Annotated in this window: 49 protein-coding genes and 1 tRNA gene; 21 read left to right on the forward strand and 29 right to left on the reverse strand. The window is 54.0% G+C overall.

Translation table 11 applies throughout. From position 1 onward, the window contains the following. Nucleotides 1-98 precede the first annotated feature (98 nt). The 4 genes from yiaK (at nt 99) to MKJ04_RS11075 (ending at nt 3,671) form a co-directional block, all read left to right on the forward strand. The gene (gene yiaK / locus MKJ04_RS11060; RefSeq protein WP_241641701.1) at nt 99-1,082 is read left to right on the forward strand and encodes a 3-dehydro-L-gulonate 2-dehydrogenase; all 984 of its coding nucleotides are present in this window, start codon (nt 99-101) and stop codon (nt 1,080-1,082) included. 217 nt (nt 1,083-1,299) lie between these two features. After that, complete coding sequence (locus MKJ04_RS11065) at nt 1,300-1,920, forward strand: hypothetical protein (protein WP_241641702.1); 621 nt, start codon at nt 1,300-1,302, stop codon at nt 1,918-1,920. Between the two features lie 75 nt (nt 1,921-1,995). Next, entirely contained in the window at nt 1,996-2,778 is a 783-nt protein-coding gene (locus MKJ04_RS11070; protein ID WP_241641703.1) for an enoyl-CoA hydratase-related protein, read from the forward strand. A 179-nt stretch (nt 2,779-2,957) separates the two neighbouring features. Continuing rightward, on the forward strand, nt 2,958-3,671 hold the full coding sequence (locus MKJ04_RS11075; protein WP_241641704.1) for a hypothetical protein: 714 nt from the start codon (nt 2,958-2,960) through the stop codon (nt 3,669-3,671). 85 nt (nt 3,672-3,756) lie between these two features. On the opposite strand, the gene MKJ04_RS11080 is transcribed toward MKJ04_RS11075, so the two are convergent. Next, nucleotides 3,757-4,470: an ABC transporter ATP-binding protein gene (locus MKJ04_RS11080; RefSeq protein ID WP_241641705.1), complete on the reverse strand. Its 714-nt coding sequence runs from the start codon at nt 4,468-4,470 to the stop codon at nt 3,757-3,759. 221 nt (nt 4,471-4,691) lie between these two features. Between MKJ04_RS11080 and MKJ04_RS11085 the strand changes: the two genes are divergently transcribed. Together MKJ04_RS11085 and MKJ04_RS11090 are read left to right on the forward strand one after the other, a co-directional pair. Further along, nucleotides 4,692-5,267: a DUF4142 domain-containing protein gene (locus MKJ04_RS11085; protein WP_241641706.1), complete on the forward strand. Its 576-nt coding sequence runs from the start codon at nt 4,692-4,694 to the stop codon at nt 5,265-5,267. Between the two features lie 95 nt (nt 5,268-5,362). After that, nucleotides 5,363-5,932, forward strand: coding sequence for a DUF4142 domain-containing protein (locus MKJ04_RS11090; RefSeq protein WP_241641707.1), 570 nt, complete (start codon nt 5,363-5,365; stop codon nt 5,930-5,932). Nucleotides 5,933-6,268: 336 nt separating this feature from the next. On the opposite strand, the gene uvrA is transcribed toward MKJ04_RS11090, so the two are convergent. The 4 genes from uvrA to MKJ04_RS11110 form a co-directional block, all read right to left on the reverse strand. Beyond that, nucleotides 6,269-9,169: an excinuclease ABC subunit UvrA gene (uvrA, locus tag MKJ04_RS11095; protein ID WP_241641708.1), complete on the reverse strand. Its 2,901-nt coding sequence runs from the start codon at nt 9,167-9,169 to the stop codon at nt 6,269-6,271. A gap of 129 nt (nt 9,170-9,298) precedes the next feature. Then, nucleotides 9,299-9,682 (reverse strand): YidH family protein, encoded by a 384-nt coding sequence (locus tag MKJ04_RS11100; protein ID WP_241641709.1) that lies wholly within the window; start codon nt 9,680-9,682, stop codon nt 9,299-9,301. Between the two features lie 106 nt (nt 9,683-9,788). After that, on the reverse strand, nt 9,789-10,184 hold the full coding sequence (locus MKJ04_RS11105) for a YidH family protein (RefSeq protein WP_241641710.1): 396 nt from the start codon (nt 10,182-10,184) through the stop codon (nt 9,789-9,791). Nucleotides 10,185-10,245: 61 nt separating this feature from the next. Beyond that, nucleotides 10,246-10,638, reverse strand: coding sequence for a YidH family protein (locus tag MKJ04_RS11110; RefSeq protein ID WP_241641711.1), 393 nt, complete (start codon nt 10,636-10,638; stop codon nt 10,246-10,248). A gap of 196 nt (nt 10,639-10,834) precedes the next feature. On the opposite strand from MKJ04_RS11110, the gene MKJ04_RS11115 reads away from it, so the two are divergent. After that, complete coding sequence (locus MKJ04_RS11115) at nt 10,835-11,917, forward strand: hypothetical protein (protein ID WP_241641712.1); 1,083 nt, start codon at nt 10,835-10,837, stop codon at nt 11,915-11,917. Nucleotides 11,918-12,004: 87 nt separating this feature from the next. On the opposite strand, the gene MKJ04_RS11120 is transcribed toward MKJ04_RS11115, so the two are convergent. Continuing rightward, nucleotides 12,005-12,868: a TIGR00730 family Rossman fold protein gene (locus MKJ04_RS11120; protein WP_241641713.1), complete on the reverse strand. Its 864-nt coding sequence runs from the start codon at nt 12,866-12,868 to the stop codon at nt 12,005-12,007. A gap of 135 nt (nt 12,869-13,003) precedes the next feature. Then, nucleotides 13,004-14,251, reverse strand: coding sequence for an ABC transporter permease (locus tag MKJ04_RS11125; RefSeq protein WP_241641714.1), 1,248 nt, complete (start codon nt 14,249-14,251; stop codon nt 13,004-13,006). A 189-nt stretch (nt 14,252-14,440) separates the two neighbouring features. Here MKJ04_RS11125 and queA point away from each other — a divergent pair, with 189 nt between their 5' ends. Then, the gene (gene queA / locus MKJ04_RS11130; protein WP_241641715.1) at nt 14,441-15,487 is read left to right on the forward strand and encodes a tRNA preQ1(34) S-adenosylmethionine ribosyltransferase-isomerase QueA; all 1,047 of its coding nucleotides are present in this window, start codon (nt 14,441-14,443) and stop codon (nt 15,485-15,487) included. 203 nt (nt 15,488-15,690) lie between these two features. Then, nucleotides 15,691-16,374: a 2-C-methyl-D-erythritol 4-phosphate cytidylyltransferase gene (locus MKJ04_RS11135; protein WP_241641716.1), complete on the forward strand. Its 684-nt coding sequence runs from the start codon at nt 15,691-15,693 to the stop codon at nt 16,372-16,374. 236 nt (nt 16,375-16,610) lie between these two features. Here the strand turns inward: MKJ04_RS11135 and MKJ04_RS11140 are convergent, their stop codons facing one another. The 3 genes from MKJ04_RS11140 to MKJ04_RS11150 all read right to left on the reverse strand — a co-directional run bounded on the left by MKJ04_RS11140 (nt 16,611) and on the right by MKJ04_RS11150 (nt 19,246). Next, on the reverse strand, nt 16,611-17,336 hold the full coding sequence (locus MKJ04_RS11140; protein WP_241641717.1) for an ABC transporter ATP-binding protein: 726 nt from the start codon (nt 17,334-17,336) through the stop codon (nt 16,611-16,613). A 96-nt stretch (nt 17,337-17,432) separates the two neighbouring features. Next, nucleotides 17,433-17,654 carry a DUF2795 domain-containing protein gene (locus MKJ04_RS11145; protein WP_025608825.1) on the reverse strand — a complete coding sequence of 74 codons (222 nt, stop codon included), beginning with the start codon at nt 17,652-17,654 and terminating at the stop codon, nt 17,433-17,435. A 278-nt stretch (nt 17,655-17,932) separates the two neighbouring features. Continuing rightward, nucleotides 17,933-19,246, reverse strand: coding sequence for a DUF349 domain-containing protein (locus tag MKJ04_RS11150; RefSeq protein WP_241641718.1), 1,314 nt, complete (start codon nt 19,244-19,246; stop codon nt 17,933-17,935). A 349-nt stretch (nt 19,247-19,595) separates the two neighbouring features. On the opposite strand from MKJ04_RS11150, the gene ettA reads away from it, so the two are divergent. Continuing rightward, nucleotides 19,596-21,266, forward strand: a complete 1,671-nt coding sequence (ettA, locus tag MKJ04_RS11155) for an energy-dependent translational throttle protein EttA (RefSeq protein ID WP_241641719.1) — start codon at nt 19,596-19,598, stop codon at nt 21,264-21,266. A 492-nt stretch (nt 21,267-21,758) separates the two neighbouring features. Here the strand turns inward: ettA and MKJ04_RS11160 are convergent, their stop codons facing one another. Continuing rightward, nucleotides 21,759-23,318 carry a serine hydrolase gene (locus MKJ04_RS11160; protein WP_241641720.1) on the reverse strand — a complete coding sequence of 520 codons (1,560 nt, stop codon included), beginning with the start codon at nt 23,316-23,318 and terminating at the stop codon, nt 21,759-21,761. Between the two features lie 207 nt (nt 23,319-23,525). Here MKJ04_RS11160 and MKJ04_RS11165 point away from each other — a divergent pair, with 207 nt between their 5' ends. Further along, nucleotides 23,526-24,524, forward strand: coding sequence for a GNAT family N-acetyltransferase (locus tag MKJ04_RS11165; protein WP_241641721.1), 999 nt, complete (start codon nt 23,526-23,528; stop codon nt 24,522-24,524). On the opposite strand, the gene MKJ04_RS11170 is transcribed toward MKJ04_RS11165, so the two are convergent. Next, nucleotides 24,521-25,495: a zinc dependent phospholipase C family protein gene (locus tag MKJ04_RS11170; protein WP_241641722.1), complete on the reverse strand. Its 975-nt coding sequence runs from the start codon at nt 25,493-25,495 to the stop codon at nt 24,521-24,523. The two genes, MKJ04_RS11165 and MKJ04_RS11170, sit on opposite strands and share 4 nt — an antisense overlap. A 308-nt stretch (nt 25,496-25,803) precedes the next feature. Here MKJ04_RS11170 and MKJ04_RS11175 point away from each other — a divergent pair, with 308 nt between their 5' ends. From MKJ04_RS11175 to MKJ04_RS11185, 3 genes are all read left to right on the forward strand, one after another. Continuing rightward, on the forward strand, nt 25,804-26,385 hold the full coding sequence (locus MKJ04_RS11175) for a hypothetical protein (protein WP_241641723.1): 582 nt from the start codon (nt 25,804-25,806) through the stop codon (nt 26,383-26,385). A 105-nt stretch (nt 26,386-26,490) separates the two neighbouring features. Then, nucleotides 26,491-27,945, forward strand: a complete 1,455-nt coding sequence (locus MKJ04_RS11180; protein WP_241641724.1) for a class A beta-lactamase-related serine hydrolase — start codon at nt 26,491-26,493, stop codon at nt 27,943-27,945. A 144-nt stretch (nt 27,946-28,089) separates the two neighbouring features. Continuing rightward, on the forward strand, nt 28,090-28,257 hold the full coding sequence (locus MKJ04_RS11185) for a hypothetical protein (protein ID WP_241641725.1): 168 nt from the start codon (nt 28,090-28,092) through the stop codon (nt 28,255-28,257). Between the two features lie 231 nt (nt 28,258-28,488). Here MKJ04_RS11185 and def read toward each other — a convergent pair whose 3' ends face one another. Then, nucleotides 28,489-29,058: a peptide deformylase gene (gene def / locus MKJ04_RS11190; RefSeq protein ID WP_241641726.1), complete on the reverse strand. Its 570-nt coding sequence runs from the start codon at nt 29,056-29,058 to the stop codon at nt 28,489-28,491. Beyond that, nucleotides 29,055-29,471 (reverse strand): Holliday junction resolvase RuvX, encoded by a 417-nt coding sequence (gene ruvX / locus MKJ04_RS11195; RefSeq protein WP_241641727.1) that lies wholly within the window; start codon nt 29,469-29,471, stop codon nt 29,055-29,057. The genes def and ruvX overlap by 4 nt, the downstream gene beginning before the upstream one ends. Before the next feature lie 320 nt (nt 29,472-29,791). Here ruvX and MKJ04_RS11200 point away from each other — a divergent pair, with 320 nt between their 5' ends. The 5 genes from MKJ04_RS11200 (at nt 29,792) to MKJ04_RS11220 (ending at nt 36,865) form a co-directional block, all read left to right on the forward strand. Beyond that, complete coding sequence (locus MKJ04_RS11200; RefSeq protein ID WP_241641728.1) at nt 29,792-31,450, forward strand: S41 family peptidase; 1,659 nt, start codon at nt 29,792-29,794, stop codon at nt 31,448-31,450. Between the two features lie 464 nt (nt 31,451-31,914). Next, nucleotides 31,915-33,114: a homogentisate 1,2-dioxygenase gene (locus MKJ04_RS11205; protein WP_241641729.1), complete on the forward strand. Its 1,200-nt coding sequence runs from the start codon at nt 31,915-31,917 to the stop codon at nt 33,112-33,114. A gap of 100 nt (nt 33,115-33,214) precedes the next feature. Beyond that, nucleotides 33,215-33,742: a hypothetical protein gene (locus MKJ04_RS11210; RefSeq protein WP_241641730.1), complete on the forward strand. Its 528-nt coding sequence runs from the start codon at nt 33,215-33,217 to the stop codon at nt 33,740-33,742. A gap of 16 nt (nt 33,743-33,758) precedes the next feature. Beyond that, on the forward strand, nt 33,759-34,136 hold the full coding sequence (locus MKJ04_RS11215) for a co-chaperone GroES family protein (protein WP_241641731.1): 378 nt from the start codon (nt 33,759-33,761) through the stop codon (nt 34,134-34,136). Nucleotides 34,137-34,348: 212 nt separating this feature from the next. Then, nucleotides 34,349-36,865 (forward strand): DUF5916 domain-containing protein, encoded by a 2,517-nt coding sequence (locus MKJ04_RS11220; protein WP_241641732.1) that lies wholly within the window; start codon nt 34,349-34,351, stop codon nt 36,863-36,865. A 646-nt stretch (nt 36,866-37,511) separates the two neighbouring features. On the opposite strand, the gene MKJ04_RS11225 is transcribed toward MKJ04_RS11220, so the two are convergent. The 10 genes from MKJ04_RS11225 to MKJ04_RS11270 all read right to left on the reverse strand — a co-directional run bounded on the left by MKJ04_RS11225 (nt 37,512) and on the right by MKJ04_RS11270 (nt 52,802). After that, a complete protein-coding gene (locus tag MKJ04_RS11225) occupies nt 37,512-41,273 on the reverse strand; it encodes a S8 family serine peptidase (protein ID WP_241641733.1) in 3,762 nt (1,253 codons plus the stop codon). Nucleotides 41,274-41,482: 209 nt separating this feature from the next. Then, a complete protein-coding gene (locus tag MKJ04_RS11230; protein WP_241641734.1) occupies nt 41,483-42,727 on the reverse strand; it encodes a hypothetical protein in 1,245 nt (414 codons plus the stop codon). A 146-nt stretch (nt 42,728-42,873) separates the two neighbouring features. After that, a complete protein-coding gene (locus tag MKJ04_RS11235) occupies nt 42,874-43,296 on the reverse strand; it encodes an SRPBCC family protein (RefSeq protein WP_241641735.1) in 423 nt (140 codons plus the stop codon). A 502-nt stretch (nt 43,297-43,798) separates the two neighbouring features. Continuing rightward, nucleotides 43,799-44,836: a hypothetical protein gene (locus MKJ04_RS11240; RefSeq protein ID WP_241641736.1), complete on the reverse strand. Its 1,038-nt coding sequence runs from the start codon at nt 44,834-44,836 to the stop codon at nt 43,799-43,801. A gap of 71 nt (nt 44,837-44,907) precedes the next feature. Beyond that, entirely contained in the window at nt 44,908-45,468 is a 561-nt protein-coding gene (locus MKJ04_RS11245) for a hypothetical protein (RefSeq protein WP_241641737.1), read from the reverse strand. Between the two features lie 94 nt (nt 45,469-45,562). Beyond that, nucleotides 45,563-46,093, reverse strand: coding sequence for a hypothetical protein (locus MKJ04_RS11250; RefSeq protein WP_241641738.1), 531 nt, complete (start codon nt 46,091-46,093; stop codon nt 45,563-45,565). Between the two features lie 221 nt (nt 46,094-46,314). Beyond that, nucleotides 46,315-47,286, reverse strand: a complete 972-nt coding sequence (gene hemB, locus MKJ04_RS11255; RefSeq protein WP_241641844.1) for a porphobilinogen synthase — start codon at nt 47,284-47,286, stop codon at nt 46,315-46,317. A gap of 653 nt (nt 47,287-47,939) precedes the next feature. Then, the gene (locus tag MKJ04_RS11260; protein WP_241641739.1) at nt 47,940-50,075 is read right to left on the reverse strand and encodes a T9SS type A sorting domain-containing protein; all 2,136 of its coding nucleotides are present in this window, start codon (nt 50,073-50,075) and stop codon (nt 47,940-47,942) included. Between the two features lie 268 nt (nt 50,076-50,343). Further along, nucleotides 50,344-52,416 carry a M56 family metallopeptidase gene (locus tag MKJ04_RS11265; RefSeq protein ID WP_241641740.1) on the reverse strand — a complete coding sequence of 691 codons (2,073 nt, stop codon included), beginning with the start codon at nt 52,414-52,416 and terminating at the stop codon, nt 50,344-50,346. Then, complete coding sequence (locus tag MKJ04_RS11270; protein ID WP_241641741.1) at nt 52,413-52,802, reverse strand: BlaI/MecI/CopY family transcriptional regulator; 390 nt, start codon at nt 52,800-52,802, stop codon at nt 52,413-52,415. Before MKJ04_RS11270 ends, MKJ04_RS11265 begins: the two co-directional genes overlap by 4 nt. Nucleotides 52,803-53,084: 282 nt before the next feature. On the opposite strand from MKJ04_RS11270, the gene arfB reads away from it, so the two are divergent. After that, nucleotides 53,085-53,498, forward strand: a complete 414-nt coding sequence (gene arfB, locus MKJ04_RS11275) for an alternative ribosome rescue aminoacyl-tRNA hydrolase ArfB (protein ID WP_241641742.1) — start codon at nt 53,085-53,087, stop codon at nt 53,496-53,498. Nucleotides 53,499-53,698: 200 nt separating this feature from the next. Continuing rightward, entirely contained in the window at nt 53,699-54,253 is a 555-nt protein-coding gene (locus MKJ04_RS11280; protein WP_241641743.1) for a hypothetical protein, read from the forward strand. Between the two features lie 1,002 nt (nt 54,254-55,255). Here the strand turns inward: MKJ04_RS11280 and MKJ04_RS11285 are convergent. From MKJ04_RS11285 to MKJ04_RS11305, 5 genes are all read right to left on the reverse strand, one after another. Continuing rightward, nucleotides 55,256-55,420, reverse strand: coding sequence for a hypothetical protein (locus tag MKJ04_RS11285; RefSeq protein ID WP_241641744.1), 165 nt, complete (start codon nt 55,418-55,420; stop codon nt 55,256-55,258). A gap of 90 nt (nt 55,421-55,510) precedes the next feature. Then, entirely contained in the window at nt 55,511-55,729 is a 219-nt protein-coding gene (locus tag MKJ04_RS11290) for a transposase (RefSeq protein ID WP_241641745.1), read from the reverse strand. A gap of 408 nt (nt 55,730-56,137) precedes the next feature. Continuing rightward, nucleotides 56,138-56,211: transfer RNA gene (locus tag MKJ04_RS11295), tRNA-Asn, on the reverse strand. A gap of 132 nt (nt 56,212-56,343) precedes the next feature. Then, a complete protein-coding gene (locus tag MKJ04_RS11300; RefSeq protein ID WP_241641746.1) occupies nt 56,344-56,769 on the reverse strand; it encodes a Rieske (2Fe-2S) protein in 426 nt (141 codons plus the stop codon). Beyond that, nucleotides 56,762-57,619: a 3-hydroxyacyl-CoA dehydrogenase NAD-binding domain-containing protein gene (locus MKJ04_RS11305; protein WP_241641747.1), complete on the reverse strand. Its 858-nt coding sequence runs from the start codon at nt 57,617-57,619 to the stop codon at nt 56,762-56,764. Before MKJ04_RS11305 ends, MKJ04_RS11300 begins: the two co-directional genes overlap by 8 nt. Nucleotides 57,620-57,671: the final 52 nt, after the last annotated feature.

Below are 57,671 nucleotides of genomic sequence, written 5' to 3' on the forward strand. Positions count from 1 at the left end.
GGGGTGATAAAAAGGCGAAGTCAGGTTCCTTTATGAACAATTTGCAGCCCAAAAGATGAATTTTAAACATGCTCTAAAGCCCAACAAAACCGAACAGTATGAGAATTTCCTTTGAAGAGCTAAAGGCGCAGTTTAAGCGTGTGCTTTTGAAGCTGGAGTTTACAGAAGAAAAGGCGAGCCTTTGTGCACGCATCTTTGCCGAAAACAGCCGGGACGGGGTTTACTCACACGGACTCAATCGTTTCCCGGTGTTTGTGCAGATGGTAAAAGACGGGTTGGTGAATGCAAATGCGGAGCCGGAGAGGGTGGCGCAGCACGGCGTGACCGAGCAGTGGGATGGCCACCTGGCCCCCGGCATGTATACGGCCACCAAAGCCATGCAGCGGGCAATCGAGCTGGCAAAGGAGAACGGGATGGGCTGCGTGGCGGTCCGGAACACCAACCACTGGATGCGCGCTGGCACGTATGGCTGGCAGGCCGCCGACGCCGGGTGCATTGGCATCTGCACCACCAACACCATCGCCAACATGCCGCCCTGGGGAGGCACAGAAGCACGCCTGGGCAACAACCCCATGGTGATCGCTGTTCCCAGAGAGAAGGGGCACATTGTGCTCGACATGGCCATGTCGCAGTATTCTTACGGCAAGTTGCAGGAGTATGAGTTAAAAGGCAAGCAACTGCCGATGGATGGAGGGTATGACGTAAAGGGAGAATTGACGAAAGATCCTGCCCAGATCAGGGAAACCGAGCGACCTCTGCCTATCGGGTTCTGGAAAGGCTCCGGGCTGGCTCTTGTCATCGATGTGCTGGTGGCCTCGCTCAGCAACGGCCGCTCTACCAGCGAAATCACGGCGGAAGAAAACGAGTCGGGGGTGTCGCAGCTTTTCCTGTGCATCAACGCCAGCCACCTAGACCAAAGTATCAGCGAGCGCATCATCGAGTATACCAAAACCAGTGCCTTGATGCATGAGGGCGATGAGATCCGGTACCCAGGCGAAAGCTCGCTCGCCACCCGCCGCCAGAATGAGCAGGAGGGTATACCGGTAAATGAGCAAATCTGGCAGCAGGTGCAGGCGTTGTAAAGCAGGTATAGCCTGCCCTGAGGGGAGGATAAAACGAATGGCCTTTGTTGAAATCGCACCAGAGAACTCCAATACCTTTAACGAAACGGGCTGCTATTTTAGTAATATAACATGGCCCTTGCTGTGACTTCTGACCCGCAAGGCGGATAGTTAGTACAAGGCTTTCATTCGTAATTTGTAATTCTTAATTCGTAATTATTTTAACCCGTAATTAATAGTGAATCGTACGCTTGCGCAGGTGCTGTCGGGGGTGCTGCACCCGCTGTTGCTCCCCACTTACCTATTCGCCATTATCCTGTATTATATGCCCGAGTCTACCCTTACGCTGCCTTTCAGGGTGCGGTGGGTGGTGCTGGCCATGATCTTTTTTACCACGTTCATCATTCCGGGGGTGGCGGCCTACAGCATGGTGCGCTTCGGCCACCTCGACTCCGTGGAGATGGAAAAGCGCGAGCAGCGCGGCCTGCCCCTGCTCTTCACGGGCATCTGCTATATGGCCACCTCATACCTGCTATACCGCGAGGCCGCCTTCGACGCCATTTTTTACTTTGTGATGGGCATTATCGCCGCCTCCGTTTTCCTGACTTACGTCATCTCGCTTTTCTGGAAGATAAGCGCCCACGGCATGGGTATGGGCGGGGCGCTCGGCTTGCTGCTGGTCCTGAACTGGCTTGCCCCGGAGGCGCGGATGGTACTCCCCATTGCGGCGGCGCTCCTGCTGACGGGGGCCGTCCTGACGGCGCGGCTGGCGTTGCACGCGCATACGCCAGCGCAGGTATACGCGGGGCTTGGCAGTGGGCTGCTGCTAGCCGTAAGCGCTGCCTATACCGGGCTGTAGGAAAGGGAGGAAGAGGCCGCTTGCCGCAAAGAGGCGTTTTGTTAACTTTGTTAGGTATAACTAACGCAGCTACAGATGAACTACGAGTGCTTACTATATGATATCACGGATGGGATCGCTACGATCACGCTGAACCGCCCGGACGTTTTCAACGCCTTCAACGATCAGCAGAGTTACGACCTACAGGATGCCCTGAAGCAGGTGGCCCGCGACGAAAGCGTGCGCGTGGTGGTACTGACGGGTGCGGGCAAGGCTTTCTGCTCCGGCCAGGACCTGAAAGCCATCGCCAACGCCGACAAGCGCGACCTGTCGGAGTCGTTGGAGAAGCGCTACAACCCCATCATCAGGGCCATGCGCAACCTTCCGAAGCCAATTATCTGCAAGCTGAACGGTGTGGCGGCGGGCGCTGGCTGTTCGCTTGCCCTGGCCTGCGACCTGGTGGTGGCCTCCACGGCTGCCAGTATGATCGAGGTGTTCGTGAACGTGGGACTGGTGCTGGATTCCGGCTCTTCTTTTTTCCTGCCCCGCGCCGTAGGCTCCCTGAAGGCGTTTGAGCTGAGTACCCTCGGCTCCAAAGTGTCGGCTGCGGAGGCGCTTGAGCTGGGTATGGTAAACAAAGTAGTGGCACCCGAGGACCTGGATGCCGCCGTGGCCGACCTGGCTGCCCGCTATGCCGCCAGCCCCACCAAAGCCATTGGACTGATGAAGAAAATGCTCAACAAATCCTTCAGTTCTACCCTGGACGAGATGCTGGACTACGAGGCGTATTGCCAGAAGATAGCCGGCAACTCCGAGGACTACAAAGAAGGCGTAACCGCCTTCAACGAGAAGCGAAAGCCACAATTCAAGGGGCGTTAAATATTTTATCTGAGCAAATGAAGCGAAAAGAGCCGGGCGACACTGCCCGGCTCTTTTCGCTTAAAACAACGCAGGCTATACATAGGCAATCGTGCCTTATACGCTAAAATCCTCCCCAAAACACCTCCAACATCGGTCTGGATATAGTATAACATAAGATGAATTAAACTGATACGCTTATGTTACGCAAAACGCTCTTCCCCCTTCTTGCCTGCCTGCTGCTTTTAGCACCAGCCCAGGCGCAATCCACCTGCTCCCAATTCCAGCTGCTGCACGACAACGCGGCGTACGAGATGCTGAGCTACGACGACAAGGACCGGCAAACCGCCCGGATCACCTACAAAGTGGCGCAGGTTACCCATACCGGCAACGAGGTGGAGGCAGACATCCACAGCCAGGTATATGACCCCAAGGGCAAGCTGGTAACGGAAGGCGACTTTACGGTTGGCTGCGCCGACGGCACCATCTGGATGGACATGCGCTCTGTGATGAACACGCAGATGATGGACGCTTACAAGGAGATGGAAATGACGATGGAGGGCGATAAAATGCTGTACCCCATTAATCTGAGGGCGGGCCAGAAGCTGGAGGACGGCACCATGACCATGGAAATGAAGGACAAAAAAAGCGGCCGCAGTATGATGACCATGGTCATGAACGTGACGGACCGCACTGTGGAGAGCAAGGAAAAGGTAAAGGTGCCTGCCGGCACTTTCGAGAGCTACAAAATCCGGCAGACTACTGCTATGGAGAACCAGGCCATGGGTATGAAAATACCCGGCATGCGCATGGAAACAGTAGAATACTATGTGCCCGAGATCGGGATGGTGCGCTCCGAAACCTACCGGAACGGCAAACTGCAGGCCTACACAGTACTAAGCAAACTCGAGTAGCCAGCTGCTATACCTTGCCCAAAGCGCCAGCCCTTGCTGCAAAGGCTGGTGCTTCGGGCAGGTATACGCTACGCCCGCAGGGGTGCTAGAAAGAGTAGCCTACCGTGAGTTTGAGCTGTGGCAACGGCACCACAAAAAGGGCCGAGCTGTTTTCCTGCGCCAACATGTGCCCGACCATGCGTTCCGCAATAAGGTCGCCAGCGTTCGTGGCCAGCGCATACTTCGCCCGCACACCCAGTGCCCCGGCAGCCTCGGCTGTCAGGTGTTTCGAGAGTTTAAACTGCCCCCCGACCTGGTAGCTCAGGTCCAGGGAGTTTTGGTAGAGCCGCCCGATAAACCGGTAATCCGGGTCGCCTGGGTCTTGCTCGGGCAGCCCAAACACGTCTTTCTCGAACAGCATGAAGCGGTACCCGAACACGAAGCCGCGGAAAAAGCCGAAAGGGTGGCCGATGTTTTTCTTGGTGTATTTGCGCTGGCTCATCCGGATCCCGATTCCGTGCACGCGCTTCTCCGTCGGAACCCAGGCGTCTTCGTTCAGGAACGTGCGGTATATATAGCTTAGGCCGATCTCGTTGGAGACGCGCGCCGTGCGCACCTTTTCGTAAGCCACCGATACCTCCCCCAACTGCAGCGGGTTCAGCTTCAGCACCCGGTCATGGTCGGTGTTGATCAGGTGAGTGTCATCTTCCTCCTCCTCATGCTGGGCCTGTGCGCCGGCCAGCGGCAGCCACGCCAGCAACACGGCAAACAAAGCCCCGGTCATCAGGCTTCGGCTGCCTCTCCTCATTTTCTTCTTCATGTAAATCTATTTATTGTGCAATTTTTGATGTGATGTTTTTTTGGTGGGATACGTGCTGATTGTACTGTGGTATAGCCCCGAAGGCCGTCACGCGCTTTTGCCCGGAACAACAAAAATCAGCTATAGGGCTACAGCAGAGCCTGTTTTGATAACTAACGATTGCCTGCGGCGTATAATCAATCTGTTTACATACTATCCGAGAACTAAACTACAATAGAATTATGAAAACATTAGCATCAACAGGAATTATAATTGGGGCGCTCCTTTTCGGTATGGCATCCTGCAACCAGCAGCAGGGGGCCGTGGAAGAGGCGCAGGACGTGAACGAGGAAATCGCCGAGAACACCCAGATGGAAGATGAGATGACAAACATGTCGGACTTTATGACCAAGGCGGCCAGCGGCGGCATGATGGAGGTAGAGCTCGGCAAGCTTGCCGCCGAAAAGGGGTCTAGCAAGGAGGTGAAGGACTTCGGCAATATGATGGTGACGGACCATACCAAGGCAAACGATCAGCTGAAGGCACTGGCCCAGCAGAAAAACATTGTGCTGCCCGACAGTATGGGCGAGGAGCATATGGAACATGTAAACGAGCTGCGCGAAAAAACGGGCGCTGATTTCGACAAAGCCTATATGGATCTGATGGTGAGCGACCATGAAGAGGACGTAGACATGTTTGAGAGCGCGGCAGAGGATTTGGAGGACATGGAAGTGAAGAACTTCGCCTCTACCACCCTAACCGCACTTCGCCAGCACCTGGACCGTGCCAAGCAGGTAAAGGACATGGTGAATAAGTAAGCCGTTGGCCCACAACTTTAGTACATACATAATATGGTATAAGCATCTGTAAGTTTTATCTTGCAGATGCTTTATACTTTAAAAAAAAAGGCCCCATGAAAAGATTAATACAGACAGTATTGTCCGCCACAGCCCTTTTGTTTGCCACCGCCTGCAGCTCCGACGATAGCATAAGGCTGGCCACCGACCAAAGCGTGCAACAGTTTGAGGCAGCCGGTGTGCAGGGCATGCACAACGACGCCCTGTTTGCTGCCGAGGCAGCCAGTGCCAGCATGCTGGAGGTGCAACTGGGCGAGGCGGCACAGGGTATGGCTGTGAGTCCGGAAGTGAAGGACCTGGCGCAAGAGATGCAGCGGGACCACCAGCAGATGCTGAACGACCTGAAGCAGATAGCCACGGAGGGCGACTTTGTGCTGCCGAGCAGCCTTGGCACACGGCATCAGGAGATTTATCAGGAGATCACGGCCAAATCCGGTATCGCCTTCGACCTGGCTTATGTGAAGCGCCTGGTAGATCAGCATAAAGAACTGATTGAGCGTTACGAGGACATCGCGAAGAACGGCAAGGTGATGGGGCTGCAGCAATACGCCTCCAAGCAACTACCACTGCTGCGGCAGCACCAGAAGATGGTAGAAGAGCTGGAAGACAAGATAGAAAATGCCTAAACTAACGCGAACTCGGACATAGCGCTAAATTAACCTGCTTTCAAATAAGTTTTTTGCTTTGGAGAAGTATAGTTTAGCTAGATCAGGACAAAATGATTCCCAGTTTTCCCGAGAGGCACCTTGTAGATTTCCGGTGCCACGTCAGTGGCAGCCGTTAGGCAGGAAATGTACACAGTGCCGAGCGGGAAAACGCGCCCCAGCGGGCGTGGAGCGAAAAATAAGCTATAAAACAATAGGTTTCGAGTTTAAAACAACCGCTATATTCCCAAGTTCACATTAAACTAAAAGCGGCTGCCCCACATGAGGCAGCCGCTTTTAGTTTATATAGGGCAAGTGTTATCCTGCCGCGGTCGTGTCGCGGTAATGGCTATTCGCCAGCTCTTCCTTCAGGAACTTGGCGGTATACCCCTTGCCTGCGGCCACTACCTCCTCGGGAGTGCCCGTGGCCACAATTTTGCCGCCACCCTCGCCGCCCTCCGGCCCAATGTCGATGATGTGGTCAGCCACCTTAATCAGATCCAGGTTATGCTCGATGATCAGGACAGTGTTGCCCTTGTTCGTGAGCTTGTGCAGCACATCCGACAGGTGCTCGATATCCTGGAAGTGAAGGCCAGTGGTAGGCTCATCCAGAATATACAGCGTCTGGCCCGTGTCTTTCTTCGACAGCTCAGTGGCCAGTTTCACGCGCTGTGCCTCGCCCCCCGACAGGGTAGTGGCCTGCTGCCCCAGCGTGATGTAGCCCAGGCCCACCTCATTCAGTGTCTGTATTTTGCGCAGAATGCGTGGCTGGCTCTCGAAGAACTCCACGGCCTGCTCCACGGTCATGTCCAGCACATCCGTGATCGACTTGCCTTTGAAGCGCACCTCCAGCGTCTCGCGGTTATACCGCTTGCCCTTGCATACCTCGCAGGGCACGTACACATCCGGCAGGAAGTTCATCTCGATGGTGCGCATACCGGCTCCCTCGCATGCCTCGCAGCGGCCTCCCTTCACGTTAAACGAGAAGCGGCCCGGCGAATAACCCCTGATCTTGGCCTCGGGCAGTTGCGCAAACAGCGTGCGGATGTCCGTGAACACGCCGGTATAGGTGGCAGGGTTCGAGCGCGGCGTGCGCCCGATCGGCGACTGGTCCACCTCGATTACCTTGTCAATATGCTCCAGTCCCTCGATCTTCTTGTAAGGGAGCGGATCGCGCTTGGCCCGGAAGAAGTGCGTGTTCAGGATTGGGTATAGCGTGTCGTGGATCAAAGACGATTTTCCGCTGCCCGACACGCCTGTCACGCAGATCATCTTGCCCAGCGGAAGCTCCAGCGTTACGTTCTTCAGGTTATTGCCCGTCGCGCCCTTCAGGCGAAGCACCTGGCCCGTTCCGGGGCGCTTATGCAGCGATACCGCAATGCCCCGGCGGTTGCTCAGGAAGTCGGCGGTGGTGGTGCCTGCCTGCATCATCTGCTCCGGCGTGCCGGCGGTTACCACCTGCCCGCCGTGTATACCGGCACCCGGGCCAATATCCACCACGTAATCCGCCTGCAGGATCATGTCCTTGTCGTGCTCCACCACAATAATGGTGTTGCCCAGGTCGCGGAGGTCTTTCAGGGCATTGATCAGTCGCTCGTTGTCGCGCTGGTGCAGGCCGATGCTCGGCTCATCCATGATATATAAAACGCCCACCAGCTGCGTGCCGATCTGGGTGGCCAGGCGGATGCGCTGGCTCTCGCCCCCCGACAAGGTGCGTACCGGGCGGTGCAGGCTCAGGTAATCCAGGCCCACGTCCAGCAGAAAGCCGATGCGTTTCCGGATCTCCTTCAGCAGTTCTTTGGCGATCACGTTCTGGCGCTCGCTGATGCGGTCTTCCAATCCCTCGAACCAGGCAGCCAGCTTGGTGATGTCTAAAACGGAGAGCTCCCCGATGTTTTTATTGTCGATCTTGAAGTGCAGTGACTCTTTCTTGAGGCGGTAGCCGTTGCAGTCCGGGCAGACGGTGGTTTGCGTGAAATCCTCTATCCAGGAGCGGATGTTGTCGGAGTCGGATTCCATCTGCCCTTTCAGGAAGTTGACGATGCCCTCGAACTCCACAATGTAGGTCCCTTTCTTGGTGCTCACCTCCAGGTCCTCCTCCAGGCCATACAACAGAATTTGCAGCAGGTCTGCCGGCAGGTCTTTGATGGGGGTGGAGACGGAGGCCTTGAAGTGCTTGAACAGCGCCTCGATCTGCTTGAAAATCCAGATGTCGCGGTACTCTCCGAGCGGCGCTATACCCCCCCGGCGGATGCTCAGGCTATTGTCCGGGATCACGGTTTCCTCGGTTATCTCCTGTATCTCCCCTAAGCCCTTGCAGGTAGGGCAGGCCCCGTAGGGCGAGTTAAACGAGAAAGAGTTCGGGGCCGGGTCGTCGTAGGCGATGCCGGTGGCCGGGTCCATGAGGTGGCGCGAGAAGAAGTGCGTCTTTTCTGCGTCGGCGTCCAGGATCAGCACCGTGCCCTTGCCATGCGTCAGGGCGTTCTGTATTGAACCCGACAGGCGGAAGCGGTCTTCCTCCTTCACCACAATCTTATCGATCACGATTTCGATGTCGTGGATTTTATACCGGTCCACCTGCATCTTAGGCGTGATCTCCACCAACTCGCCGTCCACGCGGGCGCGTATAAAGCCCATCTTGCGGATTTGCTGGAAGAGCTCGCGGTAATGGCCCTTCCGGCCTTTCACCACGGGGGCCAGCACCACAATGCGCTTTTCGTTAAAATGCTCCAGGATGTGGCTGACGATCTGGTCGTCGCTCTGCCGCACCATCTTGTCGCCGGTCTCGTAGCTAAAGGCCTCGGCCGTGCGGGCCCACAGCAGGCGCATGAAATCGTATATTTCCGTGATCGTGCCCACCGTGGAGCGCGGGTTGCGGCTCGTGGTTTTCTGCTCGATAGAAATCACGGGCGAGAGCCCTTCGATCTTGTCCACGTCCGGGCGCTCCAGGCCGCCCATAAACGAGCGGGCATAGGCCGAGAAGGTTTCCATGTAGCGGCGCTGCCCCTCGGCGTAAATCGTGTCGAAGGCCAGCGACGACTTGCCCGAGCCACTGATGCCGGTAAACACCACCAGCTTGTAGCGCGGCAGCTTTATAGAGATGTTCTTGAGGTTGTGTTCGCGGGCGCCGTAAACTTCAATCTGTTGTGCTTCCCCATCCAGGGAAAAAGCAGCGGAAGCTATGCCCGAGTCTGTAGGTTGCTCTTGGTTAAAAGCCATTCAGCGTGAGTTGGTTTAAGTAGCAAAGTTATGAAATTATCAGCGCTTTCGTGTTGCGGGTCGCTAACCTTTCTTAACAGGCAGCCCCGGCAATAAGTTTAGCCGCAGGCATGGTAAAACTGGCCTGTTTCAGTCGATGTTGCCATAATAGGACGCCTGTTTTTCGTGGAGCTCAGCGTGTCTGTGGCTGGTATGGGTATAGTCGCGCCGCTGGTGCTTGATCACGCGCTGCTTTTGGAGGTACCGCAGGAAACCGTAGCCAGCCAGGGCGGCCCCCAGGAGCATAAACAGGACGCCAAAAAGCTCGAGGGAGGTATGGTGCGACAGCTTCAGGGCGGCAAAGCCCCCGGCCACCAGCGCAATGCTGGTGCGGAGGTAAGCCATCAGGGTGCGCTCGTTGGCGAAGATGGTGCGCTGCACCGACATCTGGTCCCGGATCTCGGCGTTCTTCCGCTCCTGCACCTTCAGCTTTTTCTTCAGCTTCTTTATCTCTTCCTGCTCTGAACCCGGCATACCCTTTTTTGTGGGAATATACGGAGCCGCTATAAAATGGGATAGTTTGTCACTGCTGGCAAGCCTGTCGCAAATCTGATGGCCTGCCAGGGCGCGGCAGCCGTGGTCAGGTCAGGCCGTCCATCTCGGTGTCGGAGTGTTTTTTTTCATTGGCGTGCACTTGCTCATGCTCGTGGCTTGTGATGCAGTAATTCTGATGGTGGTTGTCGATGACGCTTTGCTTGTGGCGATACCTGACAAAGCTGTAGATCGCGAGTATAATGCCGATAGGTATGAGAATGGCCCCGATCACCTCCAGGTATAAATCGTCGGAGAATTTAATGGCGGCGAACCCGCCGATGGACACGGTCATGGAGGTGCGGAGGTAAGCCATCAGGGTGCGCTCGTTGGCGAAGATGGTGCGCTGCACCGACATCTGGTCCCGGATCTCGGCGTTCTTCGCCTCCTGCACCTTCAGCTTCTTCTTCAGCTTCTTTATCTTCTCTCGTTCAAGGTCGCTCATACTTTTGCATACGCGTGCCCGTGTAGCAAGGTATAGGTATAGGCTGTTCCGCGCGGATGCCTCAGGATGGGGGCGTAGTACCCGCCCTCTCCTGCGCCATCACCTCCGCATGCATCGGGCTGGTGGGGGTATACGCCGTGGTATGGTGCGTAATCGCCTCCTGCTTTTTGGTGAACCTGCGGTACCCGAAGAGGGCCACGCCTACCCCGGAAACGATGGCCAGCGCGCCCAGGCCCATATACAGCGTGCCTTCGAAAAAACGGATCAGCGTGAGGCCTGCCAGCACAAGTGCCATCGCCGTGCGCATATACGCCAGAAATGTCCGCTCGTTGGCCAGCTTGGTGCGCTCCATGGCCAGGCTGTCCCGGATCTCGGTGTTCTGCTTTTCCTGGACCTCCAGGTCCTTCCTTGTTTTCTCGTTCGCCATCCCAAATAAGATTGATCGGATGCTCATGCAGAGATGTACGCAACCGGGGCGGCAAGGGTAAGGGAATCGAGGGGGGAGGTATGGGGTGCCGCGTTTGCGGAACTTAAAGCGCAATCATCTACATTTGCATAAATTCACGCGCCTGATGTTTCGTTTCCCTTTCCCAAACACGCCTCGAGCCGCCGCTTCCCTTTTGTATGCCCTGGTTGCCCTATGGCTGTTGATGCAATGCTGGCTTTTTGAGAAATTCGGCGTTCAGGTTGTGTTCGACAGTTACCGGTATATAGAAGACGCAAACCGCCTGCTCTCAAGCGGTGAGTTCCGGCTAAGCTACGTGAGTTATACCCTGCTTCTGGCGGCTTTCCTGAAGGGAACAGGCGCTGTGGCTGGGGTTGTCTGGGTGCAGCTGGCGTTTTCGTTGGCGGCTACGGTTGCTTTTTTCAAGCTCGTGTACCACTTTTCGGCCAGCGCCCCCGTCGCATTCCTGGCGGGTTTTCTGCTTGTCGTCTGGCCTGATTATCAGCAATGGAATTTCTATGTCCATACCGAGGCGCTGTTCGTGAGCATCACCCTTATTGCTTTTCTGAGGATGGCCACCGCGCGGCGGAAGTGGGCGTATCTCCAGCTGGCGCTGCTGCTTGTTTTTCTGGTGTTTTTGCGCTCGAACGGGTTTATGGTGGCGCTGGCAGTAGCCAGTTACCTTGCTTCAGACGCATGGCTAAAAAGAGGGTGGCGGCTCCGGTGGTTGTTTGCTGTAATCGTTGGCGGGGGTACGCCCTTGTTCATACTGCTCGCCCATCTCTTCCTGGCCGACATGAGCGGCCTGCACGCTTTCACAGACCATCTGGTTACGGGCAATGTAATTCAGGGGTATGAGGGGGTGCGGGTGGAGGCTACAATGGAACTTGCGCTAACAGGGTCTCCCTTGCAGCAGGTACTGCAGCTGGTATGGCAGGAGCCCGGGTTCTTCTTCAAAAGATCGGCACTCAGGTTTATATACTACTGGGGGCAGATCAGGCCTTACTTTGCCGGGTACCACAATGGGTTGATCGGCCTTTTCTTTTACCCGCAGTATGCGCTTGCCCTGTATGGTATACTCAAGCGGCAGGTCTATACCCCTTTGCTTATCGCGATGGGGGTATTGGCTGTGCTGCTCACCGCGATGGTGCTGGTAAGCGGGGTAGACTGGGACAACCGGTTTATGCTGCCCCTGCTGCCGTTTATATACCTGACGGCTATGGCTGGGCTCCAAAAACTGGCTATGCCATACAGCAAACCGCAAGCGGCCAACCTCCTCCAACAATAAAAGCAGACCCCGTAAAGGACCTGCTCTTGCTGTTGGGTATACACCCAGCGGTATGGTATGGTATGGTATGGTATGGTATGGCTTCCGTTAAAAGTTCGGCGACAGCAGGTACTTGCTGTAGAAATCGTCGATGATCTTCACGGCCTCAGAGGCGTTGTCCACGATATGCACCAGGTCAAGGTCTTCCGGGTTGATGTTGCTCTCTTCATTCAGCATCACGCTTTCGATCCAATGGAAGAGGCCCTCCCAGTAAGAGCGGCCCACCAGCACGATCGGGAAGGCGCCGATTTTCTTGGTCTGGATCAGGGTGATGGCTTCAAACACCTCGTCGAGGGTGCCAAAGCCGCCCGGCATCCCGATGAAGCCCTGCGCATACTTCACAAACATTACCTTGCGCACAAAGAAATAGTCGAAGTTGATGAGCTTGTCTGAGTCGATGTAGATGTTGTTGAACTGCTCAAACGGCAGCTGGATGTTCAGGCCCACCGACTTGCCGCCCTCGGAGTGGGCTCCCTTGTTGCCCGCCTCCATAATGCCCGGGCCGCCACCCGTGATCACGCCGTAGCCGTGGCGCACCAGTTTCGCGGCGATCTCCTCGGCCATCAGGTAGTACTTGTGCGAGCTCTTGGTTCGGGCGGAGCCGAATATCGAGACGCAGGGGCCAATCTTAGACAGCTTCTCAAAGCCCTCCACAAACTCCGACATCACCTTGAAGATCTGCCAGGAGTCGGCAATTTTGATTTCGTTCCAGTCTTTGTCTACAAAGGCCTGCCGGATGCGCTTTTCCTCCTCAGAGGCGGGTGCGGCCGTCGACTCGCCGCTCTCGCGCAGGTCTGTGATGGAGGTAGCCTTGTCTTTGTTTACGTGCGGGTTCAGGATGGTCTGGCCGCTGCCAGTGTTCACTGCTTCTTCGTGCAGCTTGGTTTTACTCGTTTTTCTAAGTTTCGTCATTTTGTCATCTTCAAATCAGGGCTCAGGCGAGCTCCCGGCCGCCTGTTGGCAGGCGTTCATCTTCACAAAAAAAGTTAGGCGCAGGCGCCGCAGTGCAGTGGTTGCGCACCGCAGCAACACGGCGTGTAAATATATCTATTTAGAGCGGATTGCAATAACGGGGTCCAGGTTGGAGGCCAAAACCGCCGGGATAATGCCAGAGAGCATGCCGATCACGGCCGATACGCCGAGACCCAGGATAATGTTGCCCACCGAAAGCGTCACCTCCATCATCTCCTGCGGGATGAGCGTGAGCAGAAACACCAGCAGGATGCCGATGCCTCCGCCAAACAGGCTCAGGAACACCGACTCAAACAGAAACTGGAACAGGATGAAATAGTTTTTGGCGCCCAGCGATTTCTGGATGCCGATGATGTTGGTGCGCTCCTTTACCGACACAAACATGATGTTGGCGATGCCGAAGCCCCCCACCAGTATAGCGAAGCCCCCGATGACCCAGCCCGCCAGGCCCACTACCTCAAAAAAACTGCCGATAGCCTGCGTGGCCATCTCCGGGCGGTTCATGGCAAAGCTGTCTTCGTCGCGGGGGCGCAGGCCGCGTATGTTGCGCATCAGGCCGCGGATCTCATACTCCAGTTCCTGCAGCCCAGGGTCGTCGTCGCGCCCTTTGGCCGCGATGGTAGACCCGATTCCGTTGGGGCCCACGTCAAACATCTTCGCAAACGAGCCATAGGGGATGATGCCCATCTGGTCGAAGTTGGGCATGCCGAACATGTTCTCGCCCTGCTTCTCGATCACGCCGATGATTACGAACTTCTGGCCGCCTACCTTCAGCTCCTGGCCAATGGCCGAGCTTTGGGGGTATAGCGTTTTGGCCACTTCGTCGCCGATCACCGCCACGTTTCGGGAGGCGTTCACCTCCTGCGGAACAAAGTAGCGGCCCTCCAGAATCGGAATCTCAGACACTTTGTTGTAGTCGTAGGTCACGCCCATCAGGTTGGCCTCTGAGTAACTGTTGTTGCGGTGCTTGAAGGTGTTGTTGCCCCTGCTGGCAAAAATAGCCACCCCGGCGCTGTTCGTAATGCGGTCTTCCAACAGGCGGAACTCGCGCACGCTTGGCTCGGGGCGCTGAAAATACTTCCACCAGGGATAGTTGCCGCCAAAGGCCCAGGGCCATTTCTGCACGTAAATCACCTTGTCGCCGATAAAGCTCATGCTGTCGCGCACGTTGCGCTCCAGCGAGTCGACGAGCGTGAACACCGAGATGATGGCGAAGATGCCAATGGTGACGCCAAGCAACGAGAGGAAGGTGCGCAGCATGTTTGCCCGTAAGGCCTGCCACGCAAAACGGAAACTTTCTGCTATCAGCCGTAGGTATATCATAGTTTCTGGGGATTCGGGTTGAGGAATGCGGAACTAATTCCTTAAAAGTAAGAATAATTCGGTCAAACTGAGTAAATTTGCGGTTTGATTTTTTGGTTTCTGCCTCCCGGAGTTTGCTGAACCCTCGCGGGGGTCTTTCCTGTTATAGGGGAAAAAGCCAGACACATTAAATACCGTAATATTTAATTTATGAAATTATCTGAATTCAAATTTGACCTGCCCGAGGAGTTCTTGGCCACCCATCCTATCGAGAACCGCGACGAGTCGCGCATGATGGTGGTGCACCGCGACAGCGGCAAGATAGAGCACCGGGTTTTCAAAGATATCCTGGACTACTTCGACGACGGCGACGTGATGGTTGTCAACGACACGAAGGTGTTTCCGGCCCGCCTGTATGGCAACAAGGAGAAAACCGGCGCGAAGATAGAAGTGTTTCTGCTGCGCGAGCTAAACAAAGAAATCCACCTGTGGGATGTGCTGGTAGACCCGGCGCGCAAGATCCGTGTCGGCAATAAGCTGTACTTCGGCGATAGCGACCTGGTGGCCGAGGTGATTGACAACACCACCTCCCGCGGGCGCACCATCAAGTTCCTGTTCGACGGCCCGGACGAGGAGTTCTACAAAACCATCAACGACCTGGGCGAGACGCCGCTCCCTAAGTACATCAAGCGCGAGGCAGAGCCGGAAGACCGGGAGCGCTACCAGACAGTGTACGCCAAAAACGTGGGCGCTGTGGCCGCCCCGACGGCAGGCCTCCACTTCACGAAAGAGGTGCTGAAGCGCCTCGAGATAAAAGGCGTGGACGTGACTCCGCTGACCCTGCACGTGGGCCTGGGCACTTTCCGCCCCGTTGACGTGGAAGACCTGACCAAGCACAAAACCGACTCTGAGAACTTCAGGGTGCCGCCCGAAACGGTGGAGATGGTGAACAAGGCGCTCGACAACAAAAAGCGCGTATGCGCCATCGGCACCACCACCATGCGTGCGCTGGAATCGTCGGTGTCGGCCAGTAACCGCCTGAAGGCGAACGAAGGCTGGACAGACCGCTTTATCTTCCCGCCGTACGAGTTCAAAATAGCGAATTGCCTGATCACCAACTTCCATATGCCGGAAAGCACCCTGCTGATGATGGCAGCCGCTTTCGGAGGGTATGACCTGATCATGAAGGCATACCAGGAGGCCGTGAAAGAGAAGTACCGCTTCTTCAGCTACGGCGACGTGATGCTGATCCTATAATTCGCTCTATTAAATAAATTGAGCAGAATAAAATGCCCCGTCCATACCAGTCGGGGCATTTTGCTTCTGCATGTTGATATACATGATGTTGATATACTGGCTGCGCCATACCCAATTACGCAGCGCTACAGCGCTAAATTCATACCTCTCTAACCCCTTAACTTTCTAACTCTCTAACTCAAGCTAACTCTCTAACGCAAGCTATGGCACCACTCCCGGAATACGCAATCATCGTGGCAGGCGGCTCGGGCAGCCGCATGCAGCACGAGCTGCCCAAACAGTTCATCGAGGTGGCAGGCAAGCCAATCCTGATGCACACCATCGAGCGGTTTTATAGGTATAACCCCGAGGTGCGGCTGGTGGTGGTCTTGCCGCAGCAGCAACTGGATACGTGGCGCGGGCTTTGCCGCAAGCACAGTTTCAGGCTGTTCCATATGGCCGTTGCCGGAGGCACCACGCGGTTCGCCTCGGTCAAAAATGGGCTGGATGCGGTGCAGGGAGAGGCGCTGGTGGCAGTGCACGACGGCGTGAGGCCCTTTGTGGAAACGGGTACGATTAAAGCCGCTTTCGAGGCGGCGGCCCTGCATGGCAGCGCGGTGGTGGCCGTTTCCCCGAAAGACTCCATCCGGGAGCTGACGCCAGACGGCAGCCGCGCGGTGCCCCGCGACAATTACCGGATGGTGCAGACGCCGCAATGCTTCCGGGCCAGTATCCTGCGGCAAGCCTACGCCCAGCCCGAGCAGGCGCATTTCACCGACGATGCCTCGGTGGTGGAGCAACTCGGGGAAAAGATCGTGCTGGTGGAAGGCAGCTACCGCAATATCAAGATCACCACACCCGAGGATCTGGTGCTGGCCGAGGCCTTCGCCAGAGAAGAGTCAGCGTAAGTAGCAGAGCCATACCCTATCACGGCATATATAATGGGGCTGCGCAATCAGTGCTGCAAAACCGACCTCACAGTGTCTAACAGACCTGTGAGTGTCTGCACAGTAGCGTTGTGAGTGCCTGCACAATAGCGTATCCACAGGCCCAAACCCACAGAAGAGCCACCGACAGCACGAAGTCCTAAATCAGGCTTACCCCATCCTGCTCATTATCTAAGCCCGACGCATACCCCCCCCCTTTATACTACCGGCTGCCGTCCCGCTTCCAGAAAAGCCTGATTTTCCTGCACTGTTGCTGCTGAGATTACCTCAAGGGCAGGGTTGGGTTTGGAGAGGTTGAGGAGGAAGCCTTGCAAGGGCGGGAGGTTCTGGAGGTCGTGGGTGATGCAAAGCACCGTCTTGCCATACTGCTGCACCCACTGCTGCAGCAACTGAAACACCTGGTTTTTGTAATATACGTCCAGCTGTTGGGTGGGCTCGTCCAGCAGGTTGATGCGGGCGTCCTGCAGCATGAGTTGCGCCAGCCATACCAGTTGCTGCTCGCCGCCGGAAAGGGTGGTGAAGTCGTGGTCGATGAGGTGCGAGAGCTGCAGTTGCTGCAGGGTATGGGCTGCCAGCGCGTAGTCTGCAGCATCATAATTCTCAAAGAAGCGCTTTTTCCGGAAAAGCCCCATTACCACCAGGTCATGCACTGTAATCGGGAAATTGACGGTGTTTTTCTGAGGGAGATAGGAAAGTATACCCTGCGCTGTGGGCTTGTGATGTTGCCCCAGGTCCTGGTTTTGTACCAGCAGCTGCCCCTGATAGGCTATTTTCTGCTGGAAGGCCCGGAAGAGCGTAGTCTTGCCAGCGCCATTGTGCCCGATGATGGCGACAAAGGCTGGGGTTGCGATAGAAAAAGAAAGGTTGCGGATAAGAACGCGCTGTCCGTAGCCCGCAACCAGGTTTTTTGCCTCAACGATCAAGCTTTTTCAATTACGAGTCCCGAATTACTAATCACGAATAAATATACAGGCCAGGAAACCCAACTCGTAATTCGGAATTAATAATTCGTAATTCCTTTAGTACTCGTCTTCGTTGAACATGAAGTCTTCTTTGGTAGGATAATCAGGCCAGATTTCCTCGATGTTCTCGTAAGGCTGACCGTCGTCCTCCAGGGCCTGCAGGTTCTCTACAACCTCCATCGGCGCACCCGAGCGGATGGAAAAGTCGATTAACTCATCTTTCGTGGCTGGCCAGGGGGCGTCCTCCAGGTATGATGCTAATTCAAGTGTCCAGTACATAGTATTTTCTCCTTTAACTAATGAGCTTTTTGAAATGGTTTGCAAAAGTATGAATAAAAACAAAAACAAAAATTTTCAGCAAAAAAAAATTGCTTTTTTGTCTGTTTTTACCAACACAACGCATACAATCTACAAATGTTCAAAAAGCGCCGAATATTTTAGGGCCATTTTTGCGCCACGGTAACATGGGCTGCAACAAGGCAGGCCGCAAAAGAAAAGAGCAGCCGCCAATAGTGTGGCAGCTGCTCTGTCTGTAGTAGGGTATGATGCAGCGGGTGCTAGCTGCTGATGGCGCTCAACTGGCTCTTGAACATCTCGATCATGGCTGTTTTGGTGCCGATCTTGCGGTTGAAGTTCCGGATCTTGCCCTGCAGCATGCTGCGGAACGCCTCGTTGCCGGGCGAGTCGCTCAGCTTGCCCAGGTTTCCCTCCAGCACCTCCAGCTCGTTTTTGTCTGACTTGATAAAGTCTTTCAGGGCGTTGATGCGTGCCTGCAGGTCGTCGGTCTCCGAGTACGTCTCGTTGGAAGCCTGCTGGCGCTTGCGTATATAGTGCTCCAGGCTGCTGGTTTCAAACACCCGGTCGCAGGCTTTGATGAAGCGCTCCCAAATCATGTCAGACACTTCCGGGCTCACGGGGCCTACCTTTTTCCACTCTGCCTGCAGCTCCTTGGCGCGTCTCACGGCATCGTTGAGGGCATGCTGCTGCAGGAGTTGCTCGGCTTCCTCCACCAGCACTTTCTTGCGCTCGAAGTTCGTTTCGTAGTATTTGCTGCGCGACTCGGTTTTCTCGTTGTTGATCTTGTGCTTCAGGCGCTCAAAGAAATGGTTGTGCGCCTTCCGGAAATCCGTCCACAGCCGGGTCATGGTTTTGCGGGGCAGCGTGCCGCCCACCTCTTTCCACTGGTTCTGCAGCTGCTTCAGCTTGGCCGTGGTGTTCTCCCAGTCCTCGGAGTTCTGCAGGGCCATCGACTGCGAGATCAGGTCGCGGTATTTGTCGTAAATGCTGTTCTGCATCTTCTTCTTGTCTTCGAAGAAGTTTTTCTTCCGCTCAAAGAAGTTCTCCACCGCCGTCCTGAAGCGCTCCTCAATCTCCTCGGTCAGTTCTTTTTCCACCGGGCCGGTTTTGATCCAGGTGGTGCGGAGCTCTTTTAGCTTGTCGGTCGTCTCCTGCCACTCAATGCTCTCGCTCAGGGCTTCGGCCTCCTGGGTCAGGGCGATCTTGGTGGTCAGGTTCTTCCCGCGGTTCTGCTGTATGGTTTCGTTTATGGCTGTCTCAGCCTCCGTCAGGGTATGGTAGATTTTCTCAAAGTCTCCGAGGGCATCGTAGCTGCCTACCTGCTCTTTCATGTGGAGGACTTTCATCAGGAACGAGCCTTTGTTCTCGGAGGTCTCGATGCGCTCGAGCAGGTTGTCCACTTTCTCCCGGAACATCTCAAATCGCTTTGCAAAGTACACCAGAGAGTCTTCCTCAGACTCTTTTACGTCTCCTACCTGGCGGGCCGGGTAGCTCATGAATGGTTTTAGCCACACTTGCTGGTCCTGAATAGTGCCATACAGTTTGGCTTTGTCCAATAGATCGTTGTTTTCCATGTTACTGGATAGGGTTATGGGTCGAAAAAAAATCAGGCAGCCTGGCTGTGCCAAGCGGGCCGTCGCATACACACAGGCTACCCCGCGGCATTTGTATAGGTTCGGACATCGGAAAAATCGCCGGTTGCTCCGTTCTTGTGCTAAGTTAAGCAGAGACGCACTTCACGCAATGCAGTTTTTTACAAGTTTAAAGGATTTCAACCAATTTTGCGAAGTGCATATGCATGAATTTTTACGATATTTGTAATTCTTTACCAAATAAGAATCAGGCGGATAGGATTTTAAGCGGGGCGAGCCTCTGCTGTCCGCTATCTTGGAATAATATTAGCAAAACACTATTAATTACAGCATGAGTAACGAAACAATCATTTTCTCGATGGCCGGGGTAAGCAAAATCTACCCTCCAAAGAAACAAGTGTTAAAGAATATCTACCTGTCGTTTTTCTACGGCGCCAAGATCGGGGTGCTGGGCCTTAACGGTTCGGGCAAGTCGAGCCTGCTCAAAATCATCGCGGGCGTGGACAAGGAGTTTCAGGGCGAGGTGGTATGGTCTCCGGGGTATACCGTGGGCTACCTGGAGCAGGAGCCGCAGCTGGACCCCACCAAAACCGTGCGCGAGGTAGTGGAAGAGGGCGTGAGCGAGGTGGTGGCCCTGCTGAAGGAGTTCGACGAGATCAACATGAAGTTTGCCGAGGAGATGACTGACGATGCCATGAACAAACTCATCGAACGGCAGGGCGAGGTGCAGGAGAAGCTGGACCAGCTGAACGCCTGGGAACTGGACAACCGCCTGGAGCGGGCCATGGACGCGCTGCGCACGCCGCCTGAGGATGCCCTCGTCGGGAACCTGTCGGGTGGTGAGAAGCGCCGCGTGGCCCTTTGCCGCCTGCTCTTGCAGGAGCCGGACGTGCTGTTGCTGGATGAGCCCACCAACCACCTTGACGCAGAGTCGGTGGACTGGCTGGAGCAGCACCTGCAGCAGTACAAAGGCACCGTGATCGCCGTAACCCACGACCGCTACTTCCTCGACAACGTGGCTGGCTGGATTCTGGAGCTGGACCGCGGCGAGGGCATTCCGTGGAAAGGAAACTACAGCAGCTGGCTGGAGCAGAAATCGAACCGACTGGCCGCCGAGGAGAAAACCGAGAGCAAGCGCCAGAAAACCCTGCAGCGTGAGCTGGAGTGGGTGAAGATGGCCCCTAAGGCCCGCCACGCCAAGTCGAAGGCCCGTCTGAGCCAGTATGATAAGATGGTCGGGGAGGAGGCCTCCAAGAAAGAGGAGAAGCTGGAGCTGTTTATACCGGACGGCCCGCGCCTGGGCTCCCAGGTGATCGAGGTGAACCACGTGAGCAAGGCCTACGGCGACAAGCTGTTGTTCGAGGACCTGAACTTTGCGCTTCCGCAAGGTGGCATTGTCGGCATCATCGGGCCAAACGGAGCGGGTAAAACCACCCTGTTTAAACTGATCACGGGGCAGGAGAAGCCGGATGCCGGAGACTTTACGGTAGGCTCTACCGTGGAGATATCCTATGTAGACCAGGAGCATGCGCAGCTCGACCCGGGCAAGTCGGTGTTTGAGGTGATCTCAGGCGGCACGGAGCACATGATCATGGCTGGCCGCCAGGTAGTTTCCAGGGCCTATGTGAGTAAGTTCAACTTCTCGGGCGGCGACCAGGAGAAGAAGGTAGAGAAGCTGTCGGGCGGGGAGCGCAACCGCGTGCACCTGGCCATGACGCTGAAAGAGGGCGGCAACCTGCTGCTGCTCGATGAGCCGACCAACGACCTGGACGTGAACGCGATCCGTGCGCTGGAAGACGCGCTGGAAAACTTTGCGGGCTGCGCCGTAATCATCTCCCACGACCGCTGGTTCCTCGACCGCATCTGCACGCACATCCTTGCGTTTGAGGGCGACTCGCAGGTATACTGGTTTGAGGGCAACTACTCGGAGTATGAAGAGAACAAGAAGAAGCGCATGGGCGATGTAGAGCCGAAGCGTATCCGATACAAAAAACTGATCTAAAGCGCGTAAAGCGGGCCATACCGGGTATGGCCATGTGTATCAGAAGGAGGGAGGCCGTTGCTATGTGTAGCAACGGCCTCCCTGTTTATAAGCCAATTATGTTTTGGAGGTACCCATGCTGTCTTCTTGTATATGATATAAAAACGCTGAATTTTCTGTACAATTTTTATGGACATACTTAACGTTTAAACCTTTTTATTTTACTAAAATAACTAACAAAAGTGTCATTTTGGTCGTAGTAATATATAAAGTGACAGTCAAAGGTTTAAAAGTATTGTTTAACTCATAAGAATGTCAATTATGAAAAAAATTTACAACAGCAACGATGCACTCGCATACTGGCTTATAGCTGGATATTTCACCGCCATGGGCACAATTGCATTACTCGTATCCTAAAAATTTAGTCCAACTGGAGGAAGGCCGCATATCCTGCGGCCTTCTTTTTTTGCCTGAGATTATTCTAATTATGCGGTGGGCCACTCTACAGCGCGGTTACTTCGCTTTCACAAACCTGAGTTCGTCGAAGTGGAAGTCCGGGTTGTCGGAGTCGAGGCGCATTTCTGCTATTGCCCCATCTTCTCCAATCAGGAAGCGCACCTTGGTAGGATGCAGCAGGGCATAGTCGTTTTTCCAGTCCAGCGTAAAGATATCGTGCTCCCAGTGCCCCAGCGTGCCCGAAAGGGTAGGGGCAGGCAGTAACTGCAATTCCAGCGTCCCGTTTTTCAGGCTTACCGTGGCATCGCCGTAGAGCTGGCTCCTGTAGGTGCCGGTATATGCTTTCAGGTTCATGGTTGGGCTGCTTTTGCGACGCCGCTTTTCCTTTGCTTTCCCTGCTTCTGCCTCTTGCTTCGCTTTCGCGGCGGCATCCAGCTTAAACCGGCTCCAGTCGCGGCCGTTTGCCATACCCAAAAACTGGTCTACCGTGTAGTTGCCGAGCGGAGCCATGATGCTGCTCATGCTGTTGGTCAGGATCACGATGCCCAGGTTCTCCTCGGGCACCAGCACCGTGCGGCTGTTCATACCCTCATGCCCGCCGCCGTGGTAGATGAGCTTGCGCCCCTCGTAATCGCTCAGGAACCAGCCAAGGCCAGCACCGGTAAAGTGCGTGGACGGGGTTTCCGCTTCCGCCTGCTGCGACACGGCAAAGGGGTTGTGCACCGTCCACATGTCGCGGCTGGCTGCCTCGCTGAAAATCTCTTTGCCCTTATAAGTGCCTCTGTTCAGTTGCAGCCGCATCCATTGGGCCTGCTGGCTCACACTGGTAAAGATACCTGCTGCCGGGTTCCAGCTGTCCCAGGCGGTGAGGGTGGTGGCATAGGGCTTCCCATCCGCGTTAAAGCCGTGCGGCGAGGCCACGTTACGGACACCCTTTAGGTCATTTACCGAGGTATAGGTGCGATCCATACCCAAAGGCTGCAGAAACGTCTCTTTTATGTAGTTCTCCCAGGTTTTGCCCGTTACGTTTTCGATCACCTCACCCGCCGTGATAAACATGAGGTTTGAATAGCCGTAGCCATCGCGGAAGCCATACGCAGGCTTGAGGTAGCGCATGCGGCGGATGATCTCCTCGCGGCTATAGGTCGTGTTATACCAGAGCAAATCGCCGCTGAAGGTCTTGAAGCCGACCCGGTGGCACAGCAAATCCTCGATGGTGAGGTTCTCTGTCACAAACGGGTCGTAGAGCTGCAGGTACGGCACATATTGCCTTACTTTGTCCGTCCAGCTGATTTTCCCGGCATCCACCAGCGTGGCCAGCGCGGCCGCAGTGTAGGCCTTGGAGTTGGAGGCGATGCCGAACAGGGTGTTGGCGTCTACCTTGCCGCCTGTTTCGTTGTTGAGCACGCCGTAGCCTTTCGCGAAAACAACGGAGTCGTTGCGCACAATGGCGATGGCCATACCCGGCACGCCCCAGTCCTGCAGCGCCTGCTGGTAGTAGGCATCTAGCTGTTGGAGATCGACAGTGGTTTTCGACTGGGCCCAGGCGGGTGCCTGCACAAGCAGCAGCAAAAGCAACAAACGGAAATTTTTGAGGGAGTAGCGGAAGTGGTTCATCGAGTGTGTAGGTAGGTAGACAGCGGCACGGCAGCCAAGTAGTTTATCCCGCCTGCGCGCCATGCCCCTGGGATTTGTTTACAGGAGCAAGTTACTAATTTTCAATTGCCACGCGCCAGAAGATAGCGGGGCGCAACGGAAGTTGGCGCACTTTTGTAACTTGCCTCCCGCCAGACAGGCTTTTTACACAGCATCCTAAAGCAAGCCATGCCTATTCTCTACCTGAAGCAGCCCGACATCGACCGCGCGCAATGGGACGCGCTGGTGGCGCAGTCGCCACAGCGGCAGGTATATTCCCTGTCGTGGTACCTCGATGTCGTGTCGCCGGGCTGGGAGGCGGTGGTGGAGTTGGATGCCGCCGGGCAGTATACGGCCGTGATGCCGGTGCCCTGGAAGAAAAAGCTCGGGATGCGCTACATACAACAGCCGCTGTTTTGCCAGCAACTGGGCATATACAGTCAGGATACTTCGGTTACAGCTGCTACCTGTCAGGCATTTGTGCAGGAGTTATACCTGCGTTTCCGGTACATAAACGGGTATAACTTTAACACTGGCAACCACTTGGCTATACCCCCATTGCCCAACGTGTGGGTAGCGCAGCATTCGACACTTTACTTGCATTTACATAAAGCCTACAGGCAGTTAAACCATGCCTACAGCACAAACCAGAAACGCAATCTGCAACGCGCCCAAAAGGCGGGGCTCACTCTGGAGGAAAGCAGCGACATAGAGCCTGTCATCCGGTTTTTTAAGGAGGAGGCGGCCAGCCGGATATATGGCGGTGTGGCCGAGGAGGCATACGCGCAACTGCGGGCTTTGCACCAGGCGCTGCAGGAGCGGGGCTTCGCCAGCTTGTTTTATACCCTCGACCGGGATGGGAGGAGAAATAGCGGTGCCCTGTTCACAGTATGGGGAGGCCATATCGTCTATCTGTTTAATGCTGCCCCGCAACACGGCCGGAAGCAGAACGGCCGCACTTTCATCCTCGACCACATGATCCGGACTTACGCGGGGCAGGAGATGGTGCTCGACTTCGAAAGCCCCGGCGAGCAGGAGTCGGCCATTGTCCGTTTCTACAAGAGTTTTGGCCCGGAAACAATGCCTATCCCAACGATGCGCTATAACCAGCTGCCGGGCAGTGTCCGGTTTTTGCAGGGCGTGCGGATGCGGCTGGTCCGGAAGCTGAAGGGCAGGCAGGGCGCTTAGGTATCCCCTTCCTCGCGGGCTTTGTGCGCGCCTGTTTCATACTCCTTTTTCTCCATTTCCAGTTGTTGCTGCGCCTCTGCCGAGAGCGCCTTCGGGAAAGTGCTCAGGTCGGGTTGGCCGGCGTCTACCCAAGCGGTATACCAGTAGCTGGCAATGGTCTGTATGGCCCGCCGCATCTGCCGCTCCACCTGCCCGCTGAGCTTGTCGCTGTAGGCCTGCGAGAAGGCGCGGGAGTATACCCGGGTGGTCAGGTTGTTGCGCACCTCAAACGAGTATTTCTTCTCTTCTGCAAATTCCTGCGTCAGCTGCTTCTCAAAGTACAGCACCGAGTCGAGGGCGGTATGGGCGCTTGCCACCAGGTCCCAGGCCCACAACTGGGGCTGCTCTATGTACATTGCCTGTCCCACAAAAAAGTCATACCCATCCGAGAACAGTTCGGGCAGGCGGGTTTCCCAGAATGCGTGGATGCCGCGCTGGCCCGTAAACTGGCCGTTGTAGTTTTGGGTGGTATGGAGGGGCACGCAGGCATCGGCCACATAATGCCCCATCTCGGTGCTGAGGCGCAGGATGCGGTCGAGGTTGCGCTCTCTGAACGCCTGTGTGAGCTGGTATTTCATCAGGCTGATGTGCCAGGGCACGATGCCGTAGGCCTGTAGCGTGTCTTCGGTATATTGCTCCACGGCCTGCTGCCAGAAGCGCGGCAGTTTGTACAGGGCGCTGTCGCCATACACGTCGAGGTCGATGTAGTGGCGGGCGGCCTCTCCTTCCACGGCATAGCGGCGGCGGTCGGGGTTCACGGCGTTCTCGGTGATGTAGCGGATATGCTTTTTATAGAACCCGATCATTTCGGGGGGCAGCGCGAACACCGCCAGCCGGTTAATGCGCTGGTGCGCAAAAAAGCCCCAGCCATAGCCATTGAGCGGCAGCAACAGGGTAAGTAACAGAAGGATAGCCTTGGTTCTTTGTGCCATACCTGCGATTACGCGTGGGGGTGGCAAACTGGTTGCTGTACAGCCTGTGTTTTGATAAGGCCGGGATGATATTGAACAATCCGAGGACAGGGAGAGAAGATCGGGATTTGCTGAACCCGACCAAAAAGCTGGCGAGCAGGGATTCTGTATGTAGCTTTGGTGAGAAGAAAAACGAACTGCAACATGCTTTATATTACCCTAGATATATAGTATATTCGGTTGTCCAGTTACGGTTATCGTGCTATATTTGGTAGGAAAAGCGTGTGTTTACGCTTTCGAGGTAGTTGGCGGTAATTTCTAATTAAAAGATGAATCAAACCCAAAGTATTGAAAAGGATTCAAAGTTGCTTTTGCTTATACTAAGCATTTCTTATGCTCTCTACATTGTGGTAGCATATGACTTCATCACTATCTATGAAATATTTGTAGACCTTGCCTTATTCGCGACATTAATTGGAAGCATAGTATACATATTCAAAGTTGTCATAGCTTTAGCAAAAACAAAGCATCTCCCCAAAAAGTCAACTACTTTAGTTACTTGTGCTATAGCATTCTGCTACTTACTCACTTTTGGAAATAGAAATGGAATGTTTGAAGGTGGAAAAATCTTGGACGCTGCTTTCTTGGATGACAGAAGCAGAATGGATTTAGCACTCTATGAAAATGGGACCTATATTATATTCTCTAACTGGATGTTTGGAGAGGAAAGATTTGAAGGGAAGTACAGTCTGGAAGGAGACACTATAAAATTTTTGACTACCCCTGTAATTGATACTGACTTTATCGCTCAAGAAGCAATCATTGATAGGAAAGAAAAAAAAATATATTTCCGCAAGAACCTTGACGGAAGCTACATGAAAGATTTTTACTACTTCCAAATTGATTTTTAAAATAACTTCTGCCAACCACATGTATACTTTATGCTCGGCTACGCCTTACACATCGTCTACACAAGTCCGTTGGCAACATTTAAACACTAATTAAACGGAGAGATAATGAAAGAATTAGTCACAATAATTTTCTTGTTCATCTCTGTTTTATCTCACGCTCAAATAGATAAAAATTCTGATCTGTTTAAAACATTGCAGGTTCAAGACAGCACTTTCTTTGAGCGTGGGTTTAATCAATGCGACTTGGATTTTCTGCAAAACCACATAGCCGATAATTTAAAATTTTATCACGACCAAAGTGGTTTTCAAGACAGGAAAGCTTTTTTTGAAAACACAAAAAAATACATTTGTTCAAACTCTGCCAAAAAGCCAATTCGGAATATAGACGCAAATAGCCTGGAAGCCTTTCCGCTATATAACGACGGGAATCTTTACGGTGCCATTCAAAAAGGAACCCATCATTTTTATTTAAGAGAGAACGGGAAAGAAGACGTCTGGACGAGCACAGCCAAGTTTACCCATGTATGGGTTTTAGAAAACAAGACTTGGAAGTTAAGCGAAGTATTGAGCTACGACCATCAGGACCCTGTATCAGACCAACCCAGAAATAACAGTATAGAACAGTTATTAAAAGAAAACAATGTGCCTGCCCTGGGAATCGGGATCATAGAAAACGGCAAATTGACTAAAGTTGAAGTGTACGGAACGTTAGACAAGCAAACGACCGCACCTTATAACACCATTTTCAAGGTAGCCTCCTTGACGAAACCTGTGGTTGCCCTAACTGCCCTGAAACTTATAGACAAGGGTATGCTGGATATGGATGAGCCCTTGTACAGGTATTGGATTGACCCTGATATTAAAGGAGACAAAAGGCACAAAAAACTAACACCAAGGATGATTCTTACTCACCGGACTGGTTTCCCAAATTGGCGTTATATGACAGAAGCCAATAAGCTAGCTTTTCAATTTGAGCCTGGGGCTAAATATCAATATTCTGGTGAAGGGTTTGAATATCTAAGAAAAGCCATTGAGAGCAAACTCGGGAAAAGTATAGAAACCCTTTCGCAGGAATTGATATTTACGTCCTCAGGGATGAATGATACTCGATTTTGGTGGGACTCGACAATGGATGAATCTAGATATGCCCAGAACTTTGATGGTAACGGAAATAAAATATCAACGGCAAAATACTATGAAGCGAATGCTGCGGCAAACCTTTTGACCACTGTCGAAGATTATGGGAAATTTTTAGCTTACGTAATCAACGGAGCAGAACTTTCCGAAAGCCTATTCCAGGAAATGCAAAAGCATCAGGTTGAATTAAAGGTAAATGACTATTTTGGGCTAGGGTGGGAGATTTTAACGGGTTTTAGTAATGATGAATACGCCTTGTTACATACCGGGAAGGACCCGGGCGTCAGCACGTTAGCTATCATGTTCCCAAAATCCAAAAACGGCTATTTGATTTTTCTAAATGGCGACAACGTGGATAAAGTCTACGAATACATACTTACAAAAGAGCTTTATCTTGGAGACGAGTTGTGGAATAGGAGATAAAAAACGTTGCCAAATCCCTACGGCTTGGTTGGGTATGGAGTGCCCACCATAAAGCCGTGATTGCACGGAGCCGATGCAGAAACAGGGCCGGTATGGAGATCAAAATAGCTCTTATATTGTTATATAGTGTAAATAGGTGAAGCAATGGTAACAGTAATCAAAAAGGGTACGCCCAGAGAAGAAATTATAAAGAAGGTGAACGAGGTTATTTCAAAGACTCCTAAGAGTGACATCATGAAATATGCCGGCAAACTAAAAACTGATATCGACCCGCTTGTATATCAAAAAGAGATGAGAGATGAATGGAAATAGAATATTTGTAGACACAAACATTCTTCTCTACTTCCTGAAAGGTGATCAGGAGGTAATTGAAATGATTAAGGATAAAACGCTTGTTGTATCATTCATTACCGAATTGGAACTGCTGTCTTTCCCCAGAAATATTGGTAAGAATAAGCTACCAGCATAAGCAAACAAAGACCCCGGCCCGCTATACATAAAGTAGCAGACCGGGGTCTTTGGTTTATACCCTTGCGGTATGGCTTAGCGCCGCTTCGCCAGTGCCGGAAACTTCATCTTGTAGTCGGCGTCCACGTCGCCTTTCGAGATTTTGGCCAGTTTGCCCTTAATCAGGCGCTTCTTCAGGCCGTTCAGGTGATCGGTGAACAGGATGCCCTCGATGTGGTCGTACTCATGCTGAACCACGCGGGCCGTCATACCGTCGTAGGTATCCTCGTGCTCGTTCCAGTCCGCATCGAAGTAGCGGATCACGATGCGCTCGGGGCGGTATACCACCTCGCGCACGCCGGGTATGCTCAGGCAGCCTTCCTCAAAGCCCCACTCTTCGCCGTCTTCCTCCACAATCTCGGGGTTGATAAAGACCTTTTTCACGCCTTTGCCCTTGTCCTTGTCGTCCATCATCGGCTCCGAGTCAATCACGAACAGGCGGATGCTCTTGCTGATCTGGGGAGCGGCCAGCCCCACGCCGTGGGCATGGTACATGGTGGTATACATGTCTTCTACCAGCTCCTGCAGGTTCGGGTAGTCCTGCGGAATGTCCTGGGCCTCTTCTTTTAAAACTGGATCGCCGTAAGCGGTAATCGGATAAATCATATAGCTCTGCTTTCTAAATACGACTGTAAAATGATGGCGGCGCTCACCCGATCCACCGTGCCCTTGTCCTGGCGGTCTTTCTTCTTCAGGCCACCGGCCAGCATGGCGGCCTGGGCCATTTTGGAGGTAAAGCGCTCGTCCACTAAATGCACCGGAATAGCCGGGAAAACCTTCTGGAGCTTGCGGTGGAAACCGATCACGTGCTGCGTCGCGTCCGTCGCCTCGCCCGACAGCCGGCGGGGCATGCCCAGGACAAAAGCCTCCACGGGCTCGCGCAGCACATAGTCCTTCAGGTAGGCTAACACATCTTTGGCATGAACGGTTTCTAAGGGGTTGGCAATTATCTGCAGGGGGTCTGTCGTTGCCAGTCCTACCCGCTTTGTGCCGTAATCAATCGCCAGTATCCTGCCCATATATCGCTGCCTAAACTGCAAAGGTACGCATTTATATGATTTGTTGGTGCTGGCGGCACAGGTGCGCGCGGGCGCCGGGAAGCCTCCGGAAAAGGTGGGCAGGCGGGGGCTTTCGGCCATCGGATAAATTATTTGGCGGCCGGGGGTGTTATACCTGTAGGCAAGGCGTAGGAGCAGGGCCACGGACCGCAACTTTCGGGGTTTGGATTTGTATAAATACTATAGCCCCCTCTGGATATTTACTAACTTGTGGCATCCGTTGCTGCGGCGTTTTTGTGAAGACAGGCACACGCACTATATACCAAACGATTATGGACAACATGGAGCACGGAGACGAAAAAGAGCCTATCCGGAACTCGCCATTTCAGATAAAGCTGCCGCTTTTTATTGCCCTGGCACTGGCTGTGGGCGTACTGATCGGGGCCAACTCCTTTTCGCCTTCCTCAACAAACCCGCAGGGCACTGCCAAAAGCTATCTCAAGTTCCGCGACATCCTCAGCTACATCGACCGCGACTACGTGGACACGGTGAACATTGAGGAGCTCTCGGACTACGCCATCACCAAGATGCTCGAGAAGCTGGACCCGCATACCTCTTACATCCCGGCCGACGAGCTGGCCATGGCACGCTCCTACCTGGAGGGCGACTTCGAGGGCATCGGCATTGAGTTCAACATCTTCAACGACACCATCTACGTTATTTCCCCGCTGAGCGGCGGCCCCTCGGAGGCGGCAGGCATCCTGGCTGGCGACAAGATCATCGCCGTGGACGGAAAGAAAGTGGCGGGCACCAACATCAACAACGAGGGCGTGTTTAAGCGACTGCGCGGCCCCAAGGGTTCCAAGGTAACGCTCACCATCAAGCGCGAGGGAACCAAAAAACCGCTCAGCATTACGCTGGAGCGCAACAAGATCCCGACGCACTCCGTGGATGTGGGCTACATGGTGGACAACAGGACAGGCTATATAAAAGTGAGCCGCTTCTCGGCCACCACCTACGAGGAGTTTAAGGAGGCGCTCACCACCCTGAAAAAGAAAGGGCTGGAGCGCCTGATCCTAGACCTGCGCGGCAACCCCGGCGGCTACATGGACCACGCCATCCGGATGGCCGACGAGTTTATCTCCGGCGAGAAGATGATCGTGTATACCGACGGCAAAGGCAGCAAGTACGACTCCAAGACCTTCGCCCGTACCAAGGGCGACTTCGAGGACGGACCGCTGGTTGTGCTGCTGGACGAAGGCAGCGCCTCGGCCTCCGAGATTCTGGCCGGTGCCCTGCAAGACAACGACCGCGCCCTGATTGTGGGCCGCCGCTCGTTTGGTAAGGGGCTGGTGCAAATGCCCATCCCGCTCAACGACGGCTCAGAGCTTCGCCTCACCATCTCCCGCTACTTCACGCCAAGCGGGCGCTCCATCCAAAAACCCTACACGGCAGGTGCAGAGGCCTATGGCCAGGACATCATACATCGCTTCGAAAACGGAGAGTACTTTAAGCCCGACAGCAGCCTGTTCGTGGATTCGCTGAAGTACAAGACGCTGCGTGGCCGCGCCGTGTATGGCGGTGGCGGCATTATGCCCGATGTGTTCGTGCCCCGCGATACCTCGGAGCTGTCGCCCTATCTGAGCCAGCTTTATACCAAGAACATTATCCGGGAGTATACCCTGGAATATTACCGCAACCACCGCAAAGAGCTGGAGAAAATGCCGTTCGAGAAGTTCAGCAAGACCTTTAAAGTGACAGACGGCATGCTGCAGGAAGTGGTGCGTATGGCCAGCGCGGCCGGCGTGGCGTTTAAGCAGGAGGAGTATAGCCGCTCCGAGAAACTGCTCCGCAATAACATCAAGGCCTTTATCGCGCGCAGCGTGTATGGCAACGAGGGCTTTTTCCCGGTGCTGCACGAGTCGGATGAGGAGTTTCAGGAGGCGCTGAAGCACTTCAGCATGGCGCTGGGTATGGCCACGGGCGGCGCGTATAAGTAACTGACGTTACGCAAGAGAGCCGTGTAATTCGTAAAAGTCCCCCTTTGAAGGTAGGGCCGTTAAGTTCTAAGAATTTGCACCATGTCTTCACGTAAAGATTTAATATAGCAGAAAAACGATTCTCCCCTTGAGGGGAGTTAGAGGGGTGTTTGCTCTTTGCGGAAGGTTATTTTCGCTGGCTTTACACCCCTGCGGTCCCCTCAAGGGGAGAATTGTTATTTTGGTGTTTTGAAACTTTACGTAAAGGCACACTACCAACTCTTAGAACTTAACGGCCTTACCCTTTGAAGGGGGTAGGGGGATGTAAGGCGGCCTGAAGAACCTTTCCTGCTCTTGTTTGACGGGAAACGGCACCGGGGGGAGGGAAGGTGATGTATGGCTTCCCGGGTTCGCCGCGCGATCACTGGCTGGCGCATGGGAGTATAGCTGACCCAATAACACATAAAACTTAAAGCACCTACTGCATGGCGTATTACTATAAGTTAGGGGAGATCCCGCACAAGAGGCATACCCAGTTCCGGCAACCGGACGGCAGCCTGTACAAAGAGCAGCTGGTGGGCACGCTGGGCTTCAGCGGCGTTTCCTCGCTGTTATACCACATCCACCCGCCCACCCAGATCAGCCGCATCGGGGAGCCGGTGCCCTATGCGCCCAAAAAGGCCGAGGGTATAAAGCTGGCCCCGCACCACCTGCGCACCCTGCCCATCGAGACCACCGGCACCGACTACCTGAGCGCCCGCAAAACAATGCTTTTCAACAGCGACGTGTCCATCAGCATCTGCAACCCATCGGAGCGGGAAACGGCATACTACTACAAAAACGCGCAGGCCGACGAGGTGGTGTTTGTGCACGAGGGCAGCGGCGACCTGCTCACCCAGATGGGCCGCATCCCGTTCAGCCCCGGCGACTACCTCGTGATTCCGCGCACCATCATCCACAAGTTCCGCTTTGATGCGGGGCCGGTACGGCTATTAGTGGTGGAGTCGTTCAGCCCGATAGAGACCCCGCGGCGCTACCGCAACCACTTCGGGCAGTTGCTGGAGCACGCGCCGTTCTGCGAGCGCGACATGCGGCCGCCCATCGAGATGCTCACCGACACCGAGCCGGGCGAGCGGCAGGTGCAGATCAAGAAAGAAGGCGAGCTGCACCAGTTCTACTACGACTTCAGCCCGTTCGATGCCGTGGGCTGGGACGGCTATTTCTACCCCTACGCCTTTTCGATCTATGATTTTGAGCCCATCACGGGCCGTATCCACCAGCCGCCGCCGGTGCACCAGACCTTTGAGGCGCATAACTTCGTGATTTGTTCCTTTGTGCCGCGCCTCTTCGACTACCATCCGCTGTCTATACCTGCGCCTTACAACCACTCCAACGTGGACTCTGACGAGGTGCTGTATTACGTGGAGGGTAACTTTATGAGCCGCAAGGGCGTGGACCGGGCCTCGTTTACCATACATCCCGGCGGCATCCCGCACGGGCCGCATCCGGGCACTGTGGAGGCCAGCATCGGCAAGACGGAGACGAAGGAGTATGCCGTGATGGTGGACACGTTTAAGCCGCTGCATATCACCGAAGACGCCGTGCCATACATGGACCACAACTACCCGATGAGCTGGAACGAGCACGGCAACGGCCATGTGCGCAAAGGTGATCTATTTGATTAAAAGTACGTTAGTTTTTGTACATTTGCGGCAGAAGGAGTGTAAACAAGCGCTTCTTTCTGCCGCAAATTGTATTATTTACTAACTTACATTTCACCCTATTATGAAAAGATTAGTTTTAGGAGTCGTACTTTTGTTTGCCATGATGGCCGTTGCCTGCGAAAAGCTGGACGAATTGCTGACATTTTACATCGAGGAGGAAGAGAGCATCACCATCGAGTCGCAGTTTCCGGTGGGCACGCTGGTGCCCCTGACGCCGGTTACCGTAACCACCAACTCAGAAGAGCGTTTCAAAAACAACAAAACCCGCGCAGAACTGGTAAAGGATGTTACGCTGAACAGGCTAAACCTGAGCATAACCGACCCGCAGGGGGGGAACTTCGATTTCCTGAAAAGGATTGAGATCTATATCTCCAGCGAGGGACAGGACGAGGTGAAGATCGCATACCTGGACGAGGTGCCGCAAAACGCCACCACCCTGAGCCTGAAGTCGACCAACGCCAAGCTGGATAAGTTCATCAAAGGAGACACCTACAGCATCCGGACGAAGGCGGCGCTGGCAAAGCCCGTTTCGCAGGACATTTCCATTAAGGCCGACATGCGCTTTAAGGTGACGGCTGACCCATTATAAGAGGCAAACATGACCAATGAGGATTTCGGAGCAGAATAAGTTAGAGAAGATAATCATTGTGGGCGACCGGGTGCTGATCAAGCCGAAGACCGCCCGCGACCAGACCAAAAGCGGTTTATACCTGCCGCCTGGTGTGCAGGCAAAGGAGAAGGTGCAGGAGGGCTACATCATGAAGGTGGGGCCCGGCTACCCGATCCCGGCCGATTACGGTTTTGAGGAGGAGCCCTGGGGGCAGGAAGAGGAGGAGGTGCGCTATATCCCGCTGCAAGCCAAAGAGGGCGACCTGGCCATCTACCTGCAGCGCGACGCCATTGAAATAAATTATCTGAACGAGAAATATTTTATCGTGCCCCAGTCGGCTGTGCTGATGCTGGTGCGCGAAGAGGATTTGTAGTCAGATTTCCGCCGTTGGTATACCAAAGGGCCGTGCTTGTATAACAAGTGCGGCCCTTTTTGTTGCGCCCGCCACCCAGGCGATACCTTTGCAGGAAGATCGGGAGCAAAAATGTTTACACGTTGCTGCATTTCTCCCGCCGCTCAGGCAACTAAAGCCCTTGCCGCAGCATCTTTACCCTATATGCCTCACGCTACTCCTTTGCTAAAACTATGAATTTACCGATTACCGCGCTGTTTAAAACAACGCTCCTCCTGACCTTGATAACGCTCCTCAGCCACGTGGCACAGGGGCAGGACAAACAAACAAAATTTCCGCAGCGGAGCCTGCAGGCACTGCGCATCACAGAAGCCCCCAGAATAGACGGTGTGCTGGACGAGCCCATCTGGCAGCAGGCCGAAATCGCTACCCAGTTTATACAGAACAGGCCGAACCCGGGCGTGGTGGAGCGCCTCCCAACGGAGGTGCGCATTGTGTACGACGACGTGGCCATCTATGTGGGGGCCGTGATGCACGACGTGTCGCAGGACAGCATCTTTCGGGAGTTGGGCCGCCGCGACGACCTGGGCAACACCGACTGGTTTGGTGTATTCTTCGATACCTACAAAGACCAGATCAACGGCTTTGGCTTTTTCGTGACACCGGCCGGGGTACAGCTGGATGCCCGTTACTCCTCCAACGGCGAAGACTTCAGCTGGAACGCCGTGTGGGAGAGCAGCGCCAAGCTAGAGGGCACCGACTGGGTAGCCGAGCTGAAGATCCCATACTCCGCCATCCGATTCAGCAGCAAGCAGGAGCAGGTATGGGGCCTTAACCTGATGCGCAACCGGCAGTCTACGCGCGAGCGCTTCTTCTGGAACCACCTGGAGCCCGGCAAGGACGGCTTCGTGAACCAGTGGGGGCTGTTGCAGGGGCTGAAGGACATTGAGGCGCCGCTCCGGCTCTCGCTCACGCCCTACCTGTCGGGGTATATGGAGCGCTTCCCGGTGGACGGGCAGGGCAAAGTCGAAGACACCCACTACAAGAACGACATGAACGTCAGCGGTGGCCTCGACCTGAAATACGGCATCAACGACGCCTTTACCCTGGACATGACGCTGATTCCTGACTTCAGCCAGGTGCAGTCGGATAACCGGGTGCTGAACCTGTCGCCCTTCGAGCAGCAGTTCTCCGAGAACAGGCCTTTCTTTCTGGAGGGGACGGAGCTGTTTAACAAAGGCAACTTTTTCTACTCCCGCCGCATCGGGGGCACACCCACTCACTACGGCACTGTGTATGACAAGAAGAAGTACAAGGGGTATGAGGTGCTGCAAAACCCCCGGGAGACCAAGATGATCAACGGCACCAAGGTGTCGGGGCGCACGCAGTCGGGGTTGGGCGTCGGGATATTCAATGCCGTGGTGGGCCGCCAGCACGCCGTGCTGCAGGACAGTGTAGGCGACAGGCTGGAGGTGGAAACGCAGCCGCTCACCAACTACAACATCGCGGTGTTCGACCAATCGCTGAAAAACAACTCGTACGTGACACTGGTGAACACCAACGTGATGCGCCAGGGCGGCACCTACGACGCCAACCTGACCGGCGCGCTGTTCCGGTTCGCCAACAAGGAGAACAAGTATGCAGTGAACGGCAAGGCCGCCCTCAGCCAGCGCTACCATACCGACAGTACAAACCTGGGGTATATGTATGAACTCGGGTTCGGGAAGATCAGCGGGAACGTGCAGTATAACCTGTCCCACTCCGTGAAGTCCGACACCTACGACCCCAACGACCTGGGCATTCTGTTTGTGAACAACAGCATAGAGGAGGAGGCGAATATCTCCTATAACAAGTATGAGCCCTTCTGGAAAATGCAGAGCCTGTATACTACCCTCGGGGCCGTGTACTCGCGCCGCTATGACCCCAATGTGTTTCAGAACTTCGTGATGTATGCCAACGCGAACGGCACCTTCAAAAACTTTATGAGCGCCGGGCTTTCGATGAACCTGGAGCCAGTGAAAACCTTTGATTTCTTTGAGCCGCGCGCGGCTGGCCGCTACTATGTCTTCCCAGTAAATTACAGCGTCAACGGCTGGCTATCCACGGATTACCGCAAGCGCCTGGCCATGGAGGTGGGCGTGTTCTACCGCATGTTCGAGGAGAACGCCCGCCGAAGCCTGAGTGTATTCCTCGAGCCGCGCTTCCGGGTGAACAACCAGCTGAGTTTCTCCTACGCCTTTGAGTCCGGAAACAGGTATGACGACATCGGCTTCTTTGCAAACTCCGAGACGGTGAACGAAACCGGGGGAACGGATAAAAAAATTATCTTCGGACTGCGCGACGTGAACTCCGTTTATAACAGGCTATCGGGGAGCTACATCTTCAACAACCGCATGTCGCTGGCGCTGCGCGTGCGGCACAACTGGTCTAAGGTAATGGCCAGGGAGTTCTTTGCCCTGGAGCCAAACGGCAACCTGAGGTCGGAGGCGTATGACCCTGAGACGCCAAACCAGAACTACAACTCCTTTAACCTGGACATGGTCTACTCGTGGTGGTTTGCGCCGGGCAGCGAGATCAGCATTGTCTGGAAGAACGCCTTCGAAGAGAACGTGGACACGCTGGAGCCGCGCTACTTCGACAACTTTTCGCATACCCTGACCTCACCCCAGTCAAGTACCTTCTCCATCAAAGTGCTATACTATCTGGATTACCTCACCATGCGCAGCAAGCTCTCGAAAGGACGGTCATGAGGGTTGGTAAGGATGCTTTTATACCATTATTAATTAGAATTTGCACAGTCAAATTTGACGTAATGCAAGGGAGCCTCGCAGTTCGTAAAAGTCCCCCTTTGAAGGTAGGGCTGTTAAGTTCTAACGAAAATTGTCCCCTTGAGGGGACCGCAGGGGTGTAAAGCCAGCAAGAAGTACTTTTCACAAAGAGTAAACACCCCTCTAACTCCCCTCAAGGGGAGAATTCTTATTTTGGTGTTTTGAAACTTTATGAAAGGCACACTACCAACTCTTAGAACTTAACGGCCCTACCCCTTTGAAGGGGGCAGGGGGGATGAGAGGCCGCCGAAAATACCTCTCTTGCTCTTGCTTGATGAGAAACTGCTTCAAAATGTTTCACAGTAGATTGCCTGCAGGGAGTGTCATCCCCCTAACCCCCTTCAAAGGGGGACAAAAGAAGGTATGCGTAACAGCAGGTAATAAACACTGTACGAAAAAACTTAAATACGCTAAATCCCTTCGATAATGGTATTACTTTGTAAGAAGCATGAATGAAAAGAGCAGGCTCTACCGAAAGCCTGCTCTTTTTTGTGGGAGAGTATAGTATACCCCTATCGATTGGTACGCATACCTATTGGGCAAAACCTATTTGATTGAGGTGTCGCCTCTAGCGCCGGATCAGCAGCTTCCTGGTTTCGGAGGTGCCGCCGTGCTGCACATGCAGGATATACATGCCCGACGAATGCTGCGATAAATCTATATCTGTCCGGTACTGGCCGTTGAACTGCTTGGTTGCGCCGGTGTATACCACCTTGCCCAGCAAGTCGACTACCTGCATCGAAATGTCCTCACGGTCCGTGGTTTCCAGTGTCAGACTGAACTTGCCGTTTGCGCTTGGGTTCGGGAACACCAGCAGGCTTGCGCTCACGCCGCGCTCCGACGACTTGAAGTCAAAGGATATCGCTTCGGAAACCTCAGACACGCACCCGTTTCTGGATACCTGCACGGTATAATCTCCGCTTGCGGCTGGCGTAAACTCGCGGCCCGTGGCACCCGGGATAGGGTTGCCATCCAGGAACCACTGGTGGCTGCCATTGGCCTCGCTCGATACCAGTGCCTGGCCGTTGCGCGTGATAACTGGCTGCTCTAAGGGAGCGCCTGCGATCAGGGGCACCTCTACCCGCGCACTCTCACAGCCCAGGCCACGCACTTTCAGGTCGTAAAAATAATAGTAGTATTGCTGGGGCGTGGTGGTGGCGGTGTTGCCGGTAATGGCAAACACGTTCGGGATCTCAAACGGGTAGCCTTGCACGCCCTCGTTGTTCCGGTAGATGGTAGCCCCGTTTTCGTAAGAGACGGCAATGCGGTATTCGCCTGCCTCGGGCAGTACCAGGCCAAGGTAATAGATGGCCCCCTGATCGGCGGGGTCGGTGGGCTGTGGCCCCTCGGCCGCTGGCGTGCGTGTGGGGGTTACCTCCAGTGTGCGGGACGAAACAGGCGAGCCGTCTTTGTCAAACGCGGTGAAGGTAATCTTGCCGCCATTTCCGATGTATAGGCGCGCCGACTCCAGCACCAGCGGCGCCTGTGCGGTCACGAGCACATCCGGCGAAAACTGGTTATACCCGCCTCCTGTGGCAAACTGCCTGGTTTTTGGACCCACAGTGCCTAAAAAGTCGTTGTAGGCCGCGTATAGCTTGCCCGGCACCAGACTCACCGGTATCCGCTGCAAATTGCCCGCCGCTATCGGCTGCTCGGCTGTTGGGGAGTTATACCAGAACACCGTGCCTGCGCCCTGGTGCGTTAACGTAAGGGTAGGGGCGTTGCCGCAGCGGGTGGCAGTCACCTCGGTGGGCGGTGCCGCTTCGCCCTGCACCGTAAAGGTGCGCTGCCAGCGGTTGTTTGCCGCCACAGCATCGCCGGGCAGGTTCGAGAGCGTGACCAGCTCATAGGTTTTGCCGGGCTCCGTGGCGAAGTCGCCTTCCAGCACCAGCTCTCCTTTTGCGAAAGGCTCCAGCGTGGCCGTGTACGTGCCGCTCAGCTGCGCGATCTCGACTCCGTTTTCGCGCACGCTGATGGTAACCGGAATGTTTTTCTGCGCTACGGCACCCAGGTTGCGGAGGGTTACGGACACAGGCTGCGAGGAAGTGGCGCAGAGCGTGGCACCGACAGGTATAACGGCACTCACGGCAATGTCTTTGCCTGGCTGTGAGAACTGCACCAGGTAATCCTGCGTCTCGCCGCGTTCGTAGCTGCCGCAGGCGCTCACGCGGGCAGCGTCTGTTGTTTCCTGCAATACCACGCGCAGGCGCACTTTGTCGCCAATCACCGTTTCGCCCGGGGTGTTGATTACGGAAGAGAAAGTGGCAACCCCGTTCAGCACACCTGAGGTAGCCACAGTTTCCCCGGCATCCTCAAAGTCCCCATCCCCGTTCCAGTCGGCAAACACCTTGGCTATTGTGGCGGCATCGGCGGCGCAGGAGCCTGTGGTCACCGTGAGTGTCTGGGATTGGTTTGGCTCCAGCGTGAAAACAGTGGCGGTCAGGTTGCGGTAGGTGGTGCAGCCGGCGGCTCCCTCCACGGCCTTTGTGCCAATGGCGAAGCGGGCGATCTTGGCACCTGTTTCAGAGGTTGGGGCGCTGGCGCACACGGCCTTGCCCCCCGCGCCGCTTACCAGCAGCGAGTAGGCCTGCGGCCCTTTACTGAGCGTGCCCTTGTGGTTGACGGTGATGGAATAGGTTTCGCCTGGCACGGCATTCTCCACCAGTACCTGCTCCACATTGTCACGGATGTTGTCGCCGGGTTTGGCGGCTACGTCTGGTGTGGCAGGGTCGAGGGTCCAGGGCCGGTAAGTGGTGCCGCCGCCCGTCACGCGCACATCCAGGTCATTCACGAGGCGGGCCACACGGTTGTTCAGCGCATTGGCCACCTCCACCACGCTGCCTTCGGGGTCTGTCCACGAAATCGTGACCCGAAGCGGCCCTGCGCCTGAAGCGCGTACCTCCAGCGTCTGTACCTGCCCCTGCGCCAGCGACTTTTCCTGCAACAGGTGGGTGCCGTCGGCATTGGTGAGCATTTTGGCGGCGCCTGCGGCGTTCAGCAGTCCCCAGCCATACACATAATCCGGGCCCTTGGTCGTGCCTGCCTCATCGGCCGTATGGATGGCGAGGGCCTTCAGGGTGGCGGCACGCATCACGTTGCCGCTGTGCAGGTTGGCGTAGTGCTCCTGCAGCAGCAGTAGCGAGCCCGCCACATTGGGGGCCGACATGGAGGTGCCACTCAGGATGGAGTAATCGCGGTCGCTGTCGGCGGCGCTGGAAAGCACTGCCACGCCATTGCCCACCACGTCGGGCTTGATGCGGCCGTCGTCGGTAGGGCCATAGCTGCTGAACGACGACACCCGTACATCCTCTGCCCGGGTATAGCCGTCGGCCAACGGGGAGATAGCACCCACGGCCAGTATGTTTTTCGCGTTGCCGGCCGTAGAGATCACATCATACCCATCGTTGCTGCTCAGGTTGGCGGGGCGCGCCTTGATCAGGGTGAACTTTCCGTTGCTGTTGCGCTGGAAGTAGGGTTTGCCAACTTCGGGGCCCCGCTCACCGCGGTTGTTCCCGGCTGATTTCACGATCAGGTAATAGGGCGCGTTGTAGGCGATCTTGTCCCAAGCGGCGGACTGGCCGTCGTAGTAGCCGAAGCGGTAGTCCTCGGTCTTGCTGATGTCGGTGTCGCCCCACCACTCCCAGTAAGGATCCTCGTCGGTGCCCTCGCGCTCGTCGTTATAACGCCAGCCCACAATAGAGCCGTACGAGTGGTTGGAGACTAACAGGTTGGCCGCAGCCTTCGCCATTTCCGACTCGTCGTTGTCAAAATCATATGCCTGGAGGTTGGCTTCGAAAGCCATACCCTTCGCCAGCGGGTTGATGCCGGTGGCGATCAGGGTGCCCGCCACGTGGGTGGCGTGCTCGTTCAACTCGGTGGCACCGTCTTTCTGCTGCACCCGCCCTGCCAGTTCCTGGTGCGTTACCCGGACCTTGCCGCCATCCCACATGGCCAGTTTAGAGGCAACTGCAGGGCTGGCACCACTCAGACTGAGGCCAAGCGCACCGCCCGCCCAAAGCTGGTCGGTATGCGTGGTTGCGGCGGCGCGGGAGTTGTTATACGTGATGTAGTAGATAGGTAAGCCTTTGGCATCCAGGCCCTGCAGCGAGATGAACGTGCCGTCCTTCATTGTTTGCGTAATCACCCAACCGTGCTGGCGCGCCAGTTCCAGGGCCCTGGCCCGATTTGCTTTATAGTCTTTCTCGGCAGAAACGGCAATACGTTGCAGTACTTCGGTATTGGCACGGATAGGCGTGATCGTGCGCTGTGCCATTGCCGGCGCGGCAGAAACCAGCCCAAGGGCTACAAGCCAAAGGCTCAATCTTCTCATATTTCAAGGGTTGGGGGGTGATATTTCACTGTCAATGTACTATAAAAGCCTGATAAAGGCAAAGTCGTTCCATCAGGGGTATGGAATTTACGACCCCGGAAAAGCAGCCTGCCGCACGCCGGATTGCCCGGTAAAACCAGCGAAAAACAAAAGCCCCTCCAGGGTGGGAGGGGCTTGCAAAACACGCCCAGCTAAAGTAGGCGGATGCTTTAAAAATAAGTGTATACGTTTCGGAACTGTTTCGGCTCCATCCTCAGGTATGCCTCTGGGTTACTCAGGTAGTCGTTCATCGTCTGGTGCGTGTATCCTTTGGCCGTTCGAGTCATGGTGCGGTAGATCCTGAATCCAGACAGGTCTTTATCTTTGAGTAAGGTAGGGCGAAGCTTCTCCAGTAAGCCTTGGGGATTAAAGGCTGTTTCCTCCGGTGAAACGGAAATCACCCAATCAGCACGGACGTTTTCCCATGAAGACCACATTGTGGAGTAGGTGCTAGGCTTGTCCTCGGCGAACTGTATCTGAAAGTCGTTGAACTGCGACTTCGCGACCGAAAAATCAGCTTCGGGTATAAAAGGTAGCTCTGTCGGGATGGTGGGACCAATATGATAATAGTCGTGTCTGTAGCCTTTATTATTCTGATATTTAAGATAGCTAACTATTAAAAGAAACTCCTTTATGCCGGTTGGGGGGTACTGCAAGTCGTATTCTGGAGGATTATTGGCTGAAACGTAAAGTGTTACCCGATTCTTCTCATTGCCCGTTTCAGGATACCCGTACAGTCCCACAAGATAACTTCCATACACCCCGTCAGGCGTACTGTTGATGAATTTGTGCTTCACCGCTGTGGCCGCATTCGAAAAGTCAACGTACGTTACCGGCGATGTCACCTCGGCAAAAATGTACTTGCCTTGTTCCGGCAACAGCAGGTACGTCAGGTCAGTTGGGAACTGCCTGTTGTACTCTACCCGGAGCATATCATCGTTTTGTCCCACAAACTGAGATCTGTACAGCTCGGCGTGCATTGCACCAAATTGGACACTAGGCCCTTTAAAGGGGTTAACATTAGTATAGTTTACAACGGTTGGCCGCGATTTATCTTCTTCCCAATTAGTTAGTTGTTCATCGATGTGCCAGCCATCCGGGTTTACCTGGATGTAGGTCCGCATCGAATACGCTGTAGTGTTCGGATTCTGATAGACGGTGGTAACGTCAAACTTGGTGTCGTTCGACTTTATGGTAAGGGCATGGGAAGTTCTGCCTGTCAGCATGGTGTCCAGCAGCACCTTTCCGTCTTTCTGCGACAGGATCAGCTCAAAATCCTTTGTTGCTTCGGGTAAAGGGTCGAGCCGGAAATTAAAGGAAACGGCCTTTGCCTCAGGTTCCGGGTTGTCCTTACCCTCGTTGCAGGAGGTTAGGGCAAGAATAAGCAGGAGGGGGAGGAGGTATGATTTTCTCATTCGATTTATTTGATGTGATGGGCATTATTGGGGTATACCTGTTGTATCACCTGGGCACACAGGGGCGAGTCACTTTAGGAACCCAAGGGACAGATACTTTCATCGTGCCGTAAAATCAGCGCAATTTGCAGTTAGAAAGGCTGCAGTTACTTTGTCGCTTCTGCGTATTTTTTGAAATTGTCCAGAATGGCTTGCCAGCCGCTTTTCTGTTGGTCAAGAGGGTGGGTGCTTTCCGCGGCAAACGTCTCCGTTACGGTTGTGCCGCCGTCCCGGCTGTCGAACGTAATCTCGACTTTTCGGCCATCCTCTATCAGGTAAACGATTTTCTGGTTGGGAATTACCTGCTTATACCTGCCGGTGAAATCGAAGCCCATGCTGCCGTCCTTTGCTTCCATCCTTGACCGGAAGTGGCCTCCGGGCCTAAGGTCGTTTTCGGCGCTTGGGGCATGCCAGTCGTCTGAGGCGAAGTTCCATTGGGTAATGTGCTCCGGCGATGTCCAGAGCTCCCATACCCTAGCTACCGGCAGCTGAACTGTTGTCTCAACAGTTATCGTTTTCGTTGTTGCCATGCTTGTTGCTTTCTGAGGGGATATAAATTTCGAGTATAATTTTCAAGACACAAGATATAAAAATATCGATATAAAGGCGTATAAAATCTATAAAATCAAGGACTCCTACCGGGTGTTGCCCATGGGAGAGTAGTAGCAGCCAATTGTTTGAATATCGTAAGTATTGCTTTGAATTTCATTGCAAAAGCTTTCCGCGATTATATTCCTTTGTATCAGTAGAAAACAATATCCAAACACGCGGATGCAAAATAACGAGACAGGGTTTATACCAAGGGCGGGCAGCGGGATACTGGTGCTTGTCCTTTCGCTTTTTACGCACCGCGCTTTCGCCCAGGACCAGGACAGCGCCCAAAGCGTCAGCCGTTTCACCAGTAGACAAGGTGATCGAGGTGCAGAAGCAGGCCCTTGTGTTTTCAAATCCGCAGATACCCTACAACTGGACACAGAAAGAACGTATACCGGGGGGCGCTTTTATGTACTTAAGCCTCTGTTGCCAGGTATACTACTCTTCTGCGTAAGATATGACATAGAATCGCTCATCCAGGCTGATGCGCACAGGTTGGGCAAGCGTCCATTGCCGATAGGATTTAAAGTCGAGCGTAACGTTTTCCGGGACAATCATAATCCTATCATACTGGTCCATGATAAACTCCCTTAAGTACCCGCTCGCTATGATTCTGTTTAACTCAGACAGATACTCGGCAGTCTCCGGCTTCATGGTCCACTTTTGCCTTATTTCTTGTTTCACTTGCTCCTGACGCACAAACTCCGTTAACGATGCTACATGAAGCTCTAAATACAGACTTGGGAAGCCTGCGGCCCGTTCCAATGAATCGACATTTTCATTAGCCCACTGAATTTTTTTGAATGCACTCCCCATTGAAGCTACTGCTATCAAGGAATCTGCTCGTGCTGCTGGGGCTAAATAGATAGTGGCTTCTGGGATTAGTGGGCTTTGCTTTACGAAGTCTGTAGGTGCAAATTCATTCAGGATTTCCCTTTCCAGGTTGATTATCTCTGTAGTGTCTAACAAGGCGGACGTGATACGGAGTTTGAAAAACCACTTTCCACACTCGAAAACAGATAAATAGGACCTTGAGCGGTCTTCGAGTCCTGCAATATGTGTCCTGATGCCATTCACTTTATACCCGTCTTTAGCATAAAATGTGGGCACATGATTGGTCGTTATCCCTTTTAGGGAGACTAAAACAACCTCGCGAAAAGCCGATAGATACTCATTCCTTAAGCGGTCCTCGCTGCCTTCACCAGCTGGGTATAGGTAAACGGAAATGGTAGTCTTTCCTTTTTTGCTATTGTAAACGGCCCCTATATTGGACTTGATTTTGTCAAAGGCATAGATCCGGTGTCTTTTATATCCGACTAAGTATTTCGGGAATTCTTTCTTTGTCTGAGAATGTGTGTACACTCCGGGAACGACTATCGCTTTGGGGCTACCCATGCTTTGCGCAAAAACAACATGAGCCGAAAAGAGAAGAATTACAGCAAAGAGCGCTCTTTTAATGATTAGCTTCTTGATCACGTATAGGTCTTTATTCTTTGCGAGTGGCGGGTGAAGCCGTCGCTAGATGCTGAAGGTTGTAAGTTGTTGATTTAGTTTACCTCTTGAACTGGCAGTGATTTTAAGCAATTATACAAGACATTTTTCAGCGTCAGCTTATAAAGTTCTTCCATCCTTTGATTGGTTGCATCAACTGATTGTACAAATAGTTCACCGTTTGTATGGCATCCTGTAATCAACTCACCTGTATCTTTTTTGATAAAGCTTACCTGGAGTTGGGCATAGCACTTTTCTTTTTCACTACTCCAGGTAGATGTGAACTCCTTGTAACTATCTGTTATGTCAATTACTGCTTTTATAGAAGTGCCAGAACTAGTTGTGTTTTCTCGTATCACTTTTTCGAGCAGCTCTCTATGGCTTGCTGTTAAAACTGGTATATGCTTAATTAACATGTTGGGCTTTGAGACAACCGGTAATTTAATGTCCTCTTCCTTTTGCCTACTATCAACAATTTCAATTTCCTGAATATTGTATTGCAGATTTAAGCGAGGGGAATCAGCTTCTTTTGCCGTTGACACATAATTATTTGCTGCACAGCCAGACAGGAAGAATGTCGTGAAAAATATACTAAGCCTGAGTAGATTGATGTTCATATTGTCTGTTTTAATGGGAGTTAACGGTTAGTACAGGCTGTGGACGAGGCGAAGCCAAGTATGGAGCCTGTGCCGTGTTAGCGGCTGGTATATTTTATTCTTTGTAGTAGTCTAAGAGCTCTTTTACTTTACTCATTTCAGGTGTCTTTGATGAATAACTCACCGTTACTGTATCCCCGATATTTAAGGTTCTATCTACATCATCTTTAGTGGATGTTCGATAAGTCTCGCCTTCTACTTCGTAGTTTACTTGAACTGACCAAATGGAATCACCTTTATTTTGTTTTCTCATCCAAGCTTCGCTAACGGTGCCTATTGTTTCTTTTTTGTAAATTTCAAAATCCTCCTGTTCTTCTGAGTCAATTAACAGGGAGAAAGGATATGCTAAAAAAACTGACCCATAGGCTAACCCCTTCAAAGCTTTTATATTTATTCCGTTAATTTTTAGGGATTGATAAAGCAAAAACGGTAGAACTAAAAACATTGAAAAATAAAGAATCCAGCCTTCAAAACCATTATCACCACCTACATGAAAGGCTCTTCTTGGATAGCTGTACATCACCAACCACCCTACAATATAAAGAGTTGGCAATACTATTTTTAGGATTGAATTCCTGTTGTTCAATTTTTAAATTTCTTATTATACTAACTACCGCTAACTAGCTGCTAAACGGAATTAACTCATACTAGCCACCCTAATCAGGCGGCTAAATGGATCTGGATTACCGAATATACTATATAGAGTTGAATAAATACTAGTAACTGTGCGCGAAATGTGACGGAAACAAGAAAAGCACACCAGCGGAGGCTGATGTGCTTTTCAAAGTAGCAGTTATACCGCAGAGGTTATTTCTGCAAATACTCGGCGTACTGTTTTGCGAAGTAGGTCAGGATGATGTCGGCTCCGGCGCGTTTGATGCTGGTCAGGATCTCGATCATCGCTTTTTCGCCGTCTATCCAGCCGTTTTGGGCGGCGGCTTTCACCATGGCGTACTCGCCGCTGATGTTGTAGGCGGCAATGGGCAAATGAGAGTTGTCGCGCAGCAGCCGGATCACGTCGAGGTAAGAAAGGGCCGGTTTCACCATCAGGTAATCGGCTCCTTCGGCAGTGTCCAGTTCGGCCTCTATCAGGGCTTCGCGGCTGTTGGCGTAGTTCATCTGGTAGGTCTTCTTGTCGCCTGCTTTCGGGGCCGAGCCCAGCGCATCGCGGAAAGGTCCGTAGAAAGAACTGGCGTATTTGGCGGTATAGGCCATGATCGCCACCTTCTGAAAACCGTTCTCGTCAAGCACCTGCCGGATGTGGCCAATGCGACCGTCCATCATATCCGACGGGGCCACAATATCGGCACCGGCCTGCGCCTGCGTCAGGGCCATTTTGCCCAGCACCTCCAGCGTCTCGTCGTTCAGTATCTCGCCGTTCTCCACAATGCCGTCGTGGCCGTCAGAACTGTAAGGATCCATGGCCACGTCTGTCACCAGGGCAACCTCCGGGAAACGCTTTTTTATCTCGCGGATAGCAGTGGGGTATAAACCCTCGGGGTTATGGCTCTCTGTCGCGTATTTGTCTTTTTTCTCCTCCGGGATGCTCGGGAACGGGGCAAACACCTTGATGCCCAGCGCCACACAGGCAGCTATTTCTTCCAACAGCATGTCGAGGGAGTAGCGGTAGATGCCTGGCATCGAGGAAATCTCTGTTTTCTGGTTCTGGCCTTCAATCAGGAAAAGCGGGAAAATCAAATCCTGCAGGTGCAGGGTTGCTTCCTGCACCATATCCCGGATGGCCGCAGTCTGGCGGTTGCGTCTTGGTCGTCTGGTCATCATCTTCTTCTATCTTTACAAAAACGTGTTCAAGGTCGTGTGTCGCAAAGGTACGGGTTAATTGTTGATTGTTAAATTGCCGGGCCCGGCGAAATCAAACGGCCGATAAGGAGTCTGTTTCTAACTACAGTTTAGCTTTAGAATTAGGTAGGTATAGCCCACGGCTCTTCTGGACTTCCCAGTCCGGAAGCCACCTGTGGGGGATTTCCTAATCCGCGTGAGCAGGACCACGCGGATTAGGAAATCCGCTGCAGGAAAAGTTTCGGATTAAGAAATCCGAAACAGCGGGGAACAGCGGGTCAACTCCTTCTTATGATCTGGAAACAGGGTTGTTGCATGCTAACATTGCTTTCGCTCGCGTCTCGCGCGTGTAAGGTATAAACGGGCCTCTGGCCCAGTCGAGTCACAGACCCGACATCATTTTTAGACACCCCGAAAGCTTTCGGGCGCCAGTAAACTAGAGAATGAAACAGCCCTCCTCGGAGAGGCAGGGGTGGGTTTTTTGATTCTCCCCAATGAGTAATTCTAGCTGAGTAGAATCTAGCGGATGGAGGTATAACTCTAAGATGGAGGCCTGTATACCCCTATAAAAAGCAAAAAGGGGCAGGGCTGCCCGTTGCAACCCTGCCCCTTTCTGGTATGGGAAATCCGTTTTAGCGCTTCAGGATCTTCACCTGGCCGTTTCTGCTCTTCTCCGCCCACTTCAGGATATACATACCGGCCGGGAGGTTGCTTACGTCCAGCTCTACAGGCAGGTTCACATCCCGGAAGGTAAGGGCATAGTCATGGATAAGCTTGCCCGACATATCGTAAAGCTGGGCGTCCAGCGTGGCCGTGTTTTCCACCAGATAGAGCAGCGTCACGGTGTTGTTCTCCTCGTTTATCGGGTTGGGGTATACCCGCAGGCTGCGGAGCGACGAAGGGTTAATGACGCGCACCCGTGGCGAATAGCTGAACGACCCGTTGTTATACACCACGCGCAGGCGGTAGTAGGCAATGTCCGGAAGGGGGTTGTCATCCACGAACGAGTAGGAGAGAGTGCCGCTGTTGGGGCCTTTCGCGCTTACAGTGCCCACGTCCGTCCACTCGGTGCCGGTAGGGCTGCGCTGCACCACATAATTCGCCACTACGCGCTCGTTCTTCGAGGTCCAGTCTACGGTTACGGCGTTAGTGCCCGTGAAAGAGGCTTGCAGCGTGACAATCTCGGGGGCAAGATTGCACTGGCCCTCCTCGCTCACCTGCATCGGAGGCTCCTCGCAGAAGTTCTCCCCAAGGCTGTTGGCCATAACAATGTTGCCGCCCACGATGTCGGCCGAGCTGAGGTCGCGCACGAGCACTTCGAACTCAATGGCATAGTGCATCACGGCGCGCGACAGGATCACGTGGCTCAGCTGGTGGGCGTGGCCTAGCTCGTGCAGCATCACCGTCTCGAAGTCGAACTGCTTCGACACCGGGGCGCCGGGGCCATACTGCCAGCTGATGCTGCTATTTATCTCCATGTCAAACTCAGATACCCAGAACAGCGTGTCCTGCCCGTTGCTGCATCCTTCGTAGCGACTGATGGTGCGGGCCAGCACGCCCGCCCCAGTGGTGGAGGAAGACGCAAACCGGATCACGTTCACGCCGTCGTCGGCGGCGGTTTCCAACTGAGTGGGCTCCCCGAGTTTCCAGTTCACGCCCGACACGCAGACCCAGGTGTTCATGGCGCGGCGGAAGCCCTCCTGCGCGGGTTGCCTGTTCAGCATGCTTGGGGCAAACTGGATGCTGTAGCCGCCCAGGCCATCTTTGTCCACCAGGATTGGTCGGAAAGATGAATCCTCAAAATCAATGTTGGAGTAGGCAAACTCGATGGTGATGGGCGTAACGCTGCTGAACTTACTATCGGCATTGGTCACGACCTGGATGACGCCGGAGCCCGGGGTGCCGCCATCCTCCGAGGTAGAGGGTATAAACAGCTTGATTTGCCGGTCTGTCCAGGAGATGTATTCTACCGCGAGGGGGCGCACAAAGGTCTGGCCGCCGTCGTCGGCGTTCTTAAACTCCACGGCTCCGCTGCCGCGCGTAGCGCCAAACCCTGTGCCGTTGATGGTCAGCACCGCGCCCACACCGGCATTGGCGGTGGTGGGAGAGAAGCTCGTGATCACCGGGGCCTGGATGTCGGCTTGCGCCTGCTGCTGCTTCGTTTCTTTGAGAAGCCCCGAGTCCAGCTTCAGGTTCGGGGCAAGGGTGCGGTATGTCTGGCCCGTTTGCGCCGCCACCTGCTGGTAGAGCGCCTGCACGCTCTCGTAGCGGTCAAAAACGCCCATTGCCTTGTTCTCCGTGATGCGGTATTTTACAAAGCCCTGCTGGCTGCCATAGGCTTTGGTGCTGCCAAACTGGCTGCCGGGTGTGCGCTGAAACTCCTGCTGCTGCGCCAGAAAGAAGAGGCCCTGCTGACCGGGCTTCAGCTGGAGCGCCGTGGAAAACACGTGTTTCTTCAGGCCGATGGCTCCGCCCTCCGTGATCAGCTCTATGCGCTGGCCCGCGGGGCTGCCTTTAAAGGTTTTGTATAGCTGGATGATGTTGGAGGTATAAATGTTCTCGTGGCGGGCATCCCAGAACGCCTGCTGCGAGATGACCTCGCCCTCCACCACTAAGGTGGCTGCCTGCACGCGCGCCGCCAGCGTAATCGGGATCATGTGTGGGTTGTCGGCGGCATGGGTATGGGAGGCCAGGAAGAGTAGGGTGAAAAAAAACAGCGTTAGCTTGCTGCGCAGCAACGTGGCAGCTGGGGTGTACAGTTTATGCATGGTGGCAAATGTAATGCAAGATTTTGTTCGACAGGTAAAAATTTAGGTATGGCTGCATTTGGGCACGCGGCCAGAGATAATTCCGGGGAAGGGCCAAATTCAAACTTACAAATATAACGAAAAATTCAATGTTCTATTCTTACGGAAAACTACCTATACAGGGATGTGGGGATTTTCAGGCAGGAGGGGCTTTTGCCGGGGATAAACAAAAAAAGCGCCCGGCAGCTGGGTTTGCTGGCGGGCGCTTGTGCGGCTGAGAGGCCGGATGCTAGTTGTTGTTATACCGAAAGTTGAAGTTGGCGGAGCCGTCGCCCGCTATCTTCATGAGTTTTTTGTATTTCTCATACGCCTTCTTGGGCTGTTTCTTGTCATTCACATACATCTCGCCGTTGTTGATCCGAATATCGAGCTGCTCATCGCCTTTCTGAATGATGCCGTCTTTTATCAGCTCCTCCTTCACCTTCTGAAACTGCTTTTCGTGCTCTTGCGCCATCCTTGCGTGCTGCATGGCCATTTCCTGCTGGTGTTGGGCCATCTCCTGCTGGTGGCGGACCATTTCGTGGCTGCGCTCCACTTGCCGTTCTACCTGCTCACGCTGGCGCGCCCCCTGCAATGCCCCGCTTTTGCGGAGTTCCTGGGTATGTTGCTTTATCTCTATCTCATACTCCCGCATCTCCTCCTCAAAGCCCTGCATTTCCTGCTCAAACTCGTTCATTTCCGCTTCATATTCCTCCATATCCTGCTTGTAGTCCTTAAGCGCTTTCTTGTCGTTGCCTAGCGGCGGCACAGGGGCCACGGGTGGCACAGGCGGGGCGATAGCCGGGAAAGGAGGCATGGGTGGCATAGCAGGCATAGGTGGCATTGGGGGCATGGGCGGAAAAGGAGCCATGGATGCCAGGCTGTCACCTTCATCAAAATTAAAGTTAAAAACATAATTCTCCCGGTAGTTGCGGCGGGCGTCGGCCACTGCCGCGCGGGCTGCCTTCATCTCCATTTCCACTTCTGCCCGCGTGGCTCGTGGTGCCCGCTGCACAGCCTCCAGGCGCTGGTTCACCAGGTCCTCGTATGCGGCGATGTGCTTTTTCGGGATGCGCTTGCCGTCCACGTAAAGCTTGGTCACCTTGCCTTTTTTGTTTTTGATGATCACGATGTCACGCGGCTTCCCGGTGGAGTCCTGCACGGTGTAGGCCGAGGCAAGCTCCGGTTCGTCTGCCGCTTCGGCGGTGTTCTCCAAAAATGTCAATGTCTGCTGTATCTCTGCGGCAGCGTCCTGCTCCTGCTGCGGCCTCAGGCCAGCCATGGCCCCGAACGAGAGCACGAGCAGCCCCATCACCAGCACAAGCGCCGCCGCGAAGCCCTCTGTAAATGTCGGTTTCAGGGAGGGCTGTCCCACCAGCCGTTTGATGCGGCTCAGGAGGGTGCCCCGCTTGCCCGAGAAGGCTACTGCCAGGGCCGGGCCAGCCGGCAAGCGCATGGTCTCCAGCTCGGCAAGGGCGCGGGCATAGGTTAGCGTGTCGCCGCAAAGGGCCACGGCAATGTCGTCGCAGCAGTTCTCGCGCTCAGCGCGTACCACCCCCGATACCCACCACATGGCCGGATGGTAGAAGAAAAGCATGTCCACTACCGACTGCAGCAGGTTGACCAGATAGTCTTTTCGGAGGATGTGGGCCAGCTCGTGGGCCAGCACGGCCTCCACCTGCGCCTGCGACAGCCCCGTGACAGCGCCAACCGGCAACAGAATCACGGGCTTGGCAATGCCAATGGCCATGGGCACCTGCACCAGCGCCGACTCTGCCAGCCGCACGGCCCGCTGCATGCCCGCAGCCTGGCAAAGGGCGCTTAGCCGCTGTTGCCAGTAGTCGGTTAAGGGGGCTGTTCTGTAGTGGCGCAGGCGCTGGGTATAGGCCACGCCCCCCACAAAACGCAGGGCCATCATCACCATACCCAATAGCCAGAGCATCACCAGCAGCGGCATGTGTCGCTCAAAGTATAGCTGTGCGCCCTCCAAAGGGGATGCCCAAAACGAGTCTTGCGGCAGCGCGTCCAAAGCCGCCGGCCCTGCCGCTGGTATAGCCGGGCTCTCGGAGAGGATGGAGGCTTGCAACGCCTGTGTTTGCGACTGGCTGTAGTAGAAGGCAAAGGTGCCGCCTGCCAGTAGCAGCTGCAGGAGCATGGCCCCGCCAGCCGCCGCGTAGCGCACCCTGGCGCTCTGGCGGTGCAGGAGCACCAGCAACAGGGCCAGCAGCAGTGCTACAAATGCGCCTTGCCAAAGCGAGTGAAACAGCGTCCAGCCAATGGCGTGGGTTATACCCTCCGGGAATAAGCTTGTGATCGGGTTCATAGTTTGCCTCCTTCCAGTTTATCCAATAAGTTTCTGATTTCGTCCAGCTCTGCCTTGGAGGCGGTGCTGTTGCCCAGTGCCTGCATCACCAGCTTGCTGGCCGACCCGCGAAAGGTGGCGTCCAGGAAGCGGCCGAGGAGCTGGCGCTGTGTGTGCTCTTCCTCCAGCAGTGGCCGGAAAATGTGGGAGCGACTGGTTTTGTCGGCCTCCAGCATGGCTTTCTCCACCATGATCTGCATCAGCTTGAGGGTGGTGGTATAGCCGACCTCTTTTGTTTTGCTGAGCTGCTCGTGCACGTGGCGCACGGTGCTCGGTCCGTGCTGCCAGAGTACCTGCAATATCTCCAGCTCCGACTCAGTGGGCTTGGGTGTGCTTTCTAATGCCATAGGGTATAAGTAGTTATGCGGTGAAACAAATGACCATACAAGTATATACGAATAGATTCGTAAAAGGAAATTAAAATACGATTATTTTCGTATGTAGCTGAAAATTTCTTTCGCTGCGCCATAGGGCCGGAGGGTAGCGGAAGCAGGAGCCAGGCGGAGCATGCTTACTTTAAGTTTATGAAGATATGGAAGGCCAAATTTCTCCGTAAAGACTTTTTGTTGCCTGAAAGCGCATGCAGGAGGGAAATTATCCGCAATTTTAGAGGTATAAAATATTTAAGGATGGCAAAGTTACAGGAAAGGGGATTTGAGCAGGAGCTGCAGTTTCAGGCATCGCGGAGCGGCGGGGCAGGCGGCCAGAACGTGAACAAGGTAAACACGAAGGTGGAGTTGCGGTTTCATGTGCAGAGCTCAGAGCTGCTGTCGGAGGAGGAGAAGGCACTGGTGCTGGAGAAGCTGGGCAACCGGATCAACAATGAGGGGTATCTGCAGGTAGTGAGCCAAACCGAACGGAGCCAGCTCAAGAACAAGGAAACCACCGTGGGGCGCTTTTACGAGCTGCTACGGCAGGCTCTCACCCGGCAAAAAAAGCGCACCGCCACCAAGCCCACACGCGCCAGCAAGCGCCGTCGCCTGGAGGGCAAGAAAAAGCAGGCCGACAAGAAGGCCAACAGAGGATTCCGGGGCGACTACTGAGAGGTGCCGGGCATCGTTTACATAAATTCCCCACAGATTTTGCTTCGTTTTTAGGGCTTCAAAATTTTGATAGTCAGTAATATAGCCGATTATTCTGTTTGGTTAGGCGAGCCAGGGCGGCAGAAGCGGGTATGCCTCAGGTGCAAATGTGCGTTTCAGGTAGGATATTTGCACCCACTGCGAAAAAATTACCCCAAGGTATGATCAAGAAATTACTAGTGATAGGTTGCCTGACTTGCGGCGTAAGCATGACCGGTATGGCCCAGAAATACAGAACCGCGGCAGGCGTGCGCATCGAAAGCGACCGCTTTGGCGTGACGGTTCAGCAGAAGCTGCACGACCAGGGAACACTGGAGGGGATCGCCTCCGTAGGCTCGCGCGAGTATAGCCTGACGGGCCTGTATGAGTGGCACTTCCCGATGCTGGGCAAGCGCTTTAACTATTACCTCGGTGCCGGGGCGCACATCGGTAACCTGAAAGACAACGGCGTGTTTACCGGGGGCGATGGCATCCTGGGGATAGAGTATAAGGTGAACGGCCTTCCCTTTCTGCTTTCCGCCGACATCAAACCAGCCTTTCATATCAACCACGAAGACTGGATACAGCTTTCCTCTGGCATCTCGGTGCGTTATGTGCTGGTGAAGGAGGAAAAAGTGAAGAAGAGCCTATGGCCGTTTGGCAAGCAAAACGACAGCAAGAAGAAGCAAGCCGATAAGCCTGGCATCTTCGATATCTTCAAGAAACAGGACGACTAACCCGATCCCTACTGGCCATACCCACCGCCGGGCAGGAAAACACGCTAGCTGAAAAAAGGACCCTTGCCCCATACGTGGGAGCCGCCTGCAAGCTAGGAGACATAGCACTTGGAATTATACCCGTGGCTTCCACACTGAGAAGGAGTCAAACTGCCGAGTGACAATTTCCGGGCGCTTGATACTGCAAATAAGAGCATGTTTAAATTTCATTTTTGGAAGCGAAAAATGTTCAGGAAGGGTTCTGACGAAGCGTTTTTATCGCCGCATAGCAGCGCTATGGGGCGATAAAAAGGTGAAGTCAGGTTCCTTGATGGACGTTTTGTAGCCCAAAAGATGAAATTTAAACATGCTCTAAAGACACGGGCAAAATAAAAGCCCGGTTGGGGCCGGGCCTTTATACAAGAAGCGAGCGTGGTAAGCAGAACTGCCTTGCCAGTTAGTGCGCTGTTTAAGTTTGTTTTCATATGCTGTTGCGAAGGGGAATCCGCAATCCGGTAACTCAACAGGCAGGCTATTTGCTACAGAACGGGTCTTTTTTAGTATAGCATATATGCGTGCTCTTCTTGCTTCTATTTCTTAGCGCACAAGTGTGTGCATTTTTTCTATCGTAATGGCTACAGTCAGCGGATGAGGAACAAGGCATGTTCTGCCGGATATGCTATTGCTGCAAAATCCTTCCTGCCAGGGCCTCCACCTGCTTTCGGCAAATGCAAAAGCAATATTATAGAAAATGCATGTGCTTTGAAAGGTATTTTCAGGGCATACTGAAACATCGGCTTTTGCCCGGGAAATAGCGCCGAAATGTGGGGGAAATGCTTTTGGGGTTATTGAGAGTAGAATTTTTTTGTGAGGAATGCGCCGATTTGTAACATGGCGGAGAAATCGGGGCAGGAAAAAAAGCGGGAAAAGTGAAGTTTAATTCAGGGAAGTTCAGGACAGTGGAAGGGTGAAAAGCGCCTGAACCTCCCTGAAGGGTGATGAAGAGAGGCAAAACAAAGGGTGCTAGATGCGCTCGGCCACGATCTCCACTTCGGGCAGCATGTTAGGGTATTGCTGATACTCGCGGATCTCGTTTCTCTCGGCGATCTCTTTCAGGTCGTCTGCTGATTTTTTAACGCTGGCTCCAAAGCCAAAGGCGAATGCGAAAAGGAGGATTATGATTTTCATAGGAATAAAGTTATAAGTTGCTGTTTTATTTCTTGTTACACTTTAATAGATGACGGCCCGGGGGCAATAGTTGCTTGCCGTTGCTAATTTTTATTTTGAGTGAGGAAGGTGGCTTTGTCGAAGAGGTTTAAATGGCACCGCGTCCTGCGCCCAGGTATACCTCGCTCTGGCCGAATCATGGGTGGCTGCCTCTATCCTGCGGGAACTGAAAACGCCTGTGGCATAGCCGTAGAAGAGCAGGCTCAATAGCAGCCGTGGGGCATAGGCGGCTTTGACGCTGCCCCAATAGTGATAATAGACTTCGCTCATATCCAGCTGTATATCTGCTACAAAGCGGGCCAGATGCTCCTCCGGCAATCAACCCTGCAAATCATAGGGCATCAGCATACCTTGTTTGCGCATCGCTCCCTAAAAGTGTTTCATCTAAGAAGGATAACTATTCCTTAGGGTTTTTAAACCCGACAGGCTCTTAGCTACAGAGGCTCCTTAATCTGATTGGATTGGAAGAAGATCATACCCGGCAGTGCCTATACAAAAGTCAGCGCCACTTTCGATTCGGTAGGGGACTTTCTTGCGGTGCAAAGTTTTGTGCTCGAAATCCTCAGGCCAAAGGTATAATCGCAGGAAAGGTTGAAATGGAGGTAGGCAGCCTTGTTTTCGGAAGGTGAAAAAAACAAAAAAGCCACGCACGATTCAACTCGCGAGTGGCTTTTTCAGCTCCCCCTCCTGGGCTCGAACCAGGGACCCCATGATTAACAGTCATGTGCTCTAACCAACTGAGCTAAGGAGGAATCTTATGTTGTGCTCAGCGGCTTTCCCGCTGATTGATGGTGCAATATTACGGCTGTTTTGATTCTCACGCAAGTGCCCGCTGAAAAAACTTTGTGATTCGACTGCAAATTGCTGAAAATCAATTTGAAAAATTAATTCGAGACAGAAAGCACAGAGCCCGACAAAGTTGTCTGGTACTGCTTGAGGCCATATATGGCTGGCCCGCCCGTCACCTGGCCCTGCAGATTGAACTGCGAGCCGCAGCAGTCGTCCACCAGGAAGAGGTTAGACGAGTCCATTTGCACGAGGGCGCAGGGAGCCGTGGGGTCGTAGGGGCAGGCACGCTCAAAGGCGTAGTACTGGCCGGCGTTCTGGCGCACCACCACGATGCCCTTGTACCCGCCGGAGATATAGGCATAGCCCCCGTCTTGGCGCAGGTTGGGGTATAGCTGGCTGTTTACGTTCAGCTGCGCGCTCACCACCACATCGGGTATATGCGGACTGGCGTTGTTGCCGTTTTGGCAAGCGCTGGCAAGCAGCAACAGGAGCAGCGGGAAAAAGGCCAGCAGCCTACGCATAGGTATAAAAGCCTTTGCCCGACTTGCGGCCGTGGTGCCCGGCATCCACCTTTTGCTGCTGGATGCGGTTTGGCCTGAACTTGGGATCATACTGGAACGCCTCATACATGGAAGTGGTAACTGCATAATTGGTATCAACACCGATCAGGTCCATGAGTTCAAACGGGCCCATTTTAAAGCCGCTGGCCTGCATCAGCTTGTCGATCGTCTCGACATCAGCCACGCCTTCCTCCAGCAGCTTTAGCGCCTCTACGTAAAAGTGGCGCGCCACACGGTTCACGATAAAGCCGGGCGAGTCCTTGGCCATCACCGCCGTCTTGCCCAGTTTCTCTGCCAAAGCTTTTATCGTATGGGCCACTTCCGGTGCAGTAGCGGCGCCCGAGATCACCTCGACCAATTTCATGATATGCGCCGGGTTAAAGAAGTGCATGCCTACCACGCGCTCCGGGTGTGGCACCTTTGCGGCAATCTGCGTGATCGGGATAGAGGAGGTGTTAGAGGCGAGAATGGTGTCAGGAGTATTGATGCTGGCCAGCTCCTGGAAAATGCTCTGCTTCACCTCCAGGCGCTCCACCACGGCTTCCACAATGACATGACAACTCAGCTGCAGCGTGTCGGCGGTATAGGCCAGGTTGGCGAGGGCCGCGTCTCTCTCTGCCTCGGTTAGCTTGCCCCGCGCGATGCCTTTGTTCAGGTTGTCGAGGGTGGTTTTCTCTGCCTTTTCCAGCACCTGCGCATTAATGTCGAACAGGATGGTTTTATACCCTGCCTGCGCACAAATCTGAGCAATGCCCTGGCCCATAGTGCCTGCCCCAATTACGCCAATGGTGGTGATGTCCTCCAATCTCATACGCTAGATGGTTTAATTGTTAGTTGTTGGTTGTTAATTGTTGGGTGGTTGG

The organism is Pontibacter sp. E15-1 (assembly GCF_022601975.1).
GTDB lineage: Bacteria > Bacteroidota > Bacteroidia > Cytophagales > Hymenobacteraceae > Pontibacter.

Excerpts from the sequence above, each read along its gene's own strand:
- MKJ04_RS11245 (WP_241641737.1), bottom strand. The coding sequence starts at position 45,468 with ATGAACATCAATCTACTCAGGCTTAGTATATTTTTCACGACATTCTTC.
- MKJ04_RS11265 (WP_241641740.1), bottom strand. The coding sequence starts at position 52,416 with ATGAACCCGATCACAAGCTTATTCCCGGAGGGTATAACCCACGCCATT.
- MKJ04_RS11185 (WP_241641725.1), top strand. The coding sequence starts at position 28,090 with ATGGTAACAGTAATCAAAAAGGGTACGCCCAGAGAAGAAATTATAAAG.
- MKJ04_RS11235 (WP_241641735.1), bottom strand. The coding sequence starts at position 43,296 with ATGGCAACAACGAAAACGATAACTGTTGAGACAACAGTTCAGCTGCCG.
- MKJ04_RS11285 (WP_241641744.1), bottom strand. The coding sequence starts at position 55,420 with ATGAAAATCATAATCCTCCTTTTCGCATTCGCCTTTGGCTTTGGAGCC.
- yiaK (WP_241641701.1), top strand. The coding sequence starts at position 99 with ATGAGAATTTCCTTTGAAGAGCTAAAGGCGCAGTTTAAGCGTGTGCTT.
- MKJ04_RS11080 (WP_241641705.1), bottom strand. The coding sequence starts at position 4,470 with ATGAAGAAGAAAATGAGGAGAGGCAGCCGAAGCCTGATGACCGGGGCT.
- MKJ04_RS11100 (WP_241641709.1), bottom strand. The coding sequence starts at position 9,682 with ATGCCGGGTTCAGAGCAGGAAGAGATAAAGAAGCTGAAGAAAAAGCTG.
- MKJ04_RS11085 (WP_241641706.1), top strand. The coding sequence starts at position 4,692 with ATGAAAACATTAGCATCAACAGGAATTATAATTGGGGCGCTCCTTTTC.
- MKJ04_RS11280 (WP_241641743.1), top strand. The coding sequence starts at position 53,699 with ATGATCAAGAAATTACTAGTGATAGGTTGCCTGACTTGCGGCGTAAGC.
- MKJ04_RS11125 (WP_241641714.1), bottom strand. The coding sequence starts at position 14,251 with ATGATATACCTACGGCTGATAGCAGAAAGTTTCCGTTTTGCGTGGCAG.
- MKJ04_RS11165 (WP_241641721.1), top strand. The coding sequence starts at position 23,526 with ATGCCTATTCTCTACCTGAAGCAGCCCGACATCGACCGCGCGCAATGG.
- MKJ04_RS11200 (WP_241641728.1), top strand. The coding sequence starts at position 29,792 with ATGGAGCACGGAGACGAAAAAGAGCCTATCCGGAACTCGCCATTTCAG.
- MKJ04_RS11300 (WP_241641746.1), bottom strand. The coding sequence starts at position 56,769 with ATGCGTAGGCTGCTGGCCTTTTTCCCGCTGCTCCTGTTGCTGCTTGCC.
- uvrA (WP_241641708.1), bottom strand. The coding sequence starts at position 9,169 with ATGGCTTTTAACCAAGAGCAACCTACAGACTCGGGCATAGCTTCCGCT.
- hemB (WP_241641844.1), bottom strand. The coding sequence starts at position 47,286 with ATGACCAGACGACCAAGACGCAACCGCCAGACTGCGGCCATCCGGGAT.
- MKJ04_RS11150 (WP_241641718.1), bottom strand. The coding sequence starts at position 19,246 with ATGGAAAACAACGATCTATTGGACAAAGCCAAACTGTATGGCACTATT.
- MKJ04_RS11210 (WP_241641730.1), top strand. The coding sequence starts at position 33,215 with ATGAAAAGATTAGTTTTAGGAGTCGTACTTTTGTTTGCCATGATGGCC.
- MKJ04_RS11260 (WP_241641739.1), bottom strand. The coding sequence starts at position 50,075 with ATGCATAAACTGTACACCCCAGCTGCCACGTTGCTGCGCAGCAAGCTA.
- MKJ04_RS11115 (WP_241641712.1), top strand. The coding sequence starts at position 10,835 with ATGCAATGCTGGCTTTTTGAGAAATTCGGCGTTCAGGTTGTGTTCGAC.
- MKJ04_RS11160 (WP_241641720.1), bottom strand. The coding sequence starts at position 23,318 with ATGAACCACTTCCGCTACTCCCTCAAAAATTTCCGTTTGTTGCTTTTG.
- MKJ04_RS11305 (WP_241641747.1), bottom strand. The coding sequence starts at position 57,619 with ATGAGATTGGAGGACATCACCACCATTGGCGTAATTGGGGCAGGCACT.
- MKJ04_RS11230 (WP_241641734.1), bottom strand. The coding sequence starts at position 42,727 with ATGAGAAAATCATACCTCCTCCCCCTCCTGCTTATTCTTGCCCTAACC.
- MKJ04_RS11135 (WP_241641716.1), top strand. The coding sequence starts at position 15,691 with ATGGCACCACTCCCGGAATACGCAATCATCGTGGCAGGCGGCTCGGGC.
- MKJ04_RS11175 (WP_241641723.1), top strand. The coding sequence starts at position 25,804 with ATGAATCAAACCCAAAGTATTGAAAAGGATTCAAAGTTGCTTTTGCTT.
- queA (WP_241641715.1), top strand. The coding sequence starts at position 14,441 with ATGAAATTATCTGAATTCAAATTTGACCTGCCCGAGGAGTTCTTGGCC.
- MKJ04_RS11215 (WP_241641731.1), top strand. The coding sequence starts at position 33,759 with ATGAGGATTTCGGAGCAGAATAAGTTAGAGAAGATAATCATTGTGGGC.
- MKJ04_RS11170 (WP_241641722.1), bottom strand. The coding sequence starts at position 25,495 with ATGGCACAAAGAACCAAGGCTATCCTTCTGTTACTTACCCTGTTGCTG.
- MKJ04_RS11225 (WP_241641733.1), bottom strand. The coding sequence starts at position 41,273 with ATGAGAAGATTGAGCCTTTGGCTTGTAGCCCTTGGGCTGGTTTCTGCC.
- MKJ04_RS11110 (WP_241641711.1), bottom strand. The coding sequence starts at position 10,638 with ATGAGCATCCGATCAATCTTATTTGGGATGGCGAACGAGAAAACAAGG.
- MKJ04_RS11180 (WP_241641724.1), top strand. The coding sequence starts at position 26,491 with ATGAAAGAATTAGTCACAATAATTTTCTTGTTCATCTCTGTTTTATCT.
- MKJ04_RS11120 (WP_241641713.1), bottom strand. The coding sequence starts at position 12,868 with ATGACGAAACTTAGAAAAACGAGTAAAACCAAGCTGCACGAAGAAGCA.
- MKJ04_RS11075 (WP_241641704.1), top strand. The coding sequence starts at position 2,958 with ATGTTACGCAAAACGCTCTTCCCCCTTCTTGCCTGCCTGCTGCTTTTA.
- MKJ04_RS11205 (WP_241641729.1), top strand. The coding sequence starts at position 31,915 with ATGGCGTATTACTATAAGTTAGGGGAGATCCCGCACAAGAGGCATACC.
- ruvX (WP_241641727.1), bottom strand. The coding sequence starts at position 29,471 with ATGGGCAGGATACTGGCGATTGATTACGGCACAAAGCGGGTAGGACTG.
- MKJ04_RS11105 (WP_241641710.1), bottom strand. The coding sequence starts at position 10,184 with ATGAGCGACCTTGAACGAGAGAAGATAAAGAAGCTGAAGAAGAAGCTG.
- MKJ04_RS11220 (WP_241641732.1), top strand. The coding sequence starts at position 34,349 with ATGAATTTACCGATTACCGCGCTGTTTAAAACAACGCTCCTCCTGACC.
- MKJ04_RS11145 (WP_025608825.1), bottom strand. The coding sequence starts at position 17,654 with ATGTACTGGACACTTGAATTAGCATCATACCTGGAGGACGCCCCCTGG.
- MKJ04_RS11090 (WP_241641707.1), top strand. The coding sequence starts at position 5,363 with ATGAAAAGATTAATACAGACAGTATTGTCCGCCACAGCCCTTTTGTTT.
- MKJ04_RS11070 (WP_241641703.1), top strand. The coding sequence starts at position 1,996 with ATGAACTACGAGTGCTTACTATATGATATCACGGATGGGATCGCTACG.
- MKJ04_RS11270 (WP_241641741.1), bottom strand. The coding sequence starts at position 52,802 with ATGGCATTAGAAAGCACACCCAAGCCCACTGAGTCGGAGCTGGAGATA.
- arfB (WP_241641742.1), top strand. The coding sequence starts at position 53,085 with ATGGCAAAGTTACAGGAAAGGGGATTTGAGCAGGAGCTGCAGTTTCAG.
- MKJ04_RS11290 (WP_241641745.1), bottom strand. The coding sequence starts at position 55,729 with ATGAGCGAAGTCTATTATCACTATTGGGGCAGCGTCAAAGCCGCCTAT.
- def (WP_241641726.1), bottom strand. The coding sequence starts at position 29,058 with ATGATTTATCCGATTACCGCTTACGGCGATCCAGTTTTAAAAGAAGAG.
- ettA (WP_241641719.1), top strand. The coding sequence starts at position 19,596 with ATGAGTAACGAAACAATCATTTTCTCGATGGCCGGGGTAAGCAAAATC.